General features: G+C 65.5%; 60 protein-coding genes (1 of these 60 only partly in view). 37 read left to right on the top strand and 23 right to left on the bottom strand.

The window, feature by feature from the left end:
* Positions 1-827: the 3' portion of an LVIVD repeat-containing protein gene (locus AC1RUR_RS26610; protein WP_492849506.1), read on the top strand. 499 nt of this gene lie to the left of the window's left edge; 827 of the gene's 1326 nt are visible here — the last part of the coding sequence; its start codon lies beyond the left edge, outside the window; it ends in the stop codon at positions 825-827.
* A 114-nt stretch (positions 828-941) separates the two neighbouring features.
* Here the strand turns inward: AC1RUR_RS26610 and AC1RUR_RS26605 are convergent, their stop codons facing one another.
* Together AC1RUR_RS26605 and purB are read right to left on the bottom strand one after the other, a co-directional pair.
* Positions 942-2111, bottom strand: a complete 1170-nt coding sequence (locus AC1RUR_RS26605) for a M20 aminoacylase family protein (RefSeq protein ID WP_492849504.1) — start codon at positions 2109-2111, stop codon at positions 942-944.
* A 150-nt stretch (positions 2112-2261) separates the two neighbouring features.
* Complete coding sequence (gene purB / locus AC1RUR_RS26600; protein ID WP_492849502.1) at positions 2262-3569, bottom strand: adenylosuccinate lyase; 1308 nt, start codon at positions 3567-3569, stop codon at positions 2262-2264.
* 579 nt (positions 3570-4148) lie between these two features.
* Between purB and AC1RUR_RS26595 the strand changes: the two genes are divergently transcribed.
* The gene (locus tag AC1RUR_RS26595) at positions 4149-4733 is read left to right on the top strand and encodes a TetR/AcrR family transcriptional regulator (protein ID WP_492849500.1); all 585 of its coding nucleotides are present in this window, start codon (positions 4149-4151) and stop codon (positions 4731-4733) included.
* Positions 4734-4928: 195 nt separating this feature from the next.
* On the opposite strand, the gene AC1RUR_RS26590 is transcribed toward AC1RUR_RS26595, so the two are convergent.
* A complete protein-coding gene (locus AC1RUR_RS26590) occupies positions 4929-5582 on the bottom strand; it encodes a response regulator (protein WP_492849498.1) in 654 nt (217 codons plus the stop codon).
* Positions 5583-5589: 7 nt separating this feature from the next.
* Positions 5590-6960, bottom strand: coding sequence for a sensor histidine kinase (locus AC1RUR_RS26585; protein ID WP_492849496.1), 1371 nt, complete (start codon positions 6958-6960; stop codon positions 5590-5592).
* Between the two features lie 179 nt (positions 6961-7139).
* On the opposite strand from AC1RUR_RS26585, the gene AC1RUR_RS26580 reads away from it, so the two are divergent.
* From AC1RUR_RS26580 to AC1RUR_RS26560, 5 genes are all read left to right on the top strand, one after another.
* Complete coding sequence (locus AC1RUR_RS26580; RefSeq protein WP_492849494.1) at positions 7140-7910, top strand: MotA/TolQ/ExbB proton channel family protein; 771 nt, start codon at positions 7140-7142, stop codon at positions 7908-7910.
* Positions 7907-8593, top strand: a complete 687-nt coding sequence (locus AC1RUR_RS26575; RefSeq protein ID WP_492849492.1) for a DUF2135 domain-containing protein — start codon at positions 7907-7909, stop codon at positions 8591-8593. Before AC1RUR_RS26580 ends, AC1RUR_RS26575 begins: the two co-directional genes overlap by 4 nt.
* The gene (locus AC1RUR_RS26570) at positions 8586-9191 is read left to right on the top strand and encodes a hypothetical protein (RefSeq protein ID WP_492849490.1); all 606 of its coding nucleotides are present in this window, start codon (positions 8586-8588) and stop codon (positions 9189-9191) included. The genes AC1RUR_RS26575 and AC1RUR_RS26570 overlap by 8 nt, the downstream gene beginning before the upstream one ends.
* 117 nt (positions 9192-9308) lie before the next feature.
* Entirely contained in the window at positions 9309-10049 is a 741-nt protein-coding gene (locus AC1RUR_RS26565; protein WP_492849488.1) for a metallophosphoesterase family protein, read from the top strand.
* 5 nt (positions 10050-10054) lie between these two features.
* Positions 10055-11494, top strand: a complete 1440-nt coding sequence (locus AC1RUR_RS26560; RefSeq protein WP_492849486.1) for a serine/threonine protein kinase — start codon at positions 10055-10057, stop codon at positions 11492-11494.
* A 27-nt stretch (positions 11495-11521) separates the two neighbouring features.
* Here AC1RUR_RS26560 and AC1RUR_RS26555 read toward each other — a convergent pair whose 3' ends face one another.
* The 4 genes from AC1RUR_RS26555 to rpe form a co-directional block, all read right to left on the bottom strand.
* Positions 11522-11713 (bottom strand): hypothetical protein, encoded by a 192-nt coding sequence (locus tag AC1RUR_RS26555; RefSeq protein ID WP_183240773.1) that lies wholly within the window; start codon positions 11711-11713, stop codon positions 11522-11524.
* Positions 11714-11736: 23 nt separating this feature from the next.
* Positions 11737-11916 carry a hypothetical protein gene (locus tag AC1RUR_RS26550; protein ID WP_492849484.1) on the bottom strand — a complete coding sequence of 60 codons (180 nt, stop codon included), beginning with the start codon at positions 11914-11916 and terminating at the stop codon, positions 11737-11739.
* Between the two features lie 234 nt (positions 11917-12150).
* Positions 12151-12750: a hypothetical protein gene (locus tag AC1RUR_RS26545; protein ID WP_492849482.1), complete on the bottom strand. Its 600-nt coding sequence runs from the start codon at positions 12748-12750 to the stop codon at positions 12151-12153.
* Between the two features lie 49 nt (positions 12751-12799).
* Positions 12800-13501, bottom strand: a complete 702-nt coding sequence (rpe, locus tag AC1RUR_RS26540; protein ID WP_492849480.1) for a ribulose-phosphate 3-epimerase — start codon at positions 13499-13501, stop codon at positions 12800-12802.
* Positions 13502-13755: 254 nt separating this feature from the next.
* Here rpe and AC1RUR_RS26535 point away from each other — a divergent pair, with 254 nt between their 5' ends.
* The gene (locus tag AC1RUR_RS26535; protein ID WP_492849478.1) at positions 13756-14556 is read left to right on the top strand and encodes an EF-hand domain-containing protein; all 801 of its coding nucleotides are present in this window, start codon (positions 13756-13758) and stop codon (positions 14554-14556) included.
* Between the two features lie 53 nt (positions 14557-14609).
* Here AC1RUR_RS26535 and AC1RUR_RS26530 read toward each other — a convergent pair whose 3' ends face one another.
* Together AC1RUR_RS26530 and AC1RUR_RS26525 are read right to left on the bottom strand one after the other, a co-directional pair.
* On the bottom strand, positions 14610-15605 hold the full coding sequence (locus AC1RUR_RS26530) for a P1 family peptidase (protein ID WP_492849476.1): 996 nt from the start codon (positions 15603-15605) through the stop codon (positions 14610-14612).
* A 155-nt stretch (positions 15606-15760) separates the two neighbouring features.
* The gene (locus AC1RUR_RS26525; RefSeq protein WP_492849474.1) at positions 15761-18586 is read right to left on the bottom strand and encodes a PAS domain S-box protein; all 2826 of its coding nucleotides are present in this window, start codon (positions 18584-18586) and stop codon (positions 15761-15763) included.
* Between the two features lie 228 nt (positions 18587-18814).
* Between AC1RUR_RS26525 and AC1RUR_RS26520 the strand changes: the two genes are divergently transcribed.
* Positions 18815-19201, top strand: a complete 387-nt coding sequence (locus AC1RUR_RS26520) for a response regulator (protein WP_492849472.1) — start codon at positions 18815-18817, stop codon at positions 19199-19201.
* 78 nt (positions 19202-19279) lie between these two features.
* On the opposite strand, the gene AC1RUR_RS26515 is transcribed toward AC1RUR_RS26520, so the two are convergent.
* The 5 genes from AC1RUR_RS26515 to AC1RUR_RS26495 all read right to left on the bottom strand — a co-directional run bounded on the left by AC1RUR_RS26515 (position 19280) and on the right by AC1RUR_RS26495 (position 24366).
* Positions 19280-20398, bottom strand: a complete 1119-nt coding sequence (locus tag AC1RUR_RS26515; protein WP_492849471.1) for a branched-chain amino acid ABC transporter substrate-binding protein — start codon at positions 20396-20398, stop codon at positions 19280-19282.
* 151 nt (positions 20399-20549) lie between these two features.
* Positions 20550-21290, bottom strand: a complete 741-nt coding sequence (locus AC1RUR_RS26510; RefSeq protein WP_492849469.1) for an ABC transporter ATP-binding protein — start codon at positions 21288-21290, stop codon at positions 20550-20552.
* Positions 21287-22120 carry an ABC transporter ATP-binding protein gene (locus AC1RUR_RS26505; RefSeq protein ID WP_492849467.1) on the bottom strand — a complete coding sequence of 278 codons (834 nt, stop codon included), beginning with the start codon at positions 22118-22120 and terminating at the stop codon, positions 21287-21289. Before AC1RUR_RS26505 ends, AC1RUR_RS26510 begins: the two co-directional genes overlap by 4 nt.
* A complete protein-coding gene (livM, locus tag AC1RUR_RS26500) occupies positions 22117-23436 on the bottom strand; it encodes a high-affinity branched-chain amino acid ABC transporter permease LivM (protein WP_492849465.1) in 1320 nt (439 codons plus the stop codon). Before livM ends, AC1RUR_RS26505 begins: the two co-directional genes overlap by 4 nt.
* Positions 23437-23448: 12 nt before the next feature.
* Complete coding sequence (locus tag AC1RUR_RS26495; RefSeq protein ID WP_492849463.1) at positions 23449-24366, bottom strand: ABC transporter permease subunit; 918 nt, start codon at positions 24364-24366, stop codon at positions 23449-23451.
* A 276-nt stretch (positions 24367-24642) separates the two neighbouring features.
* Between AC1RUR_RS26495 and AC1RUR_RS26490 the strand changes: the two genes are divergently transcribed.
* Together AC1RUR_RS26490 and AC1RUR_RS26485 are read left to right on the top strand one after the other, a co-directional pair.
* Positions 24643-24828 (top strand): hypothetical protein, encoded by a 186-nt coding sequence (locus AC1RUR_RS26490; RefSeq protein WP_492849461.1) that lies wholly within the window; start codon positions 24643-24645, stop codon positions 24826-24828.
* A 221-nt stretch (positions 24829-25049) separates the two neighbouring features.
* Positions 25050-25586, top strand: a complete 537-nt coding sequence (locus tag AC1RUR_RS26485; protein WP_492849459.1) for a hypothetical protein — start codon at positions 25050-25052, stop codon at positions 25584-25586.
* Here the strand turns inward: AC1RUR_RS26485 and AC1RUR_RS26480 are convergent.
* The gene (locus AC1RUR_RS26480) at positions 25548-25940 is read right to left on the bottom strand and encodes a carboxymuconolactone decarboxylase family protein (protein WP_492849457.1); all 393 of its coding nucleotides are present in this window, start codon (positions 25938-25940) and stop codon (positions 25548-25550) included. The two genes, AC1RUR_RS26485 and AC1RUR_RS26480, sit on opposite strands and share 39 nt — an antisense overlap.
* 250 nt (positions 25941-26190) lie before the next feature.
* On the opposite strand from AC1RUR_RS26480, the gene AC1RUR_RS26475 reads away from it, so the two are divergent.
* Positions 26191-26973: a hypothetical protein gene (locus AC1RUR_RS26475; protein WP_492849455.1), complete on the top strand. Its 783-nt coding sequence runs from the start codon at positions 26191-26193 to the stop codon at positions 26971-26973.
* A gap of 7 nt (positions 26974-26980) precedes the next feature.
* Here the strand turns inward: AC1RUR_RS26475 and pcaD are convergent, their stop codons facing one another.
* Positions 26981-27763: a 3-oxoadipate enol-lactonase gene (gene pcaD / locus AC1RUR_RS26470; RefSeq protein WP_492849453.1), complete on the bottom strand. Its 783-nt coding sequence runs from the start codon at positions 27761-27763 to the stop codon at positions 26981-26983.
* A 34-nt stretch (positions 27764-27797) separates the two neighbouring features.
* Positions 27798-29153, bottom strand: coding sequence for a 3-carboxy-cis,cis-muconate cycloisomerase (locus AC1RUR_RS26465; protein ID WP_492849451.1), 1356 nt, complete (start codon positions 29151-29153; stop codon positions 27798-27800).
* A gap of 187 nt (positions 29154-29340) precedes the next feature.
* Between AC1RUR_RS26465 and AC1RUR_RS26460 the strand changes: the two genes are divergently transcribed.
* The 11 genes from AC1RUR_RS26460 to adhP all read left to right on the top strand — a co-directional run bounded on the left by AC1RUR_RS26460 (position 29341) and on the right by adhP (position 38402).
* On the top strand, positions 29341-29787 hold the full coding sequence (locus AC1RUR_RS26460; RefSeq protein ID WP_492849449.1) for an SRPBCC family protein: 447 nt from the start codon (positions 29341-29343) through the stop codon (positions 29785-29787).
* 149 nt (positions 29788-29936) lie between these two features.
* The gene (locus tag AC1RUR_RS26455; RefSeq protein WP_008137528.1) at positions 29937-30422 is read left to right on the top strand and encodes a (2Fe-2S)-binding protein; all 486 of its coding nucleotides are present in this window, start codon (positions 29937-29939) and stop codon (positions 30420-30422) included.
* A 33-nt stretch (positions 30423-30455) separates the two neighbouring features.
* Positions 30456-31262: an FAD binding domain-containing protein gene (locus tag AC1RUR_RS26450; protein WP_492849447.1), complete on the top strand. Its 807-nt coding sequence runs from the start codon at positions 30456-30458 to the stop codon at positions 31260-31262.
* Between the two features lie 63 nt (positions 31263-31325).
* Complete coding sequence (locus AC1RUR_RS26445; RefSeq protein ID WP_492849445.1) at positions 31326-32234, top strand: AAA family ATPase; 909 nt, start codon at positions 31326-31328, stop codon at positions 32232-32234.
* Positions 32235-32304: 70 nt separating this feature from the next.
* Positions 32305-33507 carry a vWA domain-containing protein gene (locus tag AC1RUR_RS26440; protein WP_492849443.1) on the top strand — a complete coding sequence of 401 codons (1203 nt, stop codon included), beginning with the start codon at positions 32305-32307 and terminating at the stop codon, positions 33505-33507.
* A 10-nt stretch (positions 33508-33517) separates the two neighbouring features.
* A complete protein-coding gene (locus tag AC1RUR_RS26435) occupies positions 33518-33841 on the top strand; it encodes an XdhC family protein (protein ID WP_008137521.1) in 324 nt (107 codons plus the stop codon).
* A gap of 2 nt (positions 33842-33843) precedes the next feature.
* Positions 33844-34545: an XdhC family protein gene (locus tag AC1RUR_RS26430; protein WP_492849441.1), complete on the top strand. Its 702-nt coding sequence runs from the start codon at positions 33844-33846 to the stop codon at positions 34543-34545.
* On the top strand, positions 34542-36146 hold the full coding sequence (locus AC1RUR_RS26425) for an NTP transferase domain-containing protein (RefSeq protein WP_492849439.1): 1605 nt from the start codon (positions 34542-34544) through the stop codon (positions 36144-36146). Before AC1RUR_RS26430 ends, AC1RUR_RS26425 begins: the two co-directional genes overlap by 4 nt.
* A gap of 198 nt (positions 36147-36344) precedes the next feature.
* A complete protein-coding gene (locus tag AC1RUR_RS26420; protein ID WP_492849437.1) occupies positions 36345-36734 on the top strand; it encodes a DUF4189 domain-containing protein in 390 nt (129 codons plus the stop codon).
* 87 nt (positions 36735-36821) lie between these two features.
* On the top strand, positions 36822-37232 hold the full coding sequence (locus tag AC1RUR_RS26415) for a DUF2000 family protein (protein WP_492849435.1): 411 nt from the start codon (positions 36822-36824) through the stop codon (positions 37230-37232).
* Positions 37233-37376: 144 nt separating this feature from the next.
* Complete coding sequence (gene adhP / locus AC1RUR_RS26410; protein WP_492849433.1) at positions 37377-38402, top strand: alcohol dehydrogenase AdhP; 1026 nt, start codon at positions 37377-37379, stop codon at positions 38400-38402.
* A 4-nt stretch (positions 38403-38406) separates the two neighbouring features.
* Here the strand turns inward: adhP and AC1RUR_RS26405 are convergent, their stop codons facing one another.
* The 3 genes from AC1RUR_RS26405 to AC1RUR_RS26395 are packed head-to-tail and all read right to left on the bottom strand — an operon-like array spanning position 38407 to position 39629.
* The gene (locus AC1RUR_RS26405) at positions 38407-38820 is read right to left on the bottom strand and encodes a GFA family protein (protein WP_492822505.1); all 414 of its coding nucleotides are present in this window, start codon (positions 38818-38820) and stop codon (positions 38407-38409) included.
* A 12-nt stretch (positions 38821-38832) separates the two neighbouring features.
* Positions 38833-39297 carry an SRPBCC family protein gene (locus AC1RUR_RS26400; protein ID WP_492849431.1) on the bottom strand — a complete coding sequence of 155 codons (465 nt, stop codon included), beginning with the start codon at positions 39295-39297 and terminating at the stop codon, positions 38833-38835.
* Positions 39294-39629 carry an ArsR/SmtB family transcription factor gene (locus AC1RUR_RS26395; protein WP_492849429.1) on the bottom strand — a complete coding sequence of 112 codons (336 nt, stop codon included), beginning with the start codon at positions 39627-39629 and terminating at the stop codon, positions 39294-39296. The genes AC1RUR_RS26400 and AC1RUR_RS26395 overlap by 4 nt, the downstream gene beginning before the upstream one ends.
* Before the next feature lie 110 nt (positions 39630-39739).
* Between AC1RUR_RS26395 and AC1RUR_RS26390 the strand changes: the two genes are divergently transcribed.
* The 10 genes from AC1RUR_RS26390 to AC1RUR_RS26345 all read left to right on the top strand — a co-directional run bounded on the left by AC1RUR_RS26390 (position 39740) and on the right by AC1RUR_RS26345 (position 49064).
* A complete protein-coding gene (locus AC1RUR_RS26390; RefSeq protein WP_492849427.1) occupies positions 39740-40402 on the top strand; it encodes a TetR/AcrR family transcriptional regulator in 663 nt (220 codons plus the stop codon).
* Complete coding sequence (locus AC1RUR_RS26385; protein ID WP_492849425.1) at positions 40399-41187, top strand: HlyD family secretion protein; 789 nt, start codon at positions 40399-40401, stop codon at positions 41185-41187. The genes AC1RUR_RS26390 and AC1RUR_RS26385 overlap by 4 nt, the downstream gene beginning before the upstream one ends.
* Positions 41184-42116 (top strand): ABC transporter ATP-binding protein, encoded by a 933-nt coding sequence (locus AC1RUR_RS26380; RefSeq protein ID WP_492849423.1) that lies wholly within the window; start codon positions 41184-41186, stop codon positions 42114-42116. Before AC1RUR_RS26385 ends, AC1RUR_RS26380 begins: the two co-directional genes overlap by 4 nt.
* On the top strand, positions 42113-43276 hold the full coding sequence (locus tag AC1RUR_RS26375) for an ABC transporter permease (RefSeq protein WP_492849421.1): 1164 nt from the start codon (positions 42113-42115) through the stop codon (positions 43274-43276). The genes AC1RUR_RS26380 and AC1RUR_RS26375 overlap by 4 nt, the downstream gene beginning before the upstream one ends.
* A gap of 30 nt (positions 43277-43306) precedes the next feature.
* Entirely contained in the window at positions 43307-44614 is a 1308-nt protein-coding gene (locus AC1RUR_RS26370; RefSeq protein WP_492849419.1) for an adenylate/guanylate cyclase domain-containing protein, read from the top strand.
* A 143-nt stretch (positions 44615-44757) separates the two neighbouring features.
* Entirely contained in the window at positions 44758-44964 is a 207-nt protein-coding gene (locus AC1RUR_RS26365) for a hypothetical protein (protein ID WP_492849417.1), read from the top strand.
* A 128-nt stretch (positions 44965-45092) separates the two neighbouring features.
* Positions 45093-45824 (top strand): GntR family transcriptional regulator, encoded by a 732-nt coding sequence (locus AC1RUR_RS26360; protein WP_492849415.1) that lies wholly within the window; start codon positions 45093-45095, stop codon positions 45822-45824.
* A 49-nt stretch (positions 45825-45873) separates the two neighbouring features.
* A complete protein-coding gene (locus tag AC1RUR_RS26355) occupies positions 45874-47115 on the top strand; it encodes an MFS transporter (protein ID WP_492849413.1) in 1242 nt (413 codons plus the stop codon).
* A gap of 22 nt (positions 47116-47137) precedes the next feature.
* The gene (locus tag AC1RUR_RS26350) at positions 47138-48028 is read left to right on the top strand and encodes an amidohydrolase family protein (RefSeq protein ID WP_492849411.1); all 891 of its coding nucleotides are present in this window, start codon (positions 47138-47140) and stop codon (positions 48026-48028) included.
* A gap of 121 nt (positions 48029-48149) precedes the next feature.
* On the top strand, positions 48150-49064 hold the full coding sequence (locus tag AC1RUR_RS26345) for a PhzF family phenazine biosynthesis protein (RefSeq protein WP_492849409.1): 915 nt from the start codon (positions 48150-48152) through the stop codon (positions 49062-49064).
* A gap of 110 nt (positions 49065-49174) precedes the next feature.
* Here AC1RUR_RS26345 and AC1RUR_RS26340 read toward each other — a convergent pair whose 3' ends face one another.
* The gene (locus AC1RUR_RS26340; protein ID WP_492849407.1) at positions 49175-49636 is read right to left on the bottom strand and encodes a DUF488 domain-containing protein; all 462 of its coding nucleotides are present in this window, start codon (positions 49634-49636) and stop codon (positions 49175-49177) included.
* Positions 49637-49646: 10 nt separating this feature from the next.
* Complete coding sequence (locus AC1RUR_RS26335; RefSeq protein ID WP_492849405.1) at positions 49647-50483, bottom strand: DUF72 domain-containing protein; 837 nt, start codon at positions 50481-50483, stop codon at positions 49647-49649.
* A gap of 106 nt (positions 50484-50589) precedes the next feature.
* Here AC1RUR_RS26335 and AC1RUR_RS26330 point away from each other — a divergent pair, with 106 nt between their 5' ends.
* From AC1RUR_RS26330 to AC1RUR_RS26315, 4 genes are all read left to right on the top strand, one after another.
* Positions 50590-50970 (top strand): hypothetical protein, encoded by a 381-nt coding sequence (locus AC1RUR_RS26330; RefSeq protein WP_492849403.1) that lies wholly within the window; start codon positions 50590-50592, stop codon positions 50968-50970.
* A gap of 137 nt (positions 50971-51107) precedes the next feature.
* Positions 51108-51305, top strand: a complete 198-nt coding sequence (locus AC1RUR_RS26325; protein WP_492849401.1) for a hypothetical protein — start codon at positions 51108-51110, stop codon at positions 51303-51305.
* A gap of 258 nt (positions 51306-51563) precedes the next feature.
* Positions 51564-52697, top strand: a complete 1134-nt coding sequence (locus tag AC1RUR_RS26320) for a glycosyltransferase family 2 protein (RefSeq protein ID WP_492849399.1) — start codon at positions 51564-51566, stop codon at positions 52695-52697.
* Positions 52698-52703: 6 nt separating this feature from the next.
* Entirely contained in the window at positions 52704-54206 is a 1503-nt protein-coding gene (locus AC1RUR_RS26315) for a glycosyltransferase family 39 protein (protein WP_492849397.1), read from the top strand.
* Positions 54207-54330 lie beyond the last annotated feature (124 nt).

Below are 54330 nucleotides of genomic sequence, written 5' to 3'. Positions count from 1 at the left end.
TCGCCTTCCTCGAAATGCCGGGCTTCGGTATCAACCGGCTGTGGTGGCCCGGCGGCCGCTACGCCTATGTGTCGGCGCATTTCGACGGCTTCACCGACCACATCCTCTGCGTGGTCGATCTCAAGACCGTCACCAAGCCTGAGATCGTCGCGAAATGGTGGCTGCCCGGCATGAACCGCGCGGCCGGCGAGGCGGCGACGCCGAAGGGCAAGCGCTTTGCGCTCCATCACATGATCACGGCGGGCGATCGCGGCTATGCCGCCTGGCGCGACGGCGGCTTCACCATCCACGACATCAGCGATCCCGCCAATCCCAAGCTGCTGTCGCACATCAACTGGTCGCCGCCCTTCGCCGGAGGCACGCATACCCCGCTGCCGTTGCCCAAGCGTCAGCTCGCGATCGTCGCGGATGAAGCCAATGCGGAGAAATGCGCCAAGGGCCTGTTCCACACCTTCGTGCTCGACGTGCGCGCGCCCGAGAATCCGGTGCCGATCGCAACGCTGCCGACGCCGCGCGATCGCGACTTCTGCACGAGCGGCACCTTCGGCCCGCATAATCTGCACGAGAACCGCCCGGGCTCGTTCCAGAGCGAGGAGACGATCTTCGCGACCTACAACAACGCCGGCGTCAGGGTGTTCGACATCAAGGACGCCTTCGCACCGAAGGAGGTCGCGTATTGGGTGCCGCCGGTCCCGAAGAAGCTCGTCGATCCGCGCCCGAATATCGGCCTCGCGGCCAAGACCTGCGACGCCTATGTCCGGCCCGACGGGCTGATGTTCGTCTCCGACTGGAACGCCGGCATGCACGTGCTGCAATATCAGGGATGAGTGGCCGCTCCGCATGGCGTTGCCGTAGGGTGGGCAAAGGCGTAGAAGCGCCGTGCCCACCATTCGCAGTGGTGGGCACGCTTTGCTTTGCCCACCACTGCGAGACCGGCGCTTCTACGCCGGCATCCGCGTCTCGATCAGGCGCGCCCAGAACGAGGCGCCGTGGCCCAAAATGTTGTCGTTGAAGACGTAGGCCGGGTGATGGCACTCGTTGCCGTCGCCCATGCCGACCAGGACCATCGCGCCGGGACGCGCCTCCAGCATGAAGGAGAAGTCCTCGGCGCCCATCATCGGAATGAACTTGTCGTTGACGCGCTCGGCGCCGACGATGTCGCGGGCGACGTCGGCGGCAAGGCCGGCCTCGCGCGCATGGTTCATCGTCACCGGATACATCCGCGTGTATTTCGTCTCCGCCGAGCCGCCATAGGCGCGTGCGACGCTCTCGGCGACCTCGCCGATGCGGCGCTCGACGAGATCGCGCACCTCGGGATCGAGCGTGCGCACGGTGCCGCCGAGCTCGGCAACCTCCGGGATGATGTTGAAGGCGGTGCCTGAGTGGAATTGCGTGATCGAGATGACCGCCGATTTGAGCGGATCGACGTTGCGCGCGACGATCGATTGCAGCGCATTGACGATCTGCGAGCCGATCAGCACGCTGTCGACCGATTTGTGCGGACCGGCGCCCGCGTGGCCGCCCTTGCCGTGGACCGTGATCTGGATGTTGTCGGAGGAAGCGAGCATCGCGCCGGGCGTGGTCGCGAAATGGCCTTCGGGCAGGCCCGGCATGTTGTGCATGCCGTAGACCTCCTGGATGTTCCAGCGCGTCATCAAGCCGTCCTCGACCATCGCCTTGCCACCACCGCCGCCTTCCTCGGCGGGCTGGAAGATCACGATGGCGGTGCCGTCGAAATTGCGCGTCTCGGCGAGATATTTGGCCGCACCCAAGAGCATCGCGGTGTGGCCGTCATGGCCGCAGGCGTGCATCTTGCCGGGGACTTTTGAGGCGTACGGCACGCCAGAGGTCTCCAGGATTGGGAGCGCGTCCATGTCGGCGCGCAGGCCAATGGCCTTGCCGGAAGCGGATTTGCGGCCGCGGATCACGCCGACGACCCCGGTGCGGCCGATGCCCGTCACCACCTCGTCGCAACCGAACGCGCGCAATTTGTCGGCGACGATGCCGGCGGTGCGGTGGACTTCGTAGAGCAGTTCCGGGTTCTCGTGGAAGTCATGGCGCCAGGCGGCCATTTCGTCGGAGAGTGCGGCGATGCGGTTGACGATGGGCATGGGGGGATCCGTTTTGGTTTTTGCTGTAGTTCGTAGGGTGCGTTAGCGTAGCGTAACCCACCACTGCTTGTCTCCGTGGACGCGAAAGAGGTGGGTTACGCTCAGCGGACTGCGCTTCGCGCAGCCGCAGGACTAACCCAACCTACGATCCTACGACTCCCCGAACACGCGCTTGAAGATCGTGTCGACGTGCTTGAGGTGATAGCCGAGGTCGAACTGTTCCTCGATCTCGGCGTCGCTGAGATATTTCTTCACCTCCGCGTCCTTCTTCAGCAGTTGAAGGAAGTCGCCTTCGCCGCGCCAGACCGGCATGGCGTTGCGCTGCACGAGCTTGTAGGCGTCCTCGCGGCTCGCGCCCTTCTGGGTCAGCGCCAGCAGCACGCGCTGCGAATGCACGAGGCCGCCGAGACGGTCGAGGTTCTTCTGCATGTTGGCGGGGTACACCAGGAGCTTGTCGATCAGGCCGGCGAGGCGCACCAGCGCGAAGTCGAGCGTCACGGTCGCATCGGGCCCCATCATGCGCTCGGCGGAGGAGTGCGAGATGTCGCGCTCGTGCCAGAGCACGACGTTCTCCAGCGCCGGCGTCACATAGGCGCGCACTATGCGCGAGAGGCCGGTGAGGTTCTCGGACAGCACCGGGTTGCGCTTGTGCGGCATGGCGGAAGAGCCCTTCTGTCCCTCGGAGAAGAACTCTTCGGCCTCCAGCACCTCGGTGCGCTGCATGTGGCGGATCTCGACTGCAATGCGCTCGACCGAGGAGGCGATCACGCCGAGCGTCGAGAAATACATCGCGTGGCGGTCGCGCGGGATCACCTGCGTCGAGATCGGCTCGGGCACGAGGCCCATGGCCTTTGCAACGTGCTCTTCGACGCGCGGATCGATCTGCGCGAAGGTGCCGACGGCGCCGGAGATGGCGCAGGTCGCGACCTCCTTGCGCGCCGCGATCAGGCGCTCCTTGGCGCGCGTGAATTCGGCATAGGCGTAAGCGAGCTTGAGGCCGAACGTCACGGGCTCGGCATGGATGCCGTGGCTGCGGCCGATGGTCGGCGTCATCTTGTGCTCGAAGGCGCGCTTCTTCAGCGCGGCCAGCACCTTGTCGAGGTCGGCGAGCAGCAAGTCGGCGGCGCGGGTGAGCTGGACGTTGAGGCAGGTGTCGAGCACGTCGGAGGAGGTCATGCCCTGGTGCACGAAGCGCGCCTCGGGGCCGACGATCTCGGCGAGATGGGTGAGGAAGGCGATGACGTCGTGCTTGGTCTCGCGCTCGATCTCGTCGATGCGGGCAACGTCGAAGGTGGCGTTACGGGCTTTGTCCCAGACGGTCTTGGCTGCCTCTTTGGGGATGGTGCCGAGCTCGGCCAGGGCGTCCGCCGCATGTGCCTCGATCTCGAACCAGATCTTGAACCGGGTCTGCGGCTCCCAGATCGAGGCCATTTCCGGGCGGGTATAGCGGGGGATCATTGGACGGCTCCAGCAAAAGGTGGGCGGGCGGCCCCCAGGAGGGCGGCACCGGCCAAATGTTTTTTACGCCGTGATTTAGCAGAGCGGGGAGGGCGAAACAAACGGGGGAGGCAAGCTAACGGGGGATGATGTCGGGCTGAACGGGGATTTCCGGCCCCGGGGCCGGGCTGAGAGCCCCCAAGGCCGGGCAGCAAAAAGCGACTGTCAATCACGGATCATTGACTGACAGATATTGAAATCTGTCAGCGAGACGTGTATATCCGTTCTCGGACGCTCCGATTGGGCGTCCCACGGTCCTCCCGGGGAGCCCGACGTCCGAAACAAGTGCGGATCAAGGGACGCAATTGAAGGGGTTCGGGACCGTGGACGAGTGGAGACTTACGACAATGACGACCGAAATCATCAATTTGACTGGGACGATTGGGCATTGGCTCAATTTACTGGTTGCGCGCCAGATCGCGGCGCAGGCTGCAAAACTGCCTCATTAAGGCGAGAGCTTTCCGAAACGGCCGGCACGGGCGCTTCGGAAGCAGCCCCATCGCCGGATAACTGAGCCCTCAACGGGAACATGGTGCTGGCATGAATGAAGCCGTAATCTTGACGCCGGAGCGGATCCTCGAAGTCACCGAGGACGTGCTCAGGCGTTACGGACTTGCCAAGGCCACCGTGGTCGACGTTGCCCGTGCGCTCGATGTGAGCCACGGCAGCGTCTATCGCCATTTTCCGAGCAAGGCCTCGCTGCGCGAGGCCGTTGCCAAACGCTGGCTTGACCGCATCGACGCGCCGCTGCTGGCGATCGCCAAGGAGCAGGGTCCCGCACCTGTCAGGCTCGACCGCTGGCTGCGCACGCTGTTCGCGGCCAAGCGTTCGCGCGTGCTCGACGACCCCGAGATGTTCGAGACCTATCTGACCCTGGCGCGCGAGGCGTGCGCGGCGGTCAAATGCCACAAGGATACCATGATCGACCAGATCGCGGCGATCCTGTCCGACGGCGTGACGCAGGGTGTGTTCGCCGTGGACGACGTCAAGACGACTGCGCGCGCGCTCTTCGATGCCACCGTCCGCTTCCACCATCCCGCCCATGCCGACGAGTGGAAGGACGCCGATCTGTCCGCGCGCGTCGATGCGACGCTCGCGCTGCTGCTGCGCGGGTTGAAGGCTTAAGCCACAAGCGCCGCTGCACCCTCGCCCCTTGTGGGAGAGGGTGGCTCGCCGCATGGCGGCGAGACGGGTGAGGGGTTCTCTCCGCGTATGACCCTCGTGATTTGCGTGCGCGGACAGAACCCCTCATCCGGCGCTTCGCGCCACCTTCTCCCACAAGGGGAGAAGGAAGAAAGCGCGCTTCACTCACACCCTTATCTAAATCCTCGTCAGCCCGCAGGCTGCCGCCAGCCGCACCAGCTGCGCATCCGTGCGCGCGCCGGTCTTGGTCTTGATGAGATAGTGATAGTTCTGCACCGTCTTCACGCTGAGATTGAGATGCGTCGCGATCTGCTCGGTGGTGGCGCCACCGGCGAACTGGCGCAGGATCTCGATCTCCCGCTCACCCAGTTGATCCAGCACTGAACCGGTCGGCGACAGGCTGTCCTCGGCGAGGACATGCGCGATGTCGTCGCTCATGGCGCGCTCGCCGCGTGCGACGCTGCGGATTGCATTGACGACCGCGGTCGGCTCGCTGCTCTTGGTGACGAAGCCGGAGGCACCGGCGCTGAAGGCGGCCTTCACCAGCACGGCCTCGTTGTGCATGGTGAAAACCAGGATGCGCGCCCGCGGGCTGCGGGCGCGGATGTTGCGGATCGCTTCCAGCCCGCTGGCGCCGGGCATCGAGATGTCGAGCACAACGACGTCAGGGTCGTGCGCCTTGAAGGCGCCGTAGGCATCCGCGGCGTTGTCGGCTTCCGCGACGACATGCAGGTCGCCCTGGCTTTCCAGCACCCGCCGATAGCCTTGCCGGACGATGGGATGGTCGTCGACCAGCAGCACGGAGATGCCTGTTGCCGCAACCTCGCTCATCCCGGCCTCATGCGGCGAGCGGGATGGTGGCGGCGACGCTGAGGCCGCCTCTGGCCGGCAGGATCGACAGCGATCCGCCGGCGGCTGCGATGCGCTCGCGGATGCCGGTGAGGCCGAAGCCGGCCGACTGGGCGACGCGTTCCGCATCGCCGCCGCCGTCGTCATCGACCCGGATCAGCAGCGCGTCATCCTCGCCGGCGCGCCGCTCGACGCGCAAGGAAATCTCGCGCGCCGAACTGTGGCGCAGCGCGTTGGTCAGGCATTCCTGGGCCACGCGATAGGCGGTGGTGGCGGCTGGGCCGCTGATGTCGGTGAGGTCGCCCCTGAGATCGAGCTGGATCGTCGGCCGCGCCGCGCTCTGCGAGCGCCAGCTGTCCACGAGATTGACGAGGCTTGCCTCCAGCCCGAGCTCCTCGGGCAGGGGATTGCGCAGCCGCTTCAGCGCATCGCGCAGCGAGGCCATCAGATGATGGGTGGCCTGCGAGATCATGCGCGCATCCTGCGCGATGCCGTTATCCCTGGTCTGCTTCATGCTCGCCGTCTCGATGGTGTTGGCGAAAGCGAGGATGGCCGCGAGATTTTGGCCGAACTCGTCGTGCAGCTCGCGGGCAAGCGCGCGGCGTTCGTCGTCGCGGATCTCGATCAGCCGGCGCGTCAGCGCCGCGCGCTGTTCGGTGGCTTCTTCCAGCCGGGTGCCGAGCTCGCTGACCGCGCTCCCGATCATCGCCAGCTCCATGGAGCGGAAGCGCGGCAGCTTTGTGCGATAATGGCCGCGCGCCATGCGCTGGAGCGCGGTGACGATCGTGCGCGCCGGCGCCAGCGCATGCGCAATGGCGAGCGAGGCGAGCAGCGCGATCGCCGCCGCCATCAAAAGCGCGACGTCGATGACGTTGAGGATGTACTCCCAGGCGAGCGAGATCGCGGCCGCGGCATCGGGCGTCGCAACCACCGTGCCGGCAGCCGCGGCGCGCGGACTGACGGGCCGCACCGCCTCGGCGTGGCTGCCGAGGAAGGTCGGCACGATGGATGCGAACCAGCGCGGCGGGGTCTTGCCGAGCCCCTCGCTCTGGCCGCAGAGCGGCTTTTCGAACGCTGTGGCCGGCTGGAACTCGACGCAGACGCCGGGCGAGATCAGCTTCATCGTCTCCAGGGTGCGCCACTCCGGAACCGGCAGCAGATGCTCGCGCGCTCTGCTGCTGCGCAACAACAGCTCGTGCCAGTACAGCGCCTGAAGCGCCTGCGCGACCCGCTGCGCCGAGGCCGCGGTCGCCCGGTCGACGCTGCGATAGGCGTCGAACGTGGCCCACACGGTCGCGGCGCCAAGGCAGAGCGCCACGATGAGCAGCAGACGGGCGACAAGCTGAAGCACGAGGCGCATGCGATCACCCCAAAGTTTGATAAGGTCAGCCTAACAACGCCGCCGCGCCTTGCCAATCGCAGGGAACGGCAGGATTGCAGCTCGGGCAAATTTCCCAACCCGGATTGGGCATGGGTCTTTGGACCTGGAACGGCGGCTTTGATCTAATTGGTGAGGAATAAGGCCAGGAGCAGCGCAGCATGAGTTCGATGACGATTGGACCGATGGTGCGGCAACCAGCCGACCCGTCCGAGCGCAGCGCGCTGCTGTTCTGGATGATCTTCACCGGGCTTTCGATCTTCGCCGTCGTGCTGCTGTGGCGCTTCGGCCTGATCCACCTGATGCTGACCTCGGACCGGACCTACATTTCCAGCGTGATCGCGCTGCTCTATGTCGTCACCTGCGGCCATTGCTTCCTGCGCACCCGGGCGATCGCGCGGGAGGGGGCGGCGGCGAGGCGTTGCCGGGCCGCGCTCGCGGCGCCCGACGGCAGCAAGGTGCTCGATGCGCGCGCGACCGCACTGCCGCGCGGGCTGGTGCGGGATCATATCGACAGCCTGGTCACCAAGGCCGCCGCGCAGGACTACCGGCCGGTGGACCAGACGCTGCTGCTGCGGACGCTGGCCGACAGGCTGCGCGGCTCCAACGGTTTTGGCGCCTTCGTCTCGGACACGCTGATGAAGCTCGGTCTGCTCGGCACCATCATCGGCTTCATCATCATGCTGGCGCCGATCGCAGGATTGGACGCTGCCGACAAGGTCGCGATGCGCTCCTCGATGGGACTGATGAGCGACGGCATGGCGGTGGCCATGTACACGACGCTGGCGGGCCTCGTCGGCTCGATCCTGGTCCGCATCCAGTACTACATGCTGGATGCCGCGACCCAGCGGGTGTTCTCGGATGCGGTGGTGCTGACCGAGACCTATGTGACGCCGGTGCTCGAGCGCAAAGGTGCCGGAACCCCGTCATGATGGATGATTTCGGTCTCTATCCGCGCGAGGAGCCGTTCGATCCCCTGGGCGTGATGCTGTTCAAGGCGCTCCAGGTGATCGCGTTCCTGTTCTTTCTGGCGCTGCTCGCGGTCTCTCCCGACGCCAAGGACGGCAAGATCGACTCCAAGGCCGAGTTCATGATCACGCTGGACTGGCCGGACAACCACCCCGACGATCTCGATCTGTTCGTGCAGGATCCCGTCGGCAACATCGCCTGGTATCGCCACCGCGAGGCCGGCTTCCTCACGCTCGACCGCGACGATCGCGGCGGGGCCAACGACTTCATCATGGTCGCCGGCAAGAAGATCGCCTCACCGATTCGCGAGGAGATCGTTACCGTGCGCGGCATCGTCGCCGGCGAATACACCGTCAACGTCTCGCATTTCGTCGCCACGACCGGCGAGCCGGTGACAGCCAACGTGAAGGTGCAGAAGCTCAATCCGACCGCGCAGGTGGTCTTCGACAACAAGTTCACGCTCGACCATACCGGCGACGAGAAGACGGCGGTGCGGTTCCGGCTCGATGCCGAGGGCAAGGTCGTCAACGTGGACCAGCGGCCGAAATCGCTGCTGGAGACGTTCCGCAGCGGCTGGCGCAACGGCGCCGATCTCGATCCGAGGACCGGGGTGAGCAAGAACGCCACGAGGGTACGCCGTGACTAGCCTGCAGACGGTCATCCTCACGCTGTCGGTCGCCTACGCCGTGATCGGCGCGCTGCTGCTGGTCGTGCTGGTCTATGCGCGGCTGCACTGGTCGCTGAAGGCGGTCGCGGTGGTCGTGACCAGCGCGTTCTATGTCGTCAGCTTCACGGAAATGCGTGGGCTGCTCGGCTGGGCCAGCACGGACAGGCTGCCCACCTCCTTCAAGCTGCTGAAGGCCCGCATCGTCGAGCCGCATTCGCTGGAGGGGGATCCCGGCTCGATCTATCTCTGGGTCGAACAGCTGGATGAGGACAATCGCCCGAGCGGCGTCCCGCGCGCGTTTCGCGTGCCCTACGATGACAGGCTGGCCGACAAGACCCATGCCGCGGAGAATGAGATCGCGCTGGGCCATCCCCAGGGCGGCCGGGCCGCCGATTTCGGCGGCGGCGACGGCAGCCTCATCGACATGGTCCGGGAATATGTGACGCCGAAGACCATTTTGGAAACCAGCGGCGGCGATTCCTCGACCGGCGAATTCCTGGCACCGCCGGCCGGCGCGCAAGGCGCCGTGTTCACCCCGCTGCCGCCACCCCGGATGCCGCCGAAGGACGAGCAATAGGCTCTTCACCATCGCGGCGGCGCCGCGCTGGTAAACCGTTCCGCGCCGGCGCATCTTGTTGACCTCCCTCAATTTGGCCTTATCGGCTTCCAATAAGAATTTGAGGGTGGAGGGTGCGTGCTTCTCGCGGTTTTCTCGGATATCCACGGCAACCGGCAGGCGTTCGAGGCCTGCCTGAAGCTTGCCCGTGCGAAGGGCGCGGAGCGATTCGTCCTGCTCGGCGACTTCGTCGGCTATGGCGCTGATCCGGAATGGGTCGTGGATACCGCGATGGAGCTGGTTGCCCGCGGCGCCGTCGCCGTGCGCGGCAACCACGACCAGGCGGTGAATTCCTCGAGCGAGACCATGAATGCCGAGGCACAGATCGCGATCGAATGGACCCGTGGCCGGCTTGACGCCGCGCAGCGCCGGTTCCTGGCCGAATTGCCGATGCTGGTGGAGGATAGCGACTGCCTGTTCGTGCATTCGGAGGCCTCCAGCCCCCAGCGCTGGCATTATGTCCGCTCGACCACGGACGCAGCCAAGAGCCTGATATCGACCCCCGCTCATGTCACCTTCTGCGGCCATGTCCATCGGCCCGCGCTCTATTCGATGTCCGTGACGGCAAAGATGACGAGCTTCGTGCCGAAGACCGACGTCCCGGTGCAGCTCCTGCGCGGACGGCAATGGCTCGCCGTGCTCGGCTCGGTCGGCCAGCCGCGCGACAGCGATCCCTCCGCGTCTTTCGTGCTGTTCGACACGGTCTCGTGCCAGATCACCTATTGCCGCGTGCCCTATGACATCGCGAGCGCGGCGAACAAGATCCGCGAGAACGGCCTGCCGCCCTGGCTCGCCGACCGGCTGTCGCAGGGACGCTGACGGCGATGCCGAAACCCCTGGTCAAATCAGGCGCGGAGATCGACGGCTACACCATCGGCGAATGCGTTCATGCCGGCGGCATGGCGACGCTGTGGACGGTCACACATCCCGGCATCGACGTCCCGCTGCTGATGAAGATCCCGCGGGTGTCGGAGGGCGAGGACCCCGCCGCGATCGTCTCCTTCGAGATGGAGATGATGATCCTGCCGCGGCTCGCAGGCCCGCACGTGCCCTCATGCTTCGGCACCGGCGATTTCGCGCGCCAGGCCTATGTGGTGATCGAGCGCATTCCCGGGACCACGCTCTACAAGCGATTGGCCGACCTGCCGCTGCCATATGAGGAGGCGCGGCTGCTGGTTGCGAAGATCGCGACCGCGCTCGCCGATCTGCATCGGCAGAACGTGATCCATCACGACATCAAGCCGAGCAGCATCATGTTCCGCGAGTCCGGCGAGGCGGTGCTGATCGACTTCGGCCTGTCACACCACAACCATCTGCCTGACCTCTTGCAGGAGGAGTTCCGCCTGCCTTACGGCACCGCGCCCTACATGGCGCCGGAGCGGCTCCTGGGCGTGCGCGACGACCCGCGCAGCGATCTGTTCTCGCTCGGCGTGCTGCTCTATTTCTTCACGACCGGCGAGCGGCCGTTCGGCGAGGGCGAAACGCTGCGCGCGATGCGGCGGCGGCTGTGGCGCGATCCGCATCCGCCGCGCGCGCTTCGCTCCGACTATCCGCCCTGGCTCCAGGAGGTGGTGTTGCGGTGCCTCGAGATCGAGCCGGTGCGGCGTTATCCGACTGCGTCCCAGCTCGCCTTCGATCTCACCCATCCTGACCAGGTCAAGCTCACGACACGCTCGGAACGGATGAAGCGCGACCCCCTCAGCGTCGCCTGGCGGCGCCGCTTCAACCAGGGCGTCATGCAGCCGCGCGCGAAATCGGATGTCGCAGCCCAGATCGCATCCAGCCCGATCCTCGCGGTCGCGCTCGACACGGCGGAAGGCGCGCCCGAGCTGAACGAGGCGTTGCGCGTCACCACCGCGCGCATTCTCGCGACGCTGCCCTCGGCGCGGCTTGCCTGCCTCAACGTGCTGAAGCTCAATCGCATCGCGATCGACCGGACGCTGGACGAGCAGGGTTCCAACAAACATATCGACCGGCTGGTGGCGCTCCGGCATTGGGCGACGCCGCTGAAGCTGGACGAGAGCCGGCTGTCGGCTCATGTGCTGGAGGCGGTCGATCCCGCAGCGGCGATCCTGGAATTCGCCGAGGTCAACCACGTCGACCACGTCATCATCGGGGCGCGGCAGGGCTCGTTCAGGCGCACGCTGCTCGGCAGCGTTTCGGCCAAGGTGGCCGCGGAAGCGGCCTGCACCGTCACTGTGGTGCGGCCGCCGCGGATGGCCGCGGATGCGGACGAGGCGGGTGCCGGTGAGGCGGCGGGATAAGCGGCGCCTGGCGTTTCGAGGGTAGGATCAGGCCGCGTGGGCGGTGTGGCCGGAGCGCTTGCGGCGGATTGGCCAGGAGAATTGCGGCCCGGGCTCGCCGTGGTCCGCGCTGCCGCCGAAATACTGGATGATCTCGCGGCAAGGCTCGCAGTTGAACAGGTTACGCGACGCGGATGCCTTGGTCATTTCCTTCAGGCAGTTCGGGCAATGCGGTTTCATAGGTTCGATCCGGAAAGAAGGTGCTAGTGTCGACGCTGCACGGGAAACGAATGGTCGAGGTCCGAATTGTCGAGCCCGGCATCGTCGTCCGTCGCGCCGTCGGCGCGCTCGAGCCGGCCGAAGAAATAGTCGAGGCTCGGATGCGGGCGTCGCGGAATCCGGCACCGGCGCTTCGGCTGACGTTTTACGAGTGCGATCTGCATGGACGTCAGCCCCGGCGATGAAGGCGATTGATGCGGGCGGAACGTGCCTCAACCCTCACCGGTCCGGCCGATGGGCCGAATACGACAAATGCACTGAAACCAAGCCACAACGCCACGCCAGTCCAAACCAGGGTCGTCGTCATGATGTGCTCCCGTCAAAAGCAGGCAGGAGCCAGTAGCGGTGATTTGCGCGAATCAGTGAAGCCCGGATGAGTACGGGTCGTAGTTGCAATTTTAGGCATCGCGCGCGGCGGCACCCGTAAAAGCCGCAGGTTTTTGCCTATGCGGCCGCCGCATCTTGCCCGTGTGCGCGCCTTCGAGGATATCCCTGACGCGCGGAGCGTCTCGAACAAAGCGAAACCCGTAGCGGCCGGTGTAGTCGGTATCGGGCGAACGGGTCGATCGCCCTGACGCGAAGTTGAGGTGGCAGGCTCCGCCGCCGATGTCGAGGATTTCGAAGTGGGCGTCCATCGCCTCGAACGGTGTCTGGCTGACCGTCCGTCTGCCCCAGGCCGTTCGCAGGATCAGCGCGCGGCGATCGGTGATCAGATAGAGCGTCTGCAGGTCTTGCAGCAGCATCACCAGCGGGGCTGCAACCATCGCAACTCCGAGCATCACGAGAGGTTGGGCCGCCTGGCCGATCCAGTCGTTTCTGATGGCGATGACGGTCAGCAACAGCCAGGGAAATCCGATCCACCAGAGAAACCGCCACATGACCATGCGGGCGACGGCGTCCGGTTGACCCTGCCAGACCACCCGCTCGCCGTCCTGCAGGGCCTCGATGCGCAGACGCTGCAGGCCTGCGGAAAACGGAGTGGCGCGGATTTCATCCATTCCAATTGGTCGCGGCGGCCGCAAGGCCGGTTCGGACCGCGAATGGCCGTCAGATGGCCTCGCCGCGCGCCGTTGCCGCCGCAGTGCGGATCGCGGCAATATTGTTCTTGTAGGCTTCCTGCGTGCCGCCCCTGAACACGGAGGTGCCGGCGACGAAGGCGTTGGCGCCGGCCGCGGCGAGCGCGCCCGCGACGTCGGGACCGACCCCGCCGTCGACCTCGATGTCGATCGGCCTTCCTGCGGTCATCGCGCGGATGTCGCGGATCTTGCCGATCGCGGAGGGAATGAAGGCCTGGCCGCCGAAGCCGGGATTGACCGACATCACCAGCACGAGGTCGACCAGGTCAATGACGTATTCGAGCGCGCTGATGGGCGTGCCCGGATTGAGCGAGACGCCGGCCTTCTTGCCGAGCGCGCGGATCGCCTGGAGCGAGCGGTGCAGATGGGGACCTGCTTCCGCGTGGACCGTGATGTGGTCGCAGCCGGCTTTCGCGAAGGCCTCGAGATAGGGATCGCAGGGCGAGATCATCAGATGCGCGTCGAAGATCTTCTTTGTGTGCGGGCGCATCGCCTTGATGACGTCGGGCCCGTAGGAAATGTTCGGGACGAAGTGCCCGTCCATCACGTCGAGATGGATCCAGTCGGCGCCGGCGGCGTCCACCGCGCGCACCTCTTCGCCGAGCCTGGAGAAGTCCGAGGCCAGGATCGAGGGCGCGATTGCCAGGGGGCGGGGGGCGAAGGCTTGGGTCATGGCGCTGTTTCCCGTGGCGGCCGAACGAGCAATGGGCCTCGCCTAACATGGGCCTCCGTGGCGGGCAATGCAGGACAGGCGTGCTTCCTGTGGGCGGAAATTTCTGCCGTCTGCGGCACGAATTGCCGGTGTTCCCGAAGCCGGAAAAGCGTGGTGAATGCGGATTTCATTGAGCTTTTCGCGCTGGCACGTCGCTTGCTGACTTCACTCCCAGAGCATTGACCGCGGCATGCCGCATCGGTTGGAGTTGTGCAATGTTGTTCGCCCTTGGTGCCGTATCGAGCGCACTCGACGCGATCCAGTCGCTGACGAACTCGAAATCGTCCTCGTCGATCCAGAAGACGGGGTCTTCGCAGAAGCCGGCGACCAATCCGTTCGCGATCGACAGCAGCAGCAACAGCACGAGCAGCGGCGCGACCTCGTCGGTCAACTCAGGCAATTGTCCGCAGATCGCGCCGGAGACGATGAGCGCGCTGCTCGCGGTGCAGAGCCAGTCGTCAGACAGCAGCGCAACGAGTTCGACCTCGTCAAGTTCGACATCCTCGTCAGCCACGGGCCGGGACGCGGCGCTGAAGGATCTGTTCTCGCAGATCGATGCGGACGGCGACGGCAACATCACCAAGTCCGAATTCGAGAACGCGCTCGGCGCCGGCGGCACCAATCTGGCCCAGGCCGACGACGTGTTCTCCAAGATGGATTCGAATGCCGACGGCAGCGTCAGCCTCGACGAGATGTCGAAGGCGCTGAAGAGCGGCCATCGTGGGCACCACGCTCATGGCGCGAGCGGCTCCGGCGATAGCTCCGGCAGCGGCTCGGATTCCTCCTCGACGTCGAGCGGCGGATCGACCTCGACCACGACGACCGCTGCCGACGGCTCGACCACCACCACGGTCACCTACGCCGACGGCTTCAAGATGTCGACGACCGTGCCGGGCGCGTCCAGCTCTTCCGGCAATTCGGCCTACGATCTGTTTGCCCAGTTGATGCAGCGGCAAGGCGGGCAGGGGCAAGGCGCCTCGGCAACTGCCGGCTCGTCCATGTCGATGAGCGTGTGACGCTTACCCTCTCCCCGCAAGCGGAGCGAGGGAACGCACCAACGACGCGGCCACTAACCAAACCGATCGCGCCACGCCGGCAGCGCGCCGGAGAATGGCAACGCCGTTGCGCAGTACACGCCCCGCGCAATCGCGCGCGCGACCACGTTGGCGGCGATCGTGCCGAGCTCGGTGAGGCCGACCAGCGGCTCGATCGGCTTCTCGCAGGTCGCAGCCGCGAACAGCACGTCGCCGTCGGTCGGTGCATGCACCGGATAGATCGCGCGGGCGAAGCCGGTGTGGGCGATCATTGCTAGTCGCTTGGCCTGAGGTTTGGTCAGCACCGCGTCGGTGACGACGGCCCCGATGGTGGTATTCTCGCGCGCGCTCGCCGCCGGACCGCCCTTGATGCGCATGCGGAGCATGTCGTCGGTGAACTTGTCAGGCAGGCCGCGTCCGCCGAATTCGCCGCCCACCTCGAACGGCGCCGCCCAGAACCAGGGCCCGTCGCCGACGGTGACACTGCCCACCGCGTTGACGGCGACGATCGCCGCGACCTTGACGCCGTCGGGCGTCACGGCCGAGGCTGAGCCGAGCCCGCCCTTGAACGTCGCGGTGGTGGCGCCGAGGCCCGCGCCGACGCTGCCGAGGGCGAAGTCCCTGCCGGCGGCGGCTGCCGCGGCGTAGCCGAGGTCGCGATAGGGCGAGAAGCGGCCCCAGGCCTTGTCGCCGCCATTGAGGAGATCGAACAGGATCGCGCCCGGCACGATCGGGATCAGCGCTTCGCGAACCCGGTGGCCGCGGCCCTGCTCGGCGAGCCAGGCCTGCACGCCACCGCCGGTATCGAGGCCAAAGGCGGAGCCGCCCGACAGCGCGATCGCGTCGACGCGCTCGACGGTATTGGCGAGATCGAGCAACGCATCCTCGCGCGTGCCGGGACCGCCGCCGCGCACGTCGATCGCGGCAACCGCGGGGGAATCGAAGATGATCGCGGTCGCGCCGGAGACGACTTTGGCATCTTCGGCGTGGCCGACACGGACGCCGGCGATATCGGTGAGAAGGTTTTTCAAGGACGGCACTCCATGCGCGAGAGCATGATCCGGAAAGGTGCGAAGCGGTTTTCCGAAAGGATCACGCTCAAACAAAGACCTGAAGCGCGATGACGATTCAACCAGATCGCATTGCGCTTCAGAGGCATCAGCGATAGCGCACCGATGCCGCCGGCTCAACTCGCCAGCGCGGTCCGGAGCATCTTGGCGAGCTCCGACTTGCGGTAGGGCTTGGCCAGCAGCAGAACGCCGGAGTCGAGCCGGCCGTGATGAACGATGGCGTTCTCGGTGTAGCCCGAGGTGAACAGCGTCTTCAGGTCGGGGCGGCGGCGGGCCGCTTCGTCGGCGAGCTGACGGCCGTTCATGGCGCCCGGCATGATGACGTCGGTGAACAGCAGGTCGATGTTCTTGTCGGAATCGATGATGGTGAGGGCTTCGGCCGCGTTGGCGGCTTCGAGCGCGGCATAGCCGAGGCTCTTGACCTGGGTCACGACATATTGCCGGACCAGCGCGTCGTCCTCGACGATCAGGATCTTCTCGGTGCCGCCGGCGATGGGCGCGTTCTGGAGCGCCTCGAACTCGGTCTCCTGCACGCCGGTGGAGCGCGGCAGGTAGATCTTCACGCTCGTGCCGTGGCCTTCCTCGCTGTAGATCTTGATGTGGCCGCCGGACTGCTTGACGAAGCCGAACACCATGCTGAGCCCGAGGCCGGTGCCCTTGCCGACCTCCTTGGTCGTGAAGAACGGATCGAACACCCGCTCGATCAGATTGGCCGGAATTCCGCTGCCGGTGTCGCTGACCGCGATCATCACGTAGTTGCCGGCCACGACGTCGGCGTTCATGCTGGCATAGCCGTCGTCGAGGAAGACGTTGCGGGTCTCGAGCACCAGGGTGCCGCCGTCGGGCATGGCATCGCGCGCGTTCAGCGCGAGGTTGAGGATCGCGGTGGAGAGCTGGCCGGGATCGACCAGCGTCGGCCAGGCATCCTCGGTGAGCTGCGGCATGATGGTGATCTGCTCCCCGAGGGTGGGGTGCAACAGCTTGGCGGCTTCGAGCGTCAGCGCATTGACGTCGATCTCGCGCGGCTGGAGCGGCTGCTTGCGGGCGAAGGCGAGCAGGTGTTTGGTGAGCTGCGCGCCGCGCTCGGCGGCGTCGTCGATCAGCTTGGTGATGGCGGCAAGCTCGGGGCGGTCGGCGACCGCGTCCGACAGGATGCCGATCGTGCCGGTGATGACGGTCAGCACGTTGTTGAAGTCGTGGGCGATGCCGCCGGTCAACTGGCCGATGGAATCCATCTTCTGGACCTGCCTGAGCTGGGCCTCGGCGGCCTGCTTCTCGGTCAGGTCGCGTCCGATGAAGAAGTGGCGCTTCACCGGGGCGGACCAGGTGCCCATCCAGTTCAGCGTGACCTCGTGACCGTCGTAGTGATAGTAGCGCGCCTCGAAGCTGCGCTTGACCGCGCCGCGCCTCGCCGCGCGCATCTCGCTGCGCGTCTTCTCGAGGTCATCAGGATGGATGAACTCGATCGCACTGTGCCCGACCATGTCGTCCGGGCTGAAGCCGAGGATGTCCTTCACACTGGGGCTGACCTGGATGAAATTGCCGAAACCGTCGGTGACCAGGATCAGGTCCTGCGAGGTCTCGAAAATGCGCTGGCGCTCCTCGATCTCGCGGTTGAGCGCCATTTCCGCTCGCTTCCGCTCGGTGACGTCGCGGGCCACCTTCGACGCGCCGATGATCTTGCCCTCGGTCGATCGCAGCGGGACCTGGCTCAGCACGACGTCGATAGGTTGACCGCTCTTGTGCAGCCGCACCGTCTCCTGCTGGTCGATGACCTCGCCGTTGCGGGTGCGAGCGAGATTCTCGGCGACTTCGTCACGCTGATCGTCCGGCATGATGATGTCGATGGAGCGGCCGACCGCCTCATTGGCGGAGTAGCCGAAGACGCGCTCGGCCGCGCTGTTCCAGGTCGTGATGGTGCCGTCGAGCGACTTGGTGATGATGGCGTCGTTGGAGGATTCGACGACGGCGGTGAACAGCCGCTCGCGCTCGGCGTGATAGTCGCGCTCGGCGTCCGATCGGCGCTTCAGCGCGCCGACCATGCTGGCGGTCTGCGCCTGGAGGCGGACATTCTCGACCAGGAGCACCGCGAGCACGAAGGTCGCTGCGCAGAGGCCGTAGAGGCGGCCGGCGTAGAAGCCGAGATCGAAGCGCGCGACGTTCACGATCGCCGAGAGCGCGATGTCGAACAGCCAGGCGCACATCACGACCATGAGCCAGACGTCGATCACCGAATGCGGCCGGCGGAACCAGAGCGAGACGAGGGCGGCAAAGCTGAGCGACCACACGGAGGACACGACGCCGATCATGGTCGGCGTGTAGTGGCCGTCGCGCAGCAGGACCGGGAGCAGATCGTGCTGGGCCGTGACGATCCAGGTGAAGACCGTCATGGCTGCGACGACGCCGAACACGATGGCGTAGATCGACCTGGTTGTCGTGCCACGGATCCTGGCGCCGCCGTCGGCCTCCTTCAGCCAGGCATAGCCCAGCACGAACATCGGGAAGCCGCCGTGCCAGATCATGTAGAGCCAGACCGTGGTTTGTCGGCCCGCGCCGAAAAGTCCGGTCGGGGTGAAGAGTCCCGGGAAGGTGAGGGCATGAACCAGCGCCGCCGCGGCGGTGAACAGATAGCCGCTCGCGAGCCACAGCAGCGCGCGGGTCCGCAGGACCGCAAACTGCGACAGCAGCAGCACGGCGGTGACGATGTCGCTGACGGCGAGAGCCGATTGATAGCTTGCGACAAAGGCCGGGACAGGCAGGAGCGGGATACCTGCGAAGGGGACGGCCACCGCGAACAGGAGCGCGGACACGCCGACGATTGCCAATGCAGCGGTGCGGTCGGTCGAGGTGGCCGGCAGGGTCGACAGGAATGTGCTTCGGTCGATCGTCGCGGGCACGTCCACCTCTCGCAGACCGGTCTTCGCCATCTTCATTGACGCCATTCGGATCCCCGCAGGCCGGCTCTATGGTAGCGGGTTACGGGTGCGCATGCTGAACTGTTGCGGCCACGACTCAACCGAAGGTTACAGCTTACTTAATTTTGGTGGGAACACGGAATAGGGATCGGGTAAGATGCGCTTTACTGGACGGTGCCATAATGCCCTTCCGCCGTAGTGGGTTCCAGGTTTGAATCATCGATTTTGATCTCAATATCCGGGAGTTGTTCCCAAATGCCCCGCGTTCTCATCATCGACGACCAGAAGGACGTCCGCGCGATGGTCGCGATCGTGCTGCGGGTCAATCATTTCGAGGTCGCGGAGGCCGAAAGCGGCGCGGCCGGGCTGAAGGCCTTCGCGGAAAGCCCGTTTGACGCGGCGATCGTCGATATCTTCCTTGGCGATACCAGCGGCGTCGATGTGATCGCGAGCCTGCGCGAGCGTGCGCCGGGGCTCCCCATCATTGCGGTGTCCGGGATGACGGCGCTGGATTTCATGGAACAATCGCCCCACCTCGCCAACGTGGTGTGTCTGCAAAAACCGTTTCGGCCGAACGATCTCCTGCAAGCGCTGCGGAAGGCGCAGGCCGCCGCGGGCGGCGAGCTGCCCGCAGCCGTCTGACCATGCGGCAAGGAGAAACGCCCCGGCGCAGGCCGGGGCGTGGTGACGGTTGGATGGCGGCCCGAGGCCCGGCAAGCGTTAGGTGCCGTTGCCTTTGATCTCGGCGTAGCTGCCCTTGGCATCCCATTTGTAGACGACGTAATCGAGCTGCTTGATGTCACCCTTGGCGTCATACTCGATCGGGCCGATCACGGTGTCCCACTTGCCGGCCTTGATCGCAGCCATGACCTTCTTGGCGTCGGTGGTGCCGGCCTTCTTGGCCGCCTGCGACCAGACCTGCATCGCCGCATAGGTGTAGAGCGTATAGCCTTCGGGGTCGATGTTCTTGGCCTTGAAGGCGTCGACGATCTTCTTCGCGGTCGGCTTGTTGCGGGGATCGGGGCCGAAGGTGAACAGCGTACCTTCGCCGGCGGGGCCGGTGATCGAGGCGTACTCCTTGTCAGCGAGCGCGTCGCCGGCCATCAGGATGGTCTTGAGGCCCTGGTCGCGCATCTGGCGCAGGATCAGGCCGCTCTCCTGATGGTAGCCGCCGACATAGACGAGATCGATGTTGTCGCGCTTCAGCCGCGAGACGATCGCGTTGAAGTCCTTGTCGCCCTTGTTGTAGGACTCGTACATCTTCTCGGTGATGCCGGCCTTGTTGAGCGCTTTCTTGGTTTCGTCCGCAAGACCCTTGCCGTAGGTGGTCTTGTCGTTGAGGATCGCGATGTTCTTGCCCTTGAAGTTCTTGGCGATGTATTGCGCCGCGACCAGGCCCTGCTGGTCGTCGCGGCCACAGACGCGTGCCACGTTCCAGAGCCCGCTGTCAGTGAACTTCGGGTTGGTGGAGGCGGGGGTAATCTGGAGCACGTTGCCGTCGGCATAGGCTTCGGAAGCCGGGATCGACGACGACGAGCAGTAATGCCCGGCGACGAATGGCATCTTCGCGCCCGCGATCTTTTCGGCGATCGAACGCGCCTGCTTCGGATCGCAGGCATCGTCCTCGACGGAGAGCGCAAGCTTCTTGCCGTTGACGCCGCCGGCGGCGTTGATGTCAGCCACGGCCATCTCGGCGCCGTTCTTCATCTGGCGGCCGAAGGCGGACTCGCCGCCGGTCATCGGGCCTGCGACTGCGACTGTGACATCCTGCGCGAACGCCGCGCTCGACAGCGCGATCGACGCGCCGAATGCCAGACCGATGAGCTTCAGTGATTTCATGAGATACCTCGCGGGTGGTCGCCTGTGGGAGTTGCCGGATAGGCCCGGTCCAAACCGGCGCCATTCTTGAATGAATTCGAGGAGAAGTCACCGGCAAAATACGGGCATCGGCGGAGATATCTCGCCACATTCGGCCGCACGCAGTCCCGCCTCAGCCGTGCCGGCCGCCTTCCAGGTAGGCGGCACGAATCTCGGGGCGCTGCAGCAACTCGGTGCCGGTCCCGGCCAGCGTGATCAGGCCATTGACCATGACATAGCCGCGATGGGCGAGCTTGAGCGCATGGTTGGCGTTCTGCTCGACGATCAGGACGGTCAGGCCGTCCTGCCGGTTCAGGGTGCGGATCGCATCGAAAATCTGGCGCGCGATCAGCGGCGCGAGCCCGAGGGAGGGCTCGTCGAGCAGAAGCAGGCGGGGGCGGCTCATCAAGGCGCGCCCGATCGCCAGCATCTGCTGTTCGCCGCCGGACAGGGTCCCGCCGCGCTGGGCGTAGCGTTCCTTCAGCCGCGGAAACAGCGTGAACACGCGCTGGAGCGTCGCCTCGCGTTCCGCGTCCGTGCATTCGGTGGCATCGGCCCCCATCTGGAGGTTTTCCGCCACGCTCATGCGCGGGAAGATGCGCCGCCCCTCCGGTGATTGGGCGATGCGTAAATGCGCGATCTCGTGGGTGGGCACGTCGGTGATGTCGCGGCCTTCGTACAGGATCTGGCCGGCGCGGGCCCGCGGCTTGCCGAAGATCGTCATCATCAGCGTCGACTTGCCGGCGCCGTTGGCGCCGATCAGTGCCACGATCTCGCCGGCATTGATCTCGACGTCGACGCCCTTCAGGGCCTCGATCTTGCCGTAGGCGGCGCGAAGGCTGCGGATCGCGAGCAGGGGAGTGGGCGCAGTCACGAGCCGCCCTCCATCACGGCCACGGCCTCGTCCTCGTCGGCGCCGAGATAGGCGGCGATCACCTTGGGATCGTCGCGGACCTCGCGCGGCGTGCCCTGCGCGATCTTCACGCCATGGTCCATCACCACGATGTGGTCGGAGATCTCCATCACCACCGACATGTCGTGCTCGATCAGGAGGATCGAGGTGCCGAGCTCGTTGCGGATCGACAGCAGCAGCTCGCTGAGAGCGGCGCTCTCGCGGGCGTTGAGACCCGCTGCGGGCTCGTCCAGGCACAGCAGCGCGGGCTCGGTACACATCGCGCGCGCGATCTCGAGCCGGCGCTGGTCGCCATAGGCGAGGTTGCCGGCGGCGTCGTCGGCGCGGTCGAGCAGGTTGATCCGCTTGAGCCAGTCGGTGGCGAGATCGATCGCGTGTCGTTCGGCGTCGCGATAGGTGGGGGCGCCGATCAGGCCGAGGAGGGTGAAGCCGGAGGCGCGCATCAGCGCGTTGTGCTGCGCCACCATCAGGTTTTCCAGCGCGGTCATGCCGGGAAACAGGCGGATGTTCTGGAAGGTACGCGCCACCTTGGCCTGCTTGGCGATGCGGAAATCGTTCAACCGTTCGAGCGCGATCACCCTGCCGTCGTCATGGGTGAGGCGAATGGTGCCGCCGCTCGGCTTGTAGAAGCCGGTGATGCAGTTGAAGACGGTGGTCTTGCCGGCGCCGTTCGGCCCGATCAGCGCGGTGATCTTCTTCCGCTCGGCCGAGAGTGACAGGTCCTGCACGGCGACGATGCCGCCGAACCGCATGGTCAGCCGGTCGACGCTGAGGATCTTCTCGCCGCTCATCCGTGCCCTTCCTTGACGAGGTCGGAGGAGATCGCCTGCGCCTTGGTCAGATACACGGTCGGCGCACGATGGCCGATCAGGCCGCGCGGCCGCCAGATCATGATCAGCACCATGGCCATGCCGAACACCAGCATGCGGTAGGTCTCCAGGCTGCGGAACAGCTCGAAGCCGCCGATCATGGCGAGCGCGGCGAGCGCCACGCCGAGCTGCGAGCCCATGCCGCCGAGCACGACGATGGCGAGCACCAGGGCCGATTCCTGGAAGGTGAAGGATTCCGGGCTGATGAAGCCCTGGCGTGTCGCGAAGAACGCACCGGCAAATCCGCCGAACATCGCGCCGGTCGCGAACGCGGTCAGCTTGGTGGTCGTGGTGTTGATGCCGAGCGCACGGCAGGCGACCTCGTCCTCGCGCAAGGCTTCCCAGGCCCGGCCGATCGGCAGGCGGCGCAGGCGGATCGTCACCCAGTTGGTGAGCAGCGCGAGCGCCAGGATCAAATAGAACAGGAAGACGATGCGGTGGGTCGGCGAGTACTCGATGCCGAGCTTGGCGGCGAGCCCGTCGTCGCTGTTGTCGAGCGGGATGCCGAAGAAGGAGGGGCGGGGAATGCTGGAGACGCCGTTGGGACCGCCGGTGAGTTCCTGCCAGTTGATGATGACGAGGCGGATGATCTCGCCAAAGGCCAGCGTCACGATGGCGAGGTAGTCGCCGCGCAGCCGCAGCACGGGGAAGCCGAGCAGCACGCCCCAGAACGCGGCGAGGATGCCGGCGAGCGGCAGGCAGACCCAGAACGACCAGCCGAAATTGGTGGCGAGCAGCGCGTAGGAATAGGCGCCCACCGCGTAGAAGGCGACGTAACCGAGATCGAGCAGGCCCGCGAGCCCGACCACCACGTTCAGTCCCCAGCCCAGCATCACATAGGTCAGCACGAGGATGGCGAGGTCGAGGATGTAGCGCTGGTCATAGAAGATCACAGGCACCAGCAGCGTGAAGATCAGCAGCGCGGGCGCAAGATAGCGGCCGACGAACGATAGGCCGCTCTTCACCGACGGCGGCACCAGCGTCTCGGTGCCGGTCGGGCCGATCCATTGCCGGAGCAGCTCGATCACGATCGAGCCGCCGAATACCGCGGCGACGAGGGCTGCGAGCTCGCCGAAGCGGGTCCAATAGGTGAGCTGGCCGTCCGAGCCCGCCTCGGTGCGGATGCCGACCATCAGCGAGAACAGCACCAGCGCGATCAGCGCGTTGACGAAGGCGGTCTTGAGGAGGGCGGGGATGCCCGTTGCAGATTTGGCCGTGTTGGACGAGGGAGCTGTCACGCGCGCGTCCCGTCAGACTTTTTCGACTTCGGGACGGCCGAGCAGGCCGGTCGGCATGAAGATCAGCACGACGATCAGGATCGAGAACGCAGCGACGTCCTTGTACTCGACCGAGAAATAGGCCGACCAGAACGTCTCGATCAGGCCGATCGCAAGACCGCCGAGCATGGCGCCCGGCAGCGAGCCGATGCCGCCGAGCACGGCCGCCGTGAAGGCCTTGATGCCGGCAACGAAGCCCATGAAGAAATCGACCAGGCCGTAATAGAGCAGGTACATCAGCCCGGCGACCGCGGCGAGCGCGGCGCCAATCACGAAGGTCATGGAGATGGTGCGGTCGACGTCGACGCCAAGCAGCGCCGCCATGGTCTGGTCCTGTTCGCAGGCGCGCATGTCGCGCCCGAGCCGGGTGCGCGACACCAGCCAGGTGAACAGCGCCAGCAGCACGATGGTGGTGATGACCACCATGATCTGGATGTTGGAGAGCTGGATGACGAAGCCGTCTGCGCTCTCATGCAGCGTGTAGCCGCCGGTAATGAAGGGCGGGATCGGCTTGACGCGGGCGCCCTGGGCGACCTGCGAATAGTTGGTCAGCACGAACGACATGCCGATCGCCGACAGCATCGGGGCGAGGCGGAAGGAATGGCGCAGCGGCCGATAAGCGATGCGCTCGATGGTCCAGCCATAGAGCGCCGTGATGGCCATCGAGACCAGCAGCACGACGAGCAAGATCACGGGGATCGCGGTCAGGCCGAGCGAGATCAGGATCAGGAAGGTGATCAGGGCGATGAAGCCGCCGATCATGAAGACGTCGCCATGGGCGAAGTTGATCATGCCGACGATGCCGTAGACCATCGTGTAGCCGATCGCGATCAGGCCGTAGATGGAGCCGAGCACGAGGCCGTTGATGAGCTGCTGGGCGAAATAATCCATAGGCTGCCGTTACCAAACCTGACGCGGCTCAAAGGGAGCTCTTGAGAAAGAGTTCTTGGGCCCCGGCAGCCCTTGAGCGTTCTCCTGTTTTGTAACAGGAGGGAACTGGCGCCCGCAACTGGCCAGACCCCCGTCAAGGCGCTTGTACAGAACTCATTTCGTTACGGATGTCAGGTCCCGGTTCCGCACGCACGGGGGAACCGGGTTCCGCTCGGCAACCAAAGCGGCTGCCCGCCGTTATCTCGGTTCTGACGTCCAACAAGGGAGTTTCCCCCAATGACGAAGCAGCAGAACCAGAATCCGGGCCAGCAGACTCAGAACCCCGGCCAGCAGCGCCCAGGTCAGCAGCCGGGGCAGCAGCAGGGCGGCGGGCAGAAACCCGGACAGCAGCAGCAGAATGACCCGATGCGTCGGGGCGATCGGCCCGGACAGCAGGGCGGCCAGCACGATCAGGACAACTAGTTCGGGAGCCCAGGCGTAAGCTAGGGTGAGTAACCAAGTGTGAGTGAGCAGGAGTGAGTGAGGGCCCCGCCGGAAGGCGGAGCCCTCTTTGTTTGGGGCGCCAGCCGTCCGGCCAGTTAAGGTAAACAAAGGGTTTAAATTGCCGCCACAGTCTGATGCGAGTTAGCTCCCCGGCAAGGCCTTCCCATTGAAGGCGCGTGGCAGGCGAAGCGGGAAGCGGCATGTTCAGGAATTGGCGGATCGACTCGGTCAACGGCGCGCTGCTGGCGGCCTATTTCATCCCCGCCTGGACGCTGGTCGCCTTCAACATCATGGTGGCGCCGGTGCACGGCCTCTACGAACGGCCGAGCGTCGCGGTGGCGCTGTTCCTCAGCGACCATCTCCAGATGGCTGGGATGGACACGGTGCGCGCAGCCTGGCTGCTCGCGCTAGGCCGGCTGACAGTCGTGGCGTTCTTCGCGATCTACCTCGCGCTTCTGTCCATTCCCCGAGTCCGCAAGAATGGCGGCACCGACGAGGCGCTCGGAATTGCGCTGGCGATCGGCAGCTTGATCTCGTTTGCCAGCATGGTCATGGCCTCGAAGGTCGGCGAGATGGCCGCGCTCCGGTTGCACGCCACCGAGCTTCTGCTGCTGCTGGGGGCCGCGATCGTGATGGTGATCGAGCGGCCCGCAGCGGCGCCCAAGATCATTCAGACGACCGTCGAGGCCGCCGCGCCGCTAGGTCTTGAGCAGGCCGAGCTCCTGCACAATCGCTGAGGCTTCCTTCACGGCGTGGTTCACGGCCGGCACGCCGCAATAGATCGCCTGCTGGAGCAGGATTTCCTTGATGTCGTCGGGCGTGAAGCCGCCCTCGGCGAGCGCCGCGCGCACATGCAGGCGGAACTCATCCCATTGCCCAAGCGCGACCATGGTGCCGATCACAAGCACCCGCCGCGTGCGTTCGTCGAAATGCGGCCGGGTCCAGATCTCGCCCCAGGCGTAGCGGGTGATCAGGTCCTGGAAATCGGTGTTGAAGGCGTTGCGACCCGCGACCGACTTGTCGACCCAGGCATTGCCCAGCACTTTTCGGCGCACATTCATGCCGGCATCGCGGCGCTTCTGGTCGTCCATTTGTATCCTCGGCTTGGGAACCACTTCCGGCCAATCTAGCCTGCCGCCGTCACGGCCGATAGGTCGGCGAACGGCGCTGCAAGCTATGACCGGATTGCGTCGCCGCGCCAGCTATGCAACCTTTGGGTGATTATTTCCGGCTTTGCAAATTGGCAACGGCTTCGTCGGTGTCCGTTCAAGCAACGGGCAACGGAGGAGGCGATCTGCAAATTCCCCTCATGGCAATAATGATCCGAATTGAGGACGAGCAATGACCTTGTATCGATTGACCGACAGCGAACAGACCAGCTTCCGCTCGGGTCCGGAAATTTTCCCTGGCGTGCAGCTTGGCTATTACATCGACGGGTTGGATCGGGGTTACTGCGCCGTCGTAAGCGGGTTGGTCGCGGTCGTCATCGACGACAGGCTCGATGGGGAGGTCTCCGATTTCTTCGATCGGATCTGGAGACCCTCAAGGACGCGCCCGACTTCAGCCGAGATTCTGCCGCGCTATCAATATTGGTTGGAGAACCTGTTGCCGGCGTCCGGTGGAATCGTGGCAGTGACCACAAACCGGCCTTCCATGTATAGCCTGCTGACAATGGCTTCGGCGCCACCACCGGCTCCGCCGGGGCACCCGACCCTGGTGCCCGGCGCTCCGCTCGGTCGAGGTTCATTGCCCGCTTGGGCGAGCCATTTGCCCTTCACGACCATCACGCAGGATCGTGAGGTATTCTACCGTTGGGAGGCCTTCCCGAGCAGTCTGCGTATCGATCAGACCACGAACACTGTCGCGCCGTGGACTTTCGCTTCGCCGAAATCGGAAGTGCCGTTCATTGACACCGGCTTCTCGGCTGTTGCGCGCGCAGCATTGCCGAGCTTTTTCCCTGCCGTGTTTCGGTGGGAGCTGCAGCCTCAGGTCGGAACGACAATATTGTGCGGTGCCGTGGTTCCCATGTTCACGCAAGCCGGGGGTGGCGTCGAGGTGTGCTTTGACGGTGGCGCAACCAATATCGGGCCGATCGCCAATCAGGTCGTGATACCTCCGCTCTGAGCCCGCCTCACCGTTGCGTCAAGAAGCCCACCACCGCATCGGTGAACGCGTGCGGCTGCTCGACGTTGGAGATGTGGGCGGCGTCGATGATGGTCATACTCGCGCCGGGAATGTTCGCGCGGATCAGCTCGCCCGCCGAGATCGGCGTCGCCATGTCGTGGCGGCCGGCGATCACCAGCGTCGGGCTCTTGATCTTGGGCAGCAGCGCGCGCTGGTCGAGCGTCGACAGCGCCTCGCAGCAGGCGAGATAGCCTTCGACGGGGGAAGCGAGCAGCATCGATTTCATTTTGGCGGTGATGTCAGGCTCGCGCTCGCGGAAATCCTGGGTGAGCCAGCCCGCGATCACGGCATCGGCCACCGCCGCGATGCCGCCCTTCTTCACCGCGTCGATACGTTCGAGCCATTTGGTCGGCTCGGCGTAGTAGCAGGAGGTGTTGGCAAGGATCAGCTTGCCGAAACGCTCCGGCGCATTCGCCCCCAGCCATTGCCCGACCATGCCGCCCATCGACAGGCCGCACCAATGCACCTTCTCGATGTTGAGATCGTCGAGGATTGCCAGCACGTCGCGGCCGAAGCGCTCCATCGTATAGGGGCCGGGCGGCACGTTCGATTTGCCGTGGCCGCGACGGTCGTAGCGGATGACGCGGAAGATCTGCGTCAGCGCCTTCATCTGCGGCTCCCACATCTGAAGCGTGCAGCCGAGCGAATTGGAGAGCATCAAGGTCGGCCCGCCGTCGCGGCCCTCGACGGAGACGTTGATCAGGCAACCGTCGGCATCGATCATGGGCATGCGGTGTCTCCGTTTATTTCCGCTCAGGGCTGCTCTATTCGCGCTCGAGGCTGCCGAGCAGGCGGTCGATCAGGGTCTGGGAAACCCCTTGATAGGCCATCGGCTCGAACAATGCCGCTATTTTCTCCGGCGGCAGATGCGCGGTGACCTGCGAATCGCCTGATAGCACCTCGCGCAGATGCTTCTTCCCGGCGACCGCGCGCTTGCTCGCGGCCTCGACGAGATGATGCGCATCGCTCTTGCCGATCTTTTCCGCCAGCGCGAAGGTGACGGCTTCCGCCATGATCAGCCCGTGGGTCGCATCGAGATTGCTGCGCATGCGCGCGGCGTCGACGTCGAGGCCCTCGGCGATGTCGACGATCGCGGCGAGCGCCCCGGAGGTGACCAGCATCAGTTGCGGCAGTGTCGGCCATTCCGCATGCCAGGGGCCGGCGCTGCGTTCGTGGTCCTGCACCTGGGCTGCCAAAATCGTCGCGGCGAGCTGTGGGGCCATGGTCGCACATCCCAGCGCGCTCGCGGCTGCGACCGGGTTGCGCTTGTGCGGCATGGTCGAGGAGCCGCCGCGGCCTTCGCCGGCGGGCTCGAACGCCTCGGCGACATCGGTCTGCATCATCAGCGAGACGTCGCGCGCGATCTTGCCGCAGCTCCCGGCGAGGATCGCGAAGGCCGATGCGGCTTCGGCGATGCGGTCGCGATGGGTGTGCCACGGCGCGTCCGGCAGCGGCAGGTTGAGCTCCTGCGCCAATCGTTCCGCAACGATGAGCCCTTTGTCGCCGAGGGCCGCGAGCGTGCCCGCCGCGCCGCCGAATTGCAGCGCGAGGCCCTCGCGGGAGAGACGCCGGAGGCGGCAGCGGGCGCGGGCAAGGCTTGCGGCATATTCGGCAGCCTTGAGCCCGAACGGCATCGGCAGCGCATGCTGGAGCCAGGTCCGCGCCACCATGGCGGTGTTGCGGTGGCTGCGGGCCAGTGCCGCAAAACCCTTGATGGCGCGGCTGAGGTCGGCATCGAGTGCATCGATGCCGGCGCGTAGCGCGAGCATGGTCGCGGTGTCGATGACGTCCTGGCTGGTCGCCCCCCAATGCACGTAGCGTCCGGCCTCCGCATCGGCCTTCGCGACATTGGCGGTCAGCGCCTTGACCAGGGCAATCGCAAGATTGCCGGATCGCATCGCGGCCTCGGCCAGGGCGGCGATGTCGAAGGAAGAGGCCTTGCAGGCGGCTTCGATCGGGCCCACGGCGGCCGCGGGAATCACACCGGTGGCGGCTTCGGCGCGCGCCAAAGCTGCCTCAAAATCAAGCATGTTCTGGAGCGTTGACCGGTCGTCGCAGACGGTGCGCATGGCGGCGCTCGACAGCATCGGCGCGAGCAGGGGGGAGAGGGCTGTGCTCATGTTGCGCGGGACCTAACCATCATGGCCCGCCTGTGCCAATCCAAAACCGACGGTGCGAGACTTTTTGCAGTTGCGAATATGCATTGCACGTGACCGGAGGCCGCCCTTTCCTTTGCCGCCTTCGTGCGTTACTTGAGCTGCACTATAGTCGCGCGATCCGAGTTCAAGAGATTCCGGGAGGCACCCCATGGCCATGACAATGAACGGCGAAGTCCAGCTCGCGGCGCCGCGTGAGGCCGTGTGGGCCAAGCTCAACGATCCCGAAGTGCTGAAGGCCTGCATCCCCGGCTGCGAGGAGCTGGAGAGGACCGAGGACGGCGGCTTTCGCGCGACCGCGAAAATGAAGGTCGGCCCGGTGTCGGCGCGCTTCAAGGGCAAGGTGACGCTCTCCGATCTCGACCCGCCGAACGGCTACAAGATCTCCGGCGAAGGCGAGGGCGGGGTGGCCGGCTTCGCCAAGGGCGGCGCCGTGGTCAAGCTCGCGGAGAAGGACGGCGGCACGCTGCTCTCCTACGACGTCGAGGCGCAGATCGGCGGCAAGTTGGCGCAGCTCGGACAGCGCCTCATCAACGGCACCGCCAAGAAGCTGGCCGACGAGTTTTTCGCGAACTTCGCCAAAGCTGTACAAGGATGACGGTACAGGGTTGAAGGCTATCGCCTTTCGGCATGGCGCCTTGCGTCCGGGGTGATGTTGCCCCGGGGCATAATGGCCCATATGATGGGTTGGAATAATTATAAGAACCGCTTCGACGGGACCCGTCGGGGCGCTGATAGAGAGTGCTTATGGCAAAAATCTCCCTCATCGTGAACGGCAATCCTGTGACGGCCAATGTCGACCCCCGCACGCTTCTGGTGCAGTTCCTGCGCGAGAATCTGCGCCTGACCGGGACCCATGTCGGCTGTGATACCTCGCAGTGCGGCGCCTGCGTCGTGCATCTCGACGGCAAGGCCGTGAAGTCCTGCACCACGCTTGCCGTGATGGCCGACGGCCACGAGGTCAAGACGATCGAGGGCCTGGCCGCCGACGGCGCGCCGCTGCATCCGATGCAGGAGGCCTTCCGCGAGCACCATGGCCTGCAGTGCGGCTTCTGCACGCCCGGCATGATCATGACTGCGATCGACATCGTCCATCGCAAGGGCAACGAGCTCGACGACCATACGATCCGGGAAGAACTAGAGGGCAATCTCTGCCGCTGCACCGGCTACCAGAACATCGTCGCCTCGATCTCCGCCGGCGCCAAGGCGATGGCGAAATCCGATCTCGCCTAAACCGCGCGCGCATTCTGCGATCAGGACATTCAGATGTACGAATTCAAATATCATCGCCCCGGGACCGTGCGGCAGGCCGCCAACCTCCTGGTGAAGAACGAAGACGCCAAGCTCGTCGCCGGCGGCCACACGCTGATTCCCGTCATGAAGCAGCGCCTCGCGAGCCCCCCGCATCTGGTCGACCTCTCCCATATCGAGGGGCTCAACACGATCGAGATGAAGGGCCGCTCGCTGGTGATCGGTGCCACCGCCAAGCACGCCGAAGTCGCGACCTCCGCCATCGTCGGCGAGGCGATCCCGGCGCTGGCGAGCCTTGCCGGCGGGATCGGCGATCCCGCGGTGCGCCACAAGGGCACGATCGGCGGCTCGCTCGCCAACAACGATCCGACCGCTGACTATCCGGCCGCGGTGCTGGCACTCGGCGCGACCATCGTCACCAACAAGCGCCGCCTCAAGGCGGAGGAGTATTTTCAGGGGCTGTTCACGACGGCGCTCGAGGCCGACGAGATCATCACCAAGGTGATGTTCCCGCTGCCGAAGAAAGCCGCCTATATCAAATTCCGCAACCAGGCTTCGCGTTATGCGCTGGTCGGCGTGTTCGTGGCGCGGCGTCCGTCGGACGTGCGCGTTGCCGTCACCGGCGCCGGCTCCGAAGGCGTGTTCCGCGTCACCGCGTTCGAGGAAGCCCTGAAGAAGCGCTTCGCCGCGAAAGCGCTCGACGGCATCGAGGTGCCGGCGGACGGCCTCAACAGCGACATTCACGGCAGCGCCGAATACCGTGCGCACCTCATCGGGGTGCTGGCGCGGCGTGCCGTCGATGCCGCCAACGCCAAGGAATGAGTGGGCCGGATCAACTGGCCCGACACTTGCCCCCGGTGAGGGCTTAGCGAGACTGGCTCTTTCATGACTCTCACGGCCCTGCCGGCATCGGTCGATGCGATGCTCGAACTTCTGACGTCGCGCGGCTATCTGGCCGAGCGGTCGCTTGCGACGGTGACCTATCTGTCGCTGCGCATGGGACGGCCGCTGTTTCTGGAAGGCGAGGCCGGCGTCGGCAAGACCGAGATCGCAAAAGTGCTGTCGGCGGCGTTGGGGCGAAAGCTGATCCGCCTGCAATGCTACGAAGGCCTCGACGTCTCCTCCGCGGTCTATGAGTGGAACAGCGCCGCGCAGATGATCGCGATCCGCATGGCGGAAGCCGCCGGCGACACCGATCGCGATCAGCTGTCGAGCGACATCTTCGCGGACCGCTACATGATCAAGCGGCCGCTGCTCCAGGCGCTCGAGCCCGACGTCGCCGGCCCGCCGGTCCTGCTGATCGACGAGCTCGATCGCGCCGACGAGGCGTTCGAGGCGTATCTCCTGGAAATCCTCAGCGACTTCCAGGTGACGATCCCCGAATTCGGCACCGTGAAGGCGCCGCATCCGCCGATCGTCATCATCACCTCCAACCGCACCCGCGAGATCCACGATGCGCTGAAGCGGCGCTGTCTCTATCACTGGGTCGACTATCCCGCAGCCGAGCGTGAGCTTGCGATCGTCAAGACGCGCGTGCCCGGCATCTCCGCAAAGCTGTCGCAACAGGTGGTGCGTTTCGTGCAGGCGCTGCGCAACCAGGATTTCTACAAGTCGCCGGGTGTCGCCGAGACCATCGACTGGGCCACGGCGCTGTCCGAACTCGACGCCCGTTCGCTGACCCCGCAAGTGGTCGGCGACACGCTGGGCGCGCTGCTCAAGTACCAGGACGACATCACCCGGATGCAGGGCGATACCTTGCAGAAGGTGCTGAAGGAAGCGACGAGCGAAAATTGACGCGCGTGCGTCCCGACTGAGCTCGTCATCCGGCGCGCCGCGACGAGATGACGAGTGAGAGTGCTGATCCATGGCCATCAATCACTTGGCGCCTGAGCAGACCGAGCAGTTCGCCGACAACATCGTCGGCTTCGCCCGCGCACTGCGCTCTGCCGGCATGCCGGTGGGCCCAGGCGCCGTCATCGATGCCATGAGCGCGCTGCAGGTGATCGACATCGGCAACCGCGCCGACGTCTTCACCACGCTGGAGGCGATCTTCGTCAAGCGCCATGAGCATGCGCTGATCTTCAAGCAGGCCTTCAACCTGTTCTTCCGTGCCTCGGAAGAGTGGAAGCACATGCTGGATTCGGTGCCGCTGCCGGAGCAGGCCAAGAAGAAGCCGCAGGCTGGCTCCCGCCGCGTCCAGGAGGCGATGTCGCAGCCGCGCATGACGGAGACGCCGCAGCACCAGGAGCAGGATCTGCGCCTGTCGGTCTCCGACAAGGAGATCCTTCAGAAGAAGGATTTCGCGCAGATGAGCGCGGCCGAGATCGCCGAGGCGCTCCGCGCCGTCGAGCGGATGCGGCTGCCGCAGGCCGAACTGCTGACGCGCCGGCACCGGCCGGATTCCCGCGGGCTTCGCCTCGATTTGCGCCGCACGCTGCGTGCGTCCTTGCGCACCGGCGGCGACATCATCGACATCCATCGCCTGGGGCGGATCGAGAAGCCGGCGCCGATCGTGGCGCTGCTCGACATCTCGGGCTCGATGAGCGAGTACACCCGCCTGTTCCTGCACTTCCTGCATGCCATCGGCGATGCGCGCAAGCGCGTCTCGGTGTTCCTGTTCGGCACCCGCCTCACCAACGTCACCCGCGCCCTGCGCCAGCGCGATCCTGACGAGGCGCTGGCGAGCTGCTCGGCCTCGGTCGAGGATTGGGCCGGCGGCACCCGGATCTCGGCCTCACTGCACAACTTCAACAAATTGTGGGCGCGGCGCGTGCTGAGCCAGGGCGCGATCGTGCTCTTGATCTCCGACGGGCTGGAGCGGGAGGCCGATTCCAAGCTTGCTTTCGAGATGGACCGGCTGCACCGGTCCTGCCGGCGGCTGATCTGGCTCAATCCGCTGCTGCGGTTCGGTGGCTTCGAGGCCAAGGCCCAAGGCATCAAAATGATGCTCCCGCACGTTGACGAATTCCGCCCGGTACATAATTTGAGTTCGATCCAGGAGCTGATCACGACGCTCTCCCGGCCACTGCCGCCGCATCACCGCAGCCTGATCCGTTCCGCAGCTTGAGAGGCACCCCATGCTCGATCGCGACGAGGACATTCTGAAGGCGGCGGAGGACTGGCAGAAGGCCGGCCGTGGCGTCGCGCTGGCGACCGTTGTCGAGACCTGGGGCTCGGCGCCGCGCCCGGCGGGCTCGAGCCTTGTGATCAACGACCAGGGCACGTTCCTGGGGTCAGTTTCCGGCGGCTGCGTCGAGGGCGCCGTGGTCACCGAGGCCATGGACGTGATCGAGAGCGGCAAGCCCAAGATGCTGGAGTTCGGCGTCGCCGACGAGACGGCCTGGAACGTCGGGCTGTCCTGCGGCGGCACCATCCGCGTCTTCGTCGAGAAGGTCGGCTAGCCGTGAAGCTCGCAATCCTGCACGAACTCAATGCCGAGCGCGCCGCGCGCCGGCCGGCGATCCTGGTGACCGACACCGAGAATGGCGAGCAGCGCCTGGTGAAGGCTACGGATTTCGCCAAGGATCCGCTGCGCGCCGAGCTGGAGAAACAGCTTCGCATGGGCAAGAGCGCCAATGTCGAGGTCGGCGGCAAGAAACTGTTCCTCAACGTCTACGCGCCGACCGCAAAGCTCGTCATCGTCGGTGCGGTCCACATCAGCCAGGCGCTGGCGCCGCTGGCGCGCTCGCTCGGTTACGACGTGACTGTCGTCGATCCCCGCACGGCCTTTGCGAGTCCCGAGCGCTTCCCCGACATTCCGCTCGTTGCCGAATGGCCCGACACCGCGCTGCCGCCGCTCAATGTCGATGCCTACACCGCCTTCGTCGCGGTGACGCACGATCCCAAGATCGACGATCCCGCGCTGCTGCACGCCTTCGAGCGCAATTGCTTCTATATCGGCGCGCTCGGCTCGCGGAAGACCCACGCCAAGCGTGGCGACCGGCTGCGGGCGCAGGGCGCGAAGGATACCGACATCGCGCGCGTCCACGCGCCCATTGGGCTTGCGATCGGCGCCGTCTCGCCGTCGGAGATCGCGGTGTCGATCATGGCCGAGATCACGGCGGTGCTCCGGCTGCCACCCAAAGAAAAAGAAGAAGCGGCATGAAATTCGGCCCGGCGAGCCCCAGGGATGCGATCGGCGGGGTGACCGTCCACACCCTGCGCCAGGGACCGCTGGTGCTGAAGAAGGGCACGACGATTGGCCCTGCCGAGGTCGAGGCGCTGGAGCGTGCCGGCATCAAGGACGTCGTGGTGGTGCGGATGGAGGAGGGCGACGTCTCCGAGGACGTTGCGGCCGCCAGCATCGCGCTCGCCGTCGGCGGCGAGGGCATCCATGTCGAGCGCGCCTTCACCGGCCGCGCCAATCTGTTCGCCGCGCGCCCGGGCGTGCTGGTGATCGACCGCGCCGCGGTGGACCGCATCAACAAGATCGACGAGGCCATCACGTTTGCGACGCTCACCGCCTACAAGCCGGTGGTCGAAGGCGAGATGGTCGGCACCGTCAAGATCATCCCGTTCGGCGTCGATGGCGCCTTGCGCGATGCCGCGGTGACGGCGGCGGGCAAGGACGTGCTGAAGATCGCGCCCTATGTGATCAAGCGCGTCGGCGTGGTCTCGACGCTGCTGCCGGGACTGTCCTCCAAGGTGATCGACAAGACGCTGCGCGTCACGGCCGAGCGCCTGGCGCCGGCCGGTGCCAGCATCATCGCCGAGCGGCGGGTCCAGCACGACGAACACGCATTGTCGGCCGCGATCAAGGAATTGCTCGGACTTGGTGCCGAGCTCGTCATCGTGTTCGGGGCATCCGCGATCGCCGACCGCCGCGACGTGATCCCGGCGGCCGTCACGGGGATCGGCGGCGAGATCGAGCATTTCGGCATGCCGGTCGATCCCGGCAATCTGCTGCTGATCGCCCGCGCCGGCGGCGTGCCGGTGCTGGGCGCGCCGGGCTGCGCGCGCTCACCGGTCGAGAACGGGTTTGACTGGGTGCTGATGCGGCTCCTCGCCGGCATCAAGGTGACGCGCGCCGAGCTGATGGGCATGGGCGTCGGTGGCCTCCTGATGGAGATCGTGACGCGCCCGCAGCCGCGCGCGAGGCCAGAGATCGAGGGCAACAGCCGGGTCGCGGCCATCGTGCTCGCGGCGGGCCGTTCGACCCGCATGGGCGGACCGAACAAGCTGCTCGCCGAGCTCGACGGCAAGAAGCTGGTGCGGATCGCAACCGAGCAGGCGCTGGCCTCGAAGGCGTCCGAGGTGATCGTCGTCACCGGCCACCAGACCGAGCTGGTCGAGCAGGCGCTGCAAGGATTGACGGTGAAATTCGCCAGGAATCCGGATTTCGCCGGCGGCATCGCGAGCTCGGTCAAATCAGGCATTGCGGCTGTGCCTGAAGCCTGCGACGGCGCCGTGGTCTGCCTCGGCGACATGCCGCTGATCGATGCCAGCCTGATCGACCGTCTCATCGACGGCTTTGCGCCGGACCGTGGCAACCTCATCGTCGTGCCCGTCAGCGAGGGCCGCCGCGGCAATCCCGTGCTGTGGTCGCGCCGTTTCTTCAAGGAATTGATGACGCTCGACGGCGATGTCGGTGCGCGGCATTTGATCGCCAAGCACACCGAAGCGGTCGCCGAAGTGCCCGTCGACGGCGAAAGCGCGTTCCTCGACATCGACACGCCGCAGGCGCTGGAAGCGGCAAGACGCGGGTGACGCTGCCGTAGGGTGGGCAAGGGCGCGCAGCGCCGTGCCCACCGTCTCTCCATGCAATGATCTGCAATTGGTGGGCACGCTTCGCTTTGCCCACCCTACGGCATCTCCCGTTCGTCCGATTTCAACCACCCGTTCACCATCTGGAAACGTCCCGCCCCTACAGTCGCCTCCACCTGCCTTGGGGGGAGGGGTTTTTCCATGGCTTCGAATGTCGTCGCGCGCCGTTGCGCGATGTTTTTCTTTGCGTTGTCCGTTTGTGTCGCCGGCGCTCGCCACATCACGGATGCACATGCTGCCGGCGCTATCGCGGTCGGCAAGTGCGGCGCCTATGGCCAGGCTTTCGACTACGGCGCCGAGCACGAGGCCCGCGCCGCGGCGCAGAAGCAGTGCAAGGGCGACTGCACCACGGTGACGATGAAGCGTGCCTGCGCCGCGATGTCGGTCGATCTGTCCAACCCATGCGGCGCCTATGGCTATGCCGTGAAGCCGAAGATTTCGGCCTCGCTCAACGCTGCCACGCGCGAATGCTACAAATACGGCGGCAAGGAATGCGTGATCCGCGCCTGGGCCTGCGACGCGAAGGGCTAATTCCTCTTGCTGTCATTCCGGGAGCGATGCAACGGTACCGCGCGGTGCGGACCTGAGCATCGCGAGGAATGACATCCGAGGAAACGCATGCAATTCGACACCAAGATCGCCGTGGTGATCCGCACCGATCTTCAGGCCTGGCAGAAGCTCAACGTTGCGGCCTTTCTCACCAGCGGCATCGCCGCTGCGTTTCCCGAATGCATTGGCGATCCCTATGAGGACGCCTCTGGCACGCAATATCTCTCGCTGATCGGCCAGCCGATCCTGATCTATGGTGCCGATGGTCCGGCGCTGACGCGCGCACTCGACCGTGCGCTGACCCGCAACGTGAAACCGGCGGTCTATACCGAGGAAATGTTCAAGACGACGCATGACGCCGCCAATCGTGAGGCGGTGAGGGCGGTGGCGCGTGCTGACCTCAACCTCGTCGGGATTGCGATGCGCGCCGAGCGCAAGGTGATCGACAAGATCGTTGACGGCCTCAAGTTCCACGGCTGACGCGTCTGCGCGCCTGGCGCCACGTCGTCATCGCAATGTCACGATCGCGCGAGCGCTGCGCAAACATTGTGCGGTTTGATTCCAATCAAGGGTGCTCGGCGCGGCCTCGCTAGTCTGCCTTCCGTAATACAAAGGAGCAGACCGATGCCGACCATGAAAGCCGCGATCGTCAAACAATTCGGCAAGCCGCTGGTGATCGAGGACGTGGCCGTGCCGCAGCCCGGTCCAGGCGAGGTTCTGGTCAAGGTGAAGGCCTGCGGCGTCTGCCACACCGATCTGCACGCGGCCTCCGGCGACTGGCCCGTCAAGCCGGTTCCGCCCTTCATCCCGGGCCATGAGGTCGCCGGCATTGTCGCCGCGCTCGGATCCGGTGTGAAAAATCTGAAAGTGGGCGATGCCGTCGGCGTCGCCTGGCTGCACGACGCCTGCATGTCCTGCGAATATTGCGAGACCGGCTGGGAGACGCTGTGCGAGCACCAGCACAACACCGGCTACAGCGTGAACGGCGGCTTCGCCGAATATGTCATCGCCTCGGCCGCCTTCGCCGCCAAGCTGCCGGCAACGGTCGATTTTGCGGGCATCGCGCCGATCCTGTGCGCGGGCGTGACCACCTACAAGGGCTTGAAGGAGACGGAGGCAAAGCCCGGCGAGTGGGTCGTGATCTCAGGCGTCGGCGGGCTCGGCCATGTCGCGATCCAGTATGCCAAGGCGATGGGCCTCAAGGTCGCGGCTGTCGATATCGCGGACGACAAGCTCAAGCTCGCACGCGAGACCGGCGCCGACCTCGCCGTCAACGTGCTCGCGGCCGATGCCGTGGACAAGGTGTTGGCGGCGACCGGCGGCGGAGCGCACGGCGTGCTGGTCACGGCGGTCTCGACCGCGGCGTTTGCTCAGGCGCTCAAAATGGTGCGGCGGAAGGGCACCGTCAGCCTCGTCGGCCTGCCGCCGGGCGAATTCCCGACGCCGATCTTCGACGTCGTGCTCAAGCGCATCACCGTGCGCGGCTCCATCGTCGGCACCCGCAGGGATCTCGACGAAGCCATCGCATTCGCCGCCGACGGCAAGGTCAAGGCCGAGGTGACGAAGGTGCCGCTCGCGCAAATCAACGACGTCTTCGACCGGATGAAGGCCGGCAAGATCGACGGCCGCATGGTGCTGGACTTTGGCTAGCGCGTCACGAAGGCGGCATGCCCGCGAATTTCGGCAAGCTTGGATCGAGGCGATCCCACTCATGTCCGCGCGCGGCGTAGGTGACCACTTGCGGCTTGTAGCGGGCGGGCTCGTCGAGGCTTGCGGCGCGGATGGTGAAGATGTCGGGCATCGCCGCGAAGGTCAGGTAAACCGGCAAGCCGCACTGCGCGCAGAAGCCGCGCGTCTTCACGTTGCCGCTATCGCCGACCATGTCCCAGTGTTTTGCGTCGCCCGTCACGGTGACGCCGGCGCGTGCGAATGTCATGTAAGAGCCATGGCCGCTGCCGCTTTCCCGCTGGCAGTCCCGGCACTGGCAGTGGTTGCTGAACAGGGGCTCACTGGCAATCGAATAGCGGATCGCGCCGCAGGCGCAGCCGCCGGTATAGGGCTTGTCCATCGCGATAACTCCTCAGCTGTCTTCGCCGCTGATTTCGTCGAGCTGGCGGACCACCTTTTTCCAGCCGCCGCTCATGACCGTGTAGGCCGACTCGTTTCTGGGCAGGACGAAGCCCGCATGAACGAGCTGGATCCGCGTGCCGGCTTCGACCGGGGTGAGGGACCACGTCACGATCGTGTCGAGCGGCGCGCCGTAGCCGGTGTTGCGCTGGTCTCCGCCCTTCCAGGCGTAGACGAGGCGCCTGTTGGCCACGACCTCGAGAATCCGGCAATGGATCACGCCGTCCCAGTTGCCACCCGGTTTGGTCTGGAACGTGAAGTCCTTGCCTTCGACGGCTTCGAAGCCGGTCGGCTGCATCAGCCAGCGCGCGATCAACTGCGCGCTGGTCAGTGCCTTCCAGATCGTCTCGGCGGTGTGAGGGAAGACCTCGTCGATGACGATGGCCTTTGTTTCAGCGTTCAACGCGGCAGCACTCACGGATCGATCTCCTTCAAGAGGTCACGCAGGTTCTGGAAGCGCTCGCGCCAGAAGACGCCGTAATGATCCATCCAGCTCACCAGCGGCTCGAGTCCTTCAGGCGCGGCGCGGTAATAGACGTTGCGGCCCTCGGCGCGCTCGGCGACGAGGCCGGCCTGCTTGAGGGATTTCAGGTGCTGCGAGATAGCGCCCTGGGTGACACCGCTGCCGCGGGTCAGCTCAGCGACGCTGATCTCCTTGCTCTCGAACACGCGCTCGAACACGGCGCGGCGGGTCGGATCGGCGAGGGCGCGCATCACGGTGGTGACGGGGTTTGGGGCAGCTTCGATCATATTGATAAATTAGCGGCGACTAATGCATTAGTCAATACTAATTCAATGAGCCGACTTCATACGCTGGCTTCTCGCTTGACTATGACTGACTGGTCAGTCATAAATAGATCATGACCAAGAAGCCGACCAAGTCCGTGACGTCATCCGCTAGCAGCGAGGGAGCGCCCGCCTCGAACCGCGCCACGCGCGCGGCGGAGCGGCGTGCGGCGATCGTGGAGGCGGCGATGGAGGAATTCATCGCGCGCGGCTTTGCCGCGACGCGGCTCGACGACATCGCGAAGCGGGCCGGAGTCGCCAAGGGCACGATCTACCTGCACTTCAAGGACAAGGAATCGATGTTCGAGGAGCTGGTGCGCATCGTGATCGTGCCTGTGGTGGCGCGACTGACTGCGCTGCCGCCGCCGGTGGGCTCGGTGCGCGACCTCATCGAAGCCTTCGCCGGCAACTTCCTCAAGGAGGTGATCGGCACCAGGCGCGGCGATCTCGTGCGCCTGATCGTGGCGGAGGGACCGCGCTTTCCGTCCGTCGCCGACTTCTACTACCGCGAGGTCGTCTCGCGCGGGGTCGCCGCGATGCGCGCGCTGATCGAGCTCGGCATCGCCCGCGGCGAGATCCGCGAGAAGGACCTTGCGCGCTATCCGCAGATCCTGGTCGCGCCCGCGATGATCGCGGTGATCTGGCAGAGCCTGTTTGAGCGGCACGCGCCGCTCGACGCGCGGGACATGCTGCGCGTCCATCTTGATTTGATTTTTGGCGAACGGAGCACGACATGAAGTCGTCGCAAGCAATTTTCAGATTTGCATTGGCCGTACTGCTCGCAACCGCGCTGGCGGCTTGCAAGGAGAAGCGCGATCCCGGTTTCCAGGGCTGGGTCGAGGCCGACATGATCTTCGTCAGCCCGGACGAAGCGGGCCGGGTGACCAGGCTGAGCGTCCGCGAGGGCGACGAGGTCAAGGTCGGCGATGCCCTCTATGCCGTCGACGACGATCTCCAGCTTGCCGATCTCAACCAGAACAAGGCGACGCTGGCCAACGCGCAGCAGACCTATGACCGTGCGGCCTCGCTGAACAAGACCGGTTCGGGCACGCAGGCCAATCTCGATTCCGCCGTGTCCGCCTTGCGCGTGGCGGAAGCGCGGGTGGCGACGTCGGAGACCCGGATGGCGCGGCGCCGGGGCTTTGCGCCGGTGGCCGGCACCATCCAGCAGATCTATTTCCGCGAGGGCGAGATGGTGGCGGCGCAGCGGCCGGTGCTCTCGATCATGCCGCCCGGCAACATGAAGCTGCGCTTCTTCGTGCCGGAGACCGAGCTGCCCAAGCTTGCGATCGGCGACATGGTCCGGATCGGCTGCGACAATTGCGCGGCCGACCTGACCGCAAAGATCTATTTCATCGCGACTTCGGCCGAATACACCCCGCCCGTCATCTACAGCCTCGATGAGCGCAACAAGCTCGTTTACCTGATCCAGGCGCGGCCCTCGCGCCCCGACGCCTTGCGTGTCGGGCAGCCGATCGACGTCTATCTCAATCCAAAAACTCCCGTGGCGGACAAGCGATGAACGGCGGCAACGGCATCGCAATCGACGTCAAGGGCCTGACCAAGTCGTTCGGCGGCCGCGAGGTCGTGCACGATCTGTCGATGCAGGTGAAGCGCGGCTCGATCTACGGCTTCCTCGGACCCAACGGCTCCGGCAAGACCACCACCATCCGCATCCTCTGCGGCCTGCTCACGCCCGACAGCGGCGAGGGCACCTGCCTCGGCTACGACATCCGGCGCGATGCCGACAAGATCAAGCGCCAGGTCGGCTACATGACCCAGCGCTTCAGCCTCTACCAGGACCTGTCGGTGCGCGAGAACCTCGAATTCGTCGCACGGCTCTATGGCCTTGTCGATGCACGCGGCGCGGCGCGTGACATGGTCAAGCGGCTCGGGCTCTCGGGGCGCGAGGAACAGCTTGCCGGCGAGCTCTCCGGCGGCTGGAAGCAGCGGCTGGCGCTCGGCGCCTGCACGCTGCCCAATCCGAAATTGCTGCTGCTGGACGAGCCGACGGCGGGTGTCGATCCCAAGGCGCGGCGCGATTTCTGGAACGAGATCCATGCGCTCGCGGCCGACGGCCTCACCGTGCTGGTCTCGACCCACTACATGGACGAGGCCGAGCGCTGTCACGAGATCGCCTATATCGCCTATGGGCATCTGCTCGCGCACGGCACGGTGGAGGAGGTGATCGCGAAATCCGCGCTCTCGACCTACACCGTGACCGGCGAGGATCTCAACGAGCTCGCGGTTGCGCTGACCGGCAAGCCCGGCGTCGACATGGTGGCACCGTTCGGCACCTCGCTGCACGTCTCGGGGCGCGACGTTGCCGCGCTCGAAGCCAGCATCGCGCCGTGGCGCGAGAAAAGCGGCCTGCATTGGCAGAAATCGCATCCGTCGCTTGAAGACGTGTTCATCGAATTGATGGGCCGGTCCAAGGACAATTTCCAATGAGCGCCGTCGATCACTCCCCTCCCACACGCGACATCCGTGAACGCTTCGGCTTCCTGAGGCGCTCCTATGCGATGCTGATCAAGGAGTTCATCCAGCTCAGGCGCGACCGCGTCTCGTTCGCGATGATCGTGATGCTGCCGGTGATGCAGCTGATGCTGTTCGGTTTTGCCATCAACACCACGCCGCACCGTCTTCCGAGCGCGGTGCTGCTCCAGGAGGACAGCGATCTCGCCCGCTCGATCCTGAAGGCGCTGGAGAACACTGCCTATTTCCGCTTCATCTACGAGGTGCACGACGTCGACGATTTCGACAATCTGCTGAAGTCGGGCAAGGTGCTGTTCGGCGTCGAGATCCCGCGCGGCTTCGAACGGGCGGTGCGGCGCGGCGACAAGCCGGCGCTGCTGGTCGCGGCCGACGCCACCGACCCCGTGGCGGCGAGCGCGGCGATCGGTTCGCTCGGGATGGTCGTGCAGACCGCGCTCAAGCACGATCTCTACATCGGCAATCCCCCGGAGATGCCGTTCGAGATCCGCGCGCATGCGCGCTACAACCCGGCTGCGGTCTCCAGCCTCAACATCGTGCCGGGTCTCGTCGGCACCATCCTCACCATGACCATGCTGATCTTCACCGCGCTCTCGGTCACGCGCGAGGTCGAGCGTGGCACCATGGAGGCCCTCTTGTCGATGCCGATCAGGCCGGTCGAGGTGATGTTCGGCAAGATCATTCCTTACGTGCTGGTCGGCTTCGTCCAGGCCTTCCTGATCATCAGCATCGGCGTGTTCCTGTTCGGCGTGCCCGTGCTCGGCAATCTGTTCCTGCTGGCGCTGCTCTCGACGCTGTTCATCACCACCAATCTGTCGATCGGCTACACCATCTCGACGCTGGTGCAGAACCAGCTCCAGGCCATGCAGATGTCGATGATGTTCTTCCTGCCGAGCATCCTGCTCTCCGGCTTCATGTTCCCGTTCGCCGGCATGCCCGCCTGGGCGCAATATCTCGGCGAAGCGCTGCCGCTGACGCATTACCTGCGCATCGTCCGCGCCATCATGCTGAAGGGCGCGGGCATGCATAATCTGCATTTCGACGCGCTGGCGCTGGCGGCCCTGATGCTGGTCGCCATGACCATCGCCGTGACGCGCTTCCGCCGCACGCTGGATTGAGGCAAGATGCCCCTGAATCGAGGGGGTGGAATGGTTAGTTTTGCCAGCAGGAAGGCCCGGCAGCATGCCGCCTTGTCGGAGAATTTCGAGCGCGAGCTGACGCGGGAGGTGCTGCGCACCGAGCTGTTGCGGGTGCGGGCGCTGATCATGACGGGCTGCGTCATGACCGTGTTCCTCACCGCGATCTATCTGATCGATCCCGCCATCGTGGACCGGGTCTGGCGCGGGACGGAGGGGCTCGTCGAGGTCTACGGCCTTCTGGCCGGCTTCATCCTGTTCGAGACCTGGATCCACAGTCAGATCAGGAGGAATCTCAGGCTCGATCGCGACCTCCCGGTGGCCCGTCGCTATATCGGTGCGCTGATCGAGACGTCGCTGCCCACGGTGATCCTCATCCTGCAAATCCGGTCGATGGGTGCAACCCAGGCGCTCGGCTTCGCCGTGCCGCTCATGTACTTCATCTTCATCATTCTCTCGACCCTGCGGCTCGATTTCTGGCTGTCCACCTTCACCGGCGTCGTTGCCGCGGCCGAGCTGTTCGTCGTCGCGCTGATCTACGATCCAGCAAGCGGCGTCGGCGAGCCGCAGCTCTATTTTCACGCGGTCCGCAGCACCATCATCCTGATCTGCGGCGTGCTTGCCGGCTCCGTCGGCGCGCAGCTGCGGCGGCAATTTGCCGCGAGCATCGCGGCGGCCACCGCGCGCGACCGGGTGACCAATCTGTTCGGCCAGCACGTCTCGCCGCAGGTGGTGGAACGTTTGATGGCGGAGGGGACGAGCGCGGCCGGCGACCTCCGCCGCGTCGCCGTGATGTTCGTCGATTTTCGCGGCTTCACCGCCGGCGCGCAGTCGCGCACCCCGCAGGAGGTGGTCGACCGGCTCGACGGCGCCTTCGCGGTGCTGGTCGACATTCTCGACCGCCAGGGCGGCATCGTGAACAAGTTTCTCGGCGACGGCTTTCTCGCGCTGTTCGGCGCGCCGCTCGAGGCCTCCGACGCCGCGCACCGCGCGGTCGCCGCAGGCCGCGAGATGTTGATCGCGATGGACCGCATCAACGCGCAGACGAGCTGGCCGCTGCGCATCGGCATCGGCATCCATTTCGGCGAGGTCGTCGCCGGCAATATCGGCTCGCCCCGGCGCAAGGAATACACCGTGATCGGCGACACCGTGAACTTCGCCTCGCGGCTGGAGGCGCTGAACAAGGAGTTCGGCTCGCAGCTGCTGATCTCCGCGTCGGTGCGCGAGGCGCTCGGCGATGACGGCGAGGATGCCGTCGCGCTCGGCGAGGTCCAGGTGCGCGGTTACGAGCAGAAGGTAGCGGTGTTTCAATTGGGGTAGCGCGTTCAAATGTGAGTCGCGTTTGGTTGAAGCGGAGTCGCGCTCCGTTGAAGGCGCGTGATGAAATATCTCTGCTAGCTTTCGGGTCTTGCACGGAGGAAGCCGAAACAACTCGGCTTTCGTTTGTCACCCGGAGAATGCCATTGACCCGATCGACTCTTGTTGCGGCCGCCCTGATCGCCGCCGCCGTCACCCAAACCCAGGCCGCATCCGCCCGCCATGCCGCCCCACCGCGCGCGGCAACCGAAGCGACGGCCGACTCCTGCGTCAGGGCTCCCGCAGAGGGCGCGTATGCTTCTGCGCCCTACAAGCAGCCGCCTTGCCTGCCCAACACGGTGACAATGTACTAACGATCGCGGCAGACAGCCGGGCTGGCGAAGTCCGCCAGCCCGGCGCCGCGAACGTCCATGGCGCCTTTCCGTTGGCGGTATTTTGGTAATGCTTGACTCATTGCTCATATAGTCATCTATATGACTATATGAATTCAGCGCCGCTCGACGACCGCCTGCCACGCTACCAGCGCCTGCGCGACGATCTCGCCGCGCGGATCAACCGCAATGAATGGCGGCCGGGCGAGCCGATCCCTTCCGAAGCCGAGCTCGGTGCGCATTACGGCGTTGCCATCGGCACCGTGCGCAAGGCGATCGACCAGCTCGTCAGCGACAATGTGCTGGAGCGGCAGCAGGGCCGCGGCACGTTCGTGCGCCGCGCGCGCTTCAACTCATCGCTGTTTCGCTTCTTCCGCTTCCAGTCCGAGAGCGGCGAGCGGCGCGTCCCGAAGAGCCGCATCATCCGCCGCAAGAGCGTTCCGGCCACCTCCGCCGTCGCATCGGCGCTGCGCATTCCCGTCGGCGAACCCGTGATCAGCCTGTCGCGCCTGCGCCTGATCGACGACGTGCCGCTGCTCGCCGAGGAGATCTGGCTTCAGCAATCGCGCTTCGCGCCGATCCTTCAGATCGACACCGCCGAATTCGGCGATCTGCTGTATCCGCTCTATGAGGAGCGCTGCGGCGAGGTCGTGGTCTCGGCCGAGGAAATCTTGACGGTCGAAACCGCCAACGAGATGCAGGCGCGCCTGCTCAGGCTCGGGGCCCGCGCGCCGCTGATCGTGATCGAGCGCCTTGCGCTCGACCTCGAGCGGCGGCCGCTCGAATGGCGCCGCTCGCGCGGGCCGGCGGATCGCTTCCGCTACCACGCCGAGATCAGGTGAACGCGGGCTTCGACGACATCAAACAATAACGCGTACGAGGGTAGGAAACATGTCAAATTGGTACAGCGAATGCTCGCCGCTTGAGAAGCGGACGTTCTGGGCAAGTTTTGGCGGCTGGGCGCTGGATGCACTCGACGTCCAGATGTTCGGCCTTGCGATCCCCGCGCTGATCGCCGCGTTCGGCATCAGCAAGGCTGACGCCGGCCTGCTCGGCTCGGTCACGCTGTTCTTCGGCGCGTTCGGCGGCTGGTTCGGTGGAGCGCTCGGCGACCGCTATGGCCGCGTCAAGGCGCTCCAGATCACGGTGGCGACCTTCGCGCTTGCGACCTTCGCCTGCGCGTTCGCGATGACCTACACCCAGCTCCTGATCCTGAAGGCGATCCAGGGCCTCGGCTTCGGCGCCGAATGGGCCTGCGGCGCGGTGCTGATGGCCGAGATCATCCGCGCCGAGCATCGCGGCAAGGCGCTTGGCTCGGTGCAGAGCGCCTGGGCGGTGGGCTGGGGCGCGGCCGTGCTGCTCTCTGCATTGGTCTTCACCTATGCCCCGGCGGACATCGCCTGGCGGCTGCTGTTCGCGCTCGGGCTGTTGCCCGCGCTCCTCATCATCTTCATCCGTCGTGGCTTGAAGGAACCGCCGCGCGCGATCGCAGCCGAGAAGACGCCGTTCTTCGCAACGCTCTCCGGCATCTTCCATCGCGATGTGCTGCGCTCCACCCTGATCGGCGGGCTGTTCGGCATTGGCGCGCATGGCGGCTATGCGGCGCTGACCACGTTCCTGCCGACATTCTTGCGCGAAGTGCGTCACCTGTCGGTGCTGGGCTCGAGCGGCTATCTCGCCGTCATCATCGTTGCCTTCTTCTGCGGTTGCGTGGCCAGCGGCATCATCAGCGATCGTATTGGTCGCAGGGCCAATGTCGCGTTCTTCGCCAGCGCCTGCATCGTCACGGTGCTGATCTACATCTTCGCGCCGCTGACCAATAGCGAGATGCTGGTGCTCGGCTTTCCGCTCGGTTTCTTCTCCGCCGGCATTCCCGCCAGCATGGCGGCGTTGTTCAGCGAACTCTATCCTGCGGGCGTACGCGGCACCGGCGTCGGCTTCTGCTACAATTTCGGTCGTATCGTCTCCGCCGCGTTCCCGTTCCTGGTCGGCTTCCTCAGCGACCATATCGGGCTCGGACCCGCGATCGGCATCGATGCGGCCTTCGCCTATTCGCTGGTGCTGATCGCGGTGTTGCTGCTGCCCGAAACCCGCGGCAAGGTCTTTGAACAGACCGCGGCAACGCGCGCCTGACGCGGGATGGGGAGAAGCCAGCATGACATTTTCCCAGCGCGGCCTCACGCGCCGCCAGTTTGGCGCCGGCCTCGCGCTCGCCACAGTGGCTGCGACCACAGCCAGCAGTGAGGCAGCCTTGCCTGTTATCGATACCCACGCCCACGTCTTTCACCGCGGCCTCAAGCTCGCGCCGGGCCGCCGCTATGCGCCTGACTACGACGCGCCGCTGGCGCTCTATCTGGAGCAGCTCGACCGCAACGGCATGACCAATGGCGTGCTGGTGCAGCCGAGCTTTCTCGGCACCGACAATTCCTATCTGGTCGCATGTTTGAAGACGGCCGGGACGCGCTTGCGCGGCATCGCGGTGGTCGATCCCACGATCACCACGGATGAGCTGCGCACGCTCGATCGCGCCGGCGTGGTCGGCATTCGCCTCAATCTTGTCGGCCAGCCCTTGCCCGATCTGGCTTCCCTCGAATGGAAGGCACTGCTGGCGAGCGTGAAAGCCATGGGCTGGCAGGTCGAGATTCAGCGCAATGCTACCGATCTCGCCGTGCTCGCGCCGCAGTTGCTCGACCACGGCGTCACCGTCGTATTCGATCACTACACGCTGCCGGATCCAAAGCTCGGCGTCGCCGATCCCGGCTTCCAGTCGGTGCTGAGGCTTGGCGCGACGCGAAACGTCTGGGTCAAGATCTCGGCACCGTATCGCAACGGCGCGGCCGGCGAGAGTTTTGCGAAGGAAGCCTATCCGCTGTTGCGTGGCGCTTACGGCCTCGATCGTCTGCTGTGGGGCAGCGATTGGCCGCACACGCAGTTCGAGGCGTCGCAGAACTACGAGAAGAATCGGCAATTCCTCGACACGCTGATCGCCGACAAGAGCGAGCGTGCGCAGGTGCTGGCATCGCCGCGACCGCTCTTCCGCTTCTGAATCTTCATGTCGCAATTGCTCCGATTGCTCCGAATTTTGGGGCATGACGGGCGCTGTCGCCGGCTTGTAGACTGCCGGTGATGCAGCCGATCGCGGCTGTGACTTGCATGGGGAAGTGACGATGCAGCGCCGCTACATCACCGTCGATGTGTTCACCGACCGCGCCTTTGGCGGCAACCAGCTCGCCGTGGTGCTCGATGCCGGCGGCTTGTCGACGGCGCAGATGCAGGCGATCGCGACCGAGTTCAACTATTCGGAGACGACCTTCGTGCTGCCGCCGCGCGACAGGGCCAATGACGCCGAGGTGCGCATCTTCACGCCGGTGCGGGAGCTGCCCTTTGCAGGTCACCCCAATGTCGGCACCGCCTTCGTGCTGGCGAGCCTCGCAAAGGAGCCGAAGTCGCGCCTGTTGTTCGAGGAAAAGGCGGGTCTCGTGCCGGTCGATATCGTGCGAGAGCAGGGAAGGGTGGTCAGCACCGAGCTCACCGCGCCGCAGCCGCTGGCCCGCCTCGCGACATGTTCCGCCGAAGAGATCGCGGCCTGCATCTCCCTGACCGCGGAGGATATCAAGATCGATCGCCATGCCCCCCAGGTCGTCGGCGTTGGGACGCCCTTCGTCGTGGCGGAAGTGGGGTCGCGCGAGGCTGTGCGGCGGGCCAAGCCTGATGCTGCGGCGTTCAGCCGGATGTTGCCGCGCGATGGCGCCTTCTCGGTCTATTTCTACACCCGCGACGTGCCGGCGGGGGAAGCGCCCTGCGAGCGGCAGGCGCGGATGTTCTTCCCCGGCGCCAGCGGCCTGATCGAGGATCCCGCCACCGGCAGCGCCACGGTCGCCGCCGCCGCGCTGTTCGCCGATCTCGATCCCACACGCGACGGCGAGTTGAAGCTCACCATCGGCCAGGGCTTTGACATGGGCCGGCCAAGCCTCTTGCTGACGCGCGTGCGCAAGCAGGACGGCAAGATCGTCTCCGCCCATGTCGGCGGGCAATGCGTGCAGATGATGGAAGGGACGTTCCGGCTGACGGGGGAGGGGTAGCTCTCTATTCAATCGTCATGCCCGGGCTTGTCCCGGGCATCCACGTTCTTCGTGCCGCGTGGCAAGGCGTGGATGGCCGGGACAAGCCCGGCCATGACGGAGAGAGTCGTTCAGACCTGCCGCCCCGCCAAATTTCTCACCGCGACCCCATCGCGTTCCTCGATCATCTCCGCGATCATCCGGCGATGGCAATGGGTGTGGTCGCGCTCGTAGCAGAGCAGGCACACGGGCCCCGCCTTCTTCGCCAGTGCCGAGAGCTCGTCCATCTCTTCCCGCGCCTGAGGTGTCTTCAGGTGCTTCGCGTAGATCTTCTCCAGCACATCGTATTGCCCGCTGCGCGCGGCGAGGCGGCCTTCCCTGGGCGTGCCGAGCGCGGCGAGATGGACATAGGCGATGCCGCGCTCGTCGAGTCCTGCGGACAACTGTTTCTTGGAAAAGCCCGGCCGGCGGGAGGACGTCACCGCGCGCACGTCGACCACGAGCTTGACGCCGGCCTGCTCCAGCTCGTCCAGCACGGCCTTGGGCGGCGTCTGCTCATAACCAATCGTGAAGAGCTTCTTTGCCTTCGCCATGAACAAATCCTCAACTCACCCGCGCGATCAGCTCCATGGCGCCGTGCGGTGCGCGCACCTTGCCCTCGTGGATGACGTAAGCAAACACGTCGCGCGGCTCCTTCTTCGGCTTGGCCTTGTCGACCTTCGGCAAATCGTCCGGCTCGCCGCCGTCGGCCCAGGCCTGAAAGCGCTCGGCCCAGGCATCGAGCTGCTTGGGCGGATAACAGGTCTTGATCTCGTCATTGCCCTTCTGGAGCCTGGCATAGACGAAATCGCCGGCGACGTCGGCGATGGCCGGATATTTGCCGTGCTCGGCGAACACCACCGGCGTCTCGAACTCGCGGATCAGCGCAACGAAATCCGGCGTGCAGAAACTGTCGTGGCGGACCTCGACGACATGGCGCAGCGCGCGTCCGTCGAGCCTGCGCGGCAACAGCTCGAGGAATTTGCCGAAATCTGCGCCGTCGAATTTCTTCGTCGGCGCGAATTGCCACAGCACCGGCCCGAGATGGTCGCCGAGTTCCAGCACGCCGGAATCATAGAACCGCTTGACGGAGTCGCCGGCCTCGGCCAGTACGCGGCGGTTGGTGGCGAAGCGCGGTCCTTTCACGGAGAACACGAAACCTTCCGGCACTTCGCTGGCCCACTTGCGAAAGCTCTCCGGCTTCTGCGAGCCGTAGTAAGTGCCGTTGATCTCGATCGAGGTCAGCTTCGAGGCGGCGTAGGACAGCTCCTTCGCCTGCGTCAGCTTCTCCGGATAGAACACGCCGCGCCAGGGCTCGAAGGTCCAGCCGCCGATGCCGATGAAGATATTGCCGGATTTTTTGGACACGGTTTTTGCTTTGGCCACGGAAGGATCTCGCATCGACGTGGAGGGGAGGCCGGCATCCTAACCAAACGAGTTGTGATTGGCCAGTTGCCGCGGCCCGTCTAAGCTTCCGGCGAGATCATCTGCGAAGAAGGAGAACAAGATGCGGATGCTGATGGTGGGAGCGGCGCTCGTGATGATGACATCTGCCGCCATGACATATTCCGCCATGGCGGATGACGACGATGCCAAGGGTGCGCAGAAGCTCGCGATGCAGGGCCGCGACGATTACTGGCATTGCCTGGCGCGGGAATATTCGCGCGACAGCAATCAGGGCCTGTCGGAGCAGGATTTTGGCCGCTCGGTTGCCGGTGCCTGTCCGTCGGAGCGGCAATATTACCGGGTGGCATTGCTCGACTATCTCACCACGCAATATCCGAACATCGATTCAGGCGCCCATCTCGCGACTGCGAACAGGGCGGTGGAGTCGGCGCAGAAGGACATCGTGACGGCCTACGTCAAGCGCAGGCCGCCGGCGAAGTAGGGAATGGCGAGCAGGGGCAGAAGCCAGGGTTGCCTCATTCGCTACTCACCATTCGCTATTCGCCGCTTCGGCAGCCCTTCCGGCTGCGCGTTCATCCGTGGTATTACTGGCAGCATCTGGAACAGGGATGGGCTTCCATGTCGTCTGAGTCGGTGGGTGGCATTTTGGGCGCGATCGTCGCCGCGATCGTGCTTGCGGTCGCCGTCGTCCTCGGGCCGATCGGCCAATACGGCAAGCCGCCCAAGCCGGCAAAGGTCGATCCGGCTCCGGCGGCCATGGCGCCTGCCGCGCCCGCGCCGCGCGGCCCGGTGATCAAGGAAGTGCCCAACCAATAGGGGGCCAGAACAATATCGGCCCGAAAAGGCACTTTCGCCCCCTTGTGGAGCGATCAGGTCGTTACTATCTAGCTTCTAACGGCAACGTTGAGTCACAATCTCCGTTGTTGGGACGACCTTGGAATAGCATGGGCCTGCGCCGGATGTACGCGCGGGTCCGCCGTTCCGGGGTCGTTGGCATTTTGGGGCCCCTTTGGGCCGCTCCCCTTGGAAACCCCGGCTTGGCATCGCAGGACGCGGCGGATATACGCTGCCGTCATGAATGAAGCGATCAGACCGGGCGCCGACAACCCGCCGCAGGCTCATGAAGGGCCGGAACTGTCGGTCATCGTCCCGACCTTCAACGAGCGCGACAATGTCACGGTGCTGTACCGGCGGCTTGAGGCGACGCTCCCCAACGTCGCCTGGGAAGTCGTGTTCGTCGACGACAATTCGCCCGACGGCACCTGGGACGTCGTGCGCGAGCTGGCGCAGCGCGACAGCCGCGTACGCTGTGTCCGCCGCATCGGCCGCCGCGGCCTGTCCGGCGCCTGCATCGAGGGCATCCTGGCCTCCAGCGCGCCCTTTGTCGCCGTGATCGACGCCGACCTTCAGCACGACGAGACGCAACTGCCGAAGATGCTGCTGCTGCTCGCCAGCGATCAGGCCGATCTGGTGGTCGGCAGCCGCTATGTCGAAGGCTACAAGAGCGAAGGCTTCAACAAGCAGCGCGCCGGCGCCAGCGCGCTGGCGACCGAGGTCGCAAAGAAGATGCTGCGGGTCGAGATCGCCGATCCCATGAGCGGCTTCTTCATGGTCCGCCGCGACCGTTTCGAGGAATTGGCGCCGAAACTTTCGGTGCATGGCTTCAAGATCCTGCTCGACCTCGTCGCCACTGCCCATGGCCGCTTGCGCGCGGTCGAGATTCCCTACACCTTCGGCGCCCGCCAGCACGGCGAGAGCAAGCTCGATTCCATGGTCGCGCTCGACTTCCTCGGCCTGGTGCTGGCCAAGCTGAGCAACGACATCGTCTCGTTGCGCTTTATCCTGTTCGCGATGGTCGGCGGCATCGGTCTCGTGGTGCACTTGACCACGCTGTTCATCGGACTTCAGCTGTTCAAGGCGCCGTTCGCCGAGGCCCAGGCCGCCGGCGCCATCGTCGCCATGACCAGCAACTTCATCCTCAACAACTTCCTTACCTATCGCGATCAGCGGCTGAAGGGCTTTGCGCTGCTGCGCGGTCTGATCGCGTTCTACATCGTCTGCAGCGTCGGCCTGCTCGCCAATGTCGGCGTCGCCTTCTCGGTCTACGACCAAGAGCCGATCTGGTGGCTGGCCGGCATGGCAGGTGCGCTGATGGGCGTGGTGTGGAACTACGCGATGTCCGGACTGTTCGTCTGGCGCAAGAAATAGCGCACAATGGGCGGAGCTGACGCGCGGATCGTCCGCAATACCGCGCTGGTGATTCTCGCGCTGGTCGCGTTGCGGCTGGTCGCGGCTGCGTTCACGCCGATCACCTTCGACGAAGCCTATTACTGGATGTGGTCGAAGAGCCTCGCAGGCGGCTATTACGACCATCCGCCGATGGTCGCCTACGTCATCCGTGCCGGCACCATGATCGCCGGCGACACCGAGCTCGGCGTCCGTCTCGTCTCGATCCTTCTCGCGCTGCCGATGAGCTATGCGATCTATCGCTCGGCCGCGATCCTGTTCGGCGGCGCGCGCGTGGCTTCGACCAGCGCCATCCTGCTCAATGTGACGATGATGGCCTCGGTCGGTACGCTGATCGTGACGCCCGATGCGCCGCTGCTGGTCGCCTCCAGCTTCGTGCTGTTCTTTCTCGCCAAGGTGCTGGAGACCGGCCGTGGCGTCTGGTGGCTCGCGGTTGGTGCGGCGGTCGGCGCGGCGCTGCTGTCGAAATACACTGCGATGTTCTTCGGGCCGGCGATCCTGATCTGGCTGGCGGCAGTGCCGAAGCTCAGGCGCTGGTTCCTCTCACCCTGGCCCTATCTCGGTGGCCTCGTTGCACTTGCGCTGTTCTCGCCGGTGGTCCTCTGGAATGCGGATCATCAATGGGTCTCGTTCGTAAAGCAGCTCGGGCGGGCCAGGATCGAGGATTTCCGCCCCGTCTTCATCGCCGAGCTGATCCCGACCCAGATCGCGTTCGCAACCCCGCTCGTCTTCATCCTTGGTGCGATGGGCCTGCATGCGCTGACCTGGCGCCGGGCCGGCGCATCGGCCTCGCGCGTGCTGATCGAGACGCTGTTCTGGACCATCGTCGCCTATTTCGTCTGGCATTCGCTGCATGCGCGCGTCGAGGCCAACTGGTTCGCGCCGGTCTACCCGCCCTTCGTGGTTGCGGCTGCGGCCGCCGCCAATCTCGTGCAGTGGAAGCCGCGTGCGCGACGCCTGGTCGATTTTTGCCTGCGCTGGGCAGCCCCCACCGGCATCGTGATGTTTGCAGCCCTCATCGTGCAGGCCAACACGGGCGCCTTGTCCGGCTATCGCCGCGACGCGACGGTGCGCAGCGTCGGCGTCGGCTGGCGCGAGCTCGCCGCCGAGATCGAAGCCGTGCGCGTCCGCACCGGTGCGACATGCGTGCTCGCGCCGGATTACGGCACCACGGGCTGGCTCGCGTTCTATCTGCCGCGCGGCACCTGCGTGGTGCAGCAGAACCAGCGCATCCGCTGGGTCAACATGCCCGAGCCCGATCCGAAGCTGCTCGCCGGCAAGCTGATCTATGTCGACGAGCTGCGGAGCGACGGCCATCCCGCCGTCAACGATTTGTTTGCGCAGGCGACGCAGGTTGCGCAATTGCAGCGCAAGCGCGGGCCGCTCGTGGTCGAGACCTACGGCATCGATCTGCTCGAAGGCGCCAAGGGCGACGTGCTCGACCGCTCGCCGCCGCCGGAAGCGCGATAGTCGGCCGCGAGGAGGCATCACTGCTTCCTCATCGTCGTCCCGGCCTTCGCCCTAGGGCATGCACATATCTGGTGCGACGGATTGACTCGGGTCGAGGGTAAGGGGTTCCAGAATCGGGAATCCG

It is taken from the genome of Bradyrhizobium sp. GW821-FHT12B03 (assembly GCF_058807535.1).
Note: the sequence above shows the minus strand (reverse complement) of the source record. Positions and strands in the feature narration are given on the sequence as shown.

Excerpts from the sequence above, each read along its gene's own strand:
- AC1RUR_RS26445 (WP_492849445.1), top strand. The coding sequence starts at position 31,326 with ATGACTCTCACGGCCCTGCCGGCATCGGTCGATGCGATGCTCGAACTT.
- AC1RUR_RS26345 (WP_492849409.1), top strand. The coding sequence starts at position 48,150 with ATGCAGCGCCGCTACATCACCGTCGATGTGTTCACCGACCGCGCCTTT.
- AC1RUR_RS26390 (WP_492849427.1), top strand. The coding sequence starts at position 39,740 with ATGACCAAGAAGCCGACCAAGTCCGTGACGTCATCCGCTAGCAGCGAG.
- AC1RUR_RS26490 (WP_492849461.1), top strand. The coding sequence starts at position 24,643 with ATGACGAAGCAGCAGAACCAGAATCCGGGCCAGCAGACTCAGAACCCC.
- AC1RUR_RS26370 (WP_492849419.1), top strand. The coding sequence starts at position 43,307 with ATGGTTAGTTTTGCCAGCAGGAAGGCCCGGCAGCATGCCGCCTTGTCG.
- AC1RUR_RS26525 (WP_492849474.1), bottom strand. The coding sequence starts at position 18,586 with ATGGCGTCAATGAAGATGGCGAAGACCGGTCTGCGAGAGGTGGACGTG.
- AC1RUR_RS26475 (WP_492849455.1), top strand. The coding sequence starts at position 26,191 with ATGACCTTGTATCGATTGACCGACAGCGAACAGACCAGCTTCCGCTCG.
- purB (WP_492849502.1), bottom strand. The coding sequence starts at position 3,569 with ATGATCCCCCGCTATACCCGCCCGGAAATGGCCTCGATCTGGGAGCCG.
- AC1RUR_RS26560 (WP_492849486.1), top strand. The coding sequence starts at position 10,055 with ATGCCGAAACCCCTGGTCAAATCAGGCGCGGAGATCGACGGCTACACC.
- AC1RUR_RS26385 (WP_492849425.1), top strand. The coding sequence starts at position 40,399 with ATGAAGTCGTCGCAAGCAATTTTCAGATTTGCATTGGCCGTACTGCTC.
- AC1RUR_RS26580 (WP_492849494.1), top strand. The coding sequence starts at position 7,140 with ATGAGTTCGATGACGATTGGACCGATGGTGCGGCAACCAGCCGACCCG.
- AC1RUR_RS26595 (WP_492849500.1), top strand. The coding sequence starts at position 4,149 with ATGAATGAAGCCGTAATCTTGACGCCGGAGCGGATCCTCGAAGTCACC.
- AC1RUR_RS26355 (WP_492849413.1), top strand. The coding sequence starts at position 45,874 with ATGTCAAATTGGTACAGCGAATGCTCGCCGCTTGAGAAGCGGACGTTC.
- AC1RUR_RS26590 (WP_492849498.1), bottom strand. The coding sequence starts at position 5,582 with ATGAGCGAGGTTGCGGCAACAGGCATCTCCGTGCTGCTGGTCGACGAC.
- AC1RUR_RS26515 (WP_492849471.1), bottom strand. The coding sequence starts at position 20,398 with ATGAAATCACTGAAGCTCATCGGTCTGGCATTCGGCGCGTCGATCGCG.
- AC1RUR_RS26415 (WP_492849435.1), top strand. The coding sequence starts at position 36,822 with ATGCAATTCGACACCAAGATCGCCGTGGTGATCCGCACCGATCTTCAG.
- AC1RUR_RS26460 (WP_492849449.1), top strand. The coding sequence starts at position 29,341 with ATGGCCATGACAATGAACGGCGAAGTCCAGCTCGCGGCGCCGCGTGAG.
- AC1RUR_RS26360 (WP_492849415.1), top strand. The coding sequence starts at position 45,093 with ATGAATTCAGCGCCGCTCGACGACCGCCTGCCACGCTACCAGCGCCTG.
- AC1RUR_RS26315 (WP_492849397.1), top strand. The coding sequence starts at position 52,704 with ATGGGCGGAGCTGACGCGCGGATCGTCCGCAATACCGCGCTGGTGATT.
- AC1RUR_RS26535 (WP_492849478.1), top strand. The coding sequence starts at position 13,756 with ATGTTGTTCGCCCTTGGTGCCGTATCGAGCGCACTCGACGCGATCCAG.
- AC1RUR_RS26440 (WP_492849443.1), top strand. The coding sequence starts at position 32,305 with ATGGCCATCAATCACTTGGCGCCTGAGCAGACCGAGCAGTTCGCCGAC.
- AC1RUR_RS26550 (WP_492849484.1), bottom strand. The coding sequence starts at position 11,916 with ATGCAGATCGCACTCGTAAAACGTCAGCCGAAGCGCCGGTGCCGGATT.
- AC1RUR_RS26405 (WP_492822505.1), bottom strand. The coding sequence starts at position 38,820 with ATGGACAAGCCCTATACCGGCGGCTGCGCCTGCGGCGCGATCCGCTAT.
- AC1RUR_RS26335 (WP_492849405.1), bottom strand. The coding sequence starts at position 50,483 with ATGCGAGATCCTTCCGTGGCCAAAGCAAAAACCGTGTCCAAAAAATCC.
- AC1RUR_RS26395 (WP_492849429.1), bottom strand. The coding sequence starts at position 39,629 with ATGATCGAAGCTGCCCCAAACCCCGTCACCACCGTGATGCGCGCCCTC.
- AC1RUR_RS26350 (WP_492849411.1), top strand. The coding sequence starts at position 47,138 with ATGACATTTTCCCAGCGCGGCCTCACGCGCCGCCAGTTTGGCGCCGGC.
- AC1RUR_RS26465 (WP_492849451.1), bottom strand. The coding sequence starts at position 29,153 with ATGAGCACAGCCCTCTCCCCCCTGCTCGCGCCGATGCTGTCGAGCGCC.
- AC1RUR_RS26480 (WP_492849457.1), bottom strand. The coding sequence starts at position 25,940 with ATGGACGACCAGAAGCGCCGCGATGCCGGCATGAATGTGCGCCGAAAA.
- adhP (WP_492849433.1), top strand. The coding sequence starts at position 37,377 with ATGCCGACCATGAAAGCCGCGATCGTCAAACAATTCGGCAAGCCGCTG.
- AC1RUR_RS26375 (WP_492849421.1), top strand. The coding sequence starts at position 42,113 with ATGAGCGCCGTCGATCACTCCCCTCCCACACGCGACATCCGTGAACGC.
- rpe (WP_492849480.1), bottom strand. The coding sequence starts at position 13,501 with ATGACCCAAGCCTTCGCCCCCCGCCCCCTGGCAATCGCGCCCTCGATC.
- pcaD (WP_492849453.1), bottom strand. The coding sequence starts at position 27,763 with ATGCCCATGATCGATGCCGACGGTTGCCTGATCAACGTCTCCGTCGAG.
- AC1RUR_RS26520 (WP_492849472.1), top strand. The coding sequence starts at position 18,815 with ATGCCCCGCGTTCTCATCATCGACGACCAGAAGGACGTCCGCGCGATG.
- AC1RUR_RS26340 (WP_492849407.1), bottom strand. The coding sequence starts at position 49,636 with ATGGCGAAGGCAAAGAAGCTCTTCACGATTGGTTATGAGCAGACGCCG.
- AC1RUR_RS26485 (WP_492849459.1), top strand. The coding sequence starts at position 25,050 with ATGTTCAGGAATTGGCGGATCGACTCGGTCAACGGCGCGCTGCTGGCG.
- AC1RUR_RS26450 (WP_492849447.1), top strand. The coding sequence starts at position 30,456 with ATGTACGAATTCAAATATCATCGCCCCGGGACCGTGCGGCAGGCCGCC.
- AC1RUR_RS26325 (WP_492849401.1), top strand. The coding sequence starts at position 51,108 with ATGTCGTCTGAGTCGGTGGGTGGCATTTTGGGCGCGATCGTCGCCGCG.
- AC1RUR_RS26545 (WP_492849482.1), bottom strand. The coding sequence starts at position 12,750 with ATGGATGAAATCCGCGCCACTCCGTTTTCCGCAGGCCTGCAGCGTCTG.
- AC1RUR_RS26585 (WP_492849496.1), bottom strand. The coding sequence starts at position 6,960 with ATGCGCCTCGTGCTTCAGCTTGTCGCCCGTCTGCTGCTCATCGTGGCG.
- AC1RUR_RS26555 (WP_183240773.1), bottom strand. The coding sequence starts at position 11,713 with ATGAAACCGCATTGCCCGAACTGCCTGAAGGAAATGACCAAGGCATCC.
- AC1RUR_RS26455 (WP_008137528.1), top strand. The coding sequence starts at position 29,937 with ATGGCAAAAATCTCCCTCATCGTGAACGGCAATCCTGTGACGGCCAAT.
- AC1RUR_RS26425 (WP_492849439.1), top strand. The coding sequence starts at position 34,542 with ATGAAATTCGGCCCGGCGAGCCCCAGGGATGCGATCGGCGGGGTGACC.
- AC1RUR_RS26505 (WP_492849467.1), bottom strand. The coding sequence starts at position 22,120 with ATGAGCGGCGAGAAGATCCTCAGCGTCGACCGGCTGACCATGCGGTTC.
- AC1RUR_RS26605 (WP_492849504.1), bottom strand. The coding sequence starts at position 2,111 with ATGCCCATCGTCAACCGCATCGCCGCACTCTCCGACGAAATGGCCGCC.
- AC1RUR_RS26420 (WP_492849437.1), top strand. The coding sequence starts at position 36,345 with ATGGCTTCGAATGTCGTCGCGCGCCGTTGCGCGATGTTTTTCTTTGCG.
- AC1RUR_RS26435 (WP_008137521.1), top strand. The coding sequence starts at position 33,518 with ATGCTCGATCGCGACGAGGACATTCTGAAGGCGGCGGAGGACTGGCAG.
- AC1RUR_RS26575 (WP_492849492.1), top strand. The coding sequence starts at position 7,907 with ATGATGGATGATTTCGGTCTCTATCCGCGCGAGGAGCCGTTCGATCCC.
- AC1RUR_RS26330 (WP_492849403.1), top strand. The coding sequence starts at position 50,590 with ATGCGGATGCTGATGGTGGGAGCGGCGCTCGTGATGATGACATCTGCC.
- AC1RUR_RS26380 (WP_492849423.1), top strand. The coding sequence starts at position 41,184 with ATGAACGGCGGCAACGGCATCGCAATCGACGTCAAGGGCCTGACCAAG.
- AC1RUR_RS26495 (WP_492849463.1), bottom strand. The coding sequence starts at position 24,366 with ATGGATTATTTCGCCCAGCAGCTCATCAACGGCCTCGTGCTCGGCTCC.
- AC1RUR_RS26320 (WP_492849399.1), top strand. The coding sequence starts at position 51,564 with ATGAATGAAGCGATCAGACCGGGCGCCGACAACCCGCCGCAGGCTCAT.